The organism is Hyphomicrobiales bacterium, from assembly GCA_030688605.1.
In the GTDB taxonomy this organism is placed as follows: domain Bacteria; phylum Pseudomonadota; class Alphaproteobacteria; order Rhizobiales; family NORP267; genus JAUYJB01.
Genome location: JAUYJB010000079.1, coordinates 1 through 54,894, shown reverse-complemented (window position 1 = coordinate 54,894; position 54,894 = coordinate 1). Strand labels below are relative to the sequence as shown.

General features: G+C 66.1%; 58 protein-coding genes (1 of these 58 only partly in view). 32 read left to right on the top strand and 26 right to left on the bottom strand.

Annotated elements, in window-relative coordinates:
* From Q8P46_09530 to Q8P46_09510, 5 genes are all read left to right on the top strand, one after another.
* A protein-coding gene (locus Q8P46_09530) for a cytochrome c biogenesis protein CcdA (protein ID MDP2620403.1) crosses the window boundary here: on the top strand, positions 1-422 show its end. The gene continues 805 nt to the left of window position 1, outside the view; only the last 422 of its 1,227 coding nucleotides appear in the window; its start codon lies off the left edge, out of view; its stop codon occupies positions 420-422.
* Between the two features lie 55 nt (positions 423-477).
* Positions 478-1,056 carry a DUF1573 domain-containing protein gene (locus tag Q8P46_09525; GenBank protein ID MDP2620402.1) on the top strand — a complete coding sequence of 193 codons (579 nt, stop codon included), beginning with the start codon at positions 478-480 and terminating at the stop codon, positions 1,054-1,056.
* 113 nt (positions 1,057-1,169) lie between these two features.
* Entirely contained in the window at positions 1,170-1,556 is a 387-nt protein-coding gene (locus Q8P46_09520; GenBank protein ID MDP2620401.1) for a DUF1573 domain-containing protein, read from the top strand.
* A gap of 49 nt (positions 1,557-1,605) precedes the next feature.
* A complete protein-coding gene (locus Q8P46_09515; GenBank protein ID MDP2620400.1) occupies positions 1,606-1,788 on the top strand; it encodes a hypothetical protein in 183 nt (60 codons plus the stop codon).
* A 111-nt stretch (positions 1,789-1,899) separates the two neighbouring features.
* Positions 1,900-2,787 carry a hypothetical protein gene (locus Q8P46_09510; protein MDP2620399.1) on the top strand — a complete coding sequence of 296 codons (888 nt, stop codon included), beginning with the start codon at positions 1,900-1,902 and terminating at the stop codon, positions 2,785-2,787.
* A gap of 88 nt (positions 2,788-2,875) precedes the next feature.
* On the opposite strand, the gene pdxH is transcribed toward Q8P46_09510, so the two are convergent.
* Positions 2,876-3,514: a pyridoxamine 5'-phosphate oxidase gene (pdxH, locus tag Q8P46_09505; protein ID MDP2620398.1), complete on the bottom strand. Its 639-nt coding sequence runs from the start codon at positions 3,512-3,514 to the stop codon at positions 2,876-2,878.
* A 143-nt stretch (positions 3,515-3,657) separates the two neighbouring features.
* Between pdxH and Q8P46_09500 the strand changes: the two genes are divergently transcribed.
* The 5 genes from Q8P46_09500 (at position 3,658) to ald (ending at position 8,443) form a co-directional block, all read left to right on the top strand.
* Positions 3,658-4,032 (top strand): cupin domain-containing protein, encoded by a 375-nt coding sequence (locus Q8P46_09500; GenBank protein ID MDP2620397.1) that lies wholly within the window; start codon positions 3,658-3,660, stop codon positions 4,030-4,032.
* A 132-nt stretch (positions 4,033-4,164) separates the two neighbouring features.
* On the top strand, positions 4,165-4,983 hold the full coding sequence (gene fabI, locus Q8P46_09495; protein ID MDP2620396.1) for an enoyl-ACP reductase FabI: 819 nt from the start codon (positions 4,165-4,167) through the stop codon (positions 4,981-4,983).
* A gap of 78 nt (positions 4,984-5,061) precedes the next feature.
* Entirely contained in the window at positions 5,062-6,150 is a 1,089-nt protein-coding gene (aroC, locus tag Q8P46_09490; GenBank protein ID MDP2620395.1) for a chorismate synthase, read from the top strand.
* Positions 6,151-6,175: 25 nt separating this feature from the next.
* Complete coding sequence (gene ribB / locus Q8P46_09485) at positions 6,176-7,291, top strand: 3,4-dihydroxy-2-butanone-4-phosphate synthase (GenBank protein MDP2620394.1); 1,116 nt, start codon at positions 6,176-6,178, stop codon at positions 7,289-7,291.
* Positions 7,292-7,324: 33 nt separating this feature from the next.
* Positions 7,325-8,443: an alanine dehydrogenase gene (gene ald / locus Q8P46_09480; protein ID MDP2620393.1), complete on the top strand. Its 1,119-nt coding sequence runs from the start codon at positions 7,325-7,327 to the stop codon at positions 8,441-8,443.
* Here ald and Q8P46_09475 read toward each other — a convergent pair.
* The 3 genes from Q8P46_09475 to dxs are packed head-to-tail and all read right to left on the bottom strand — an operon-like array spanning position 8,440 to position 12,207.
* Entirely contained in the window at positions 8,440-9,501 is a 1,062-nt protein-coding gene (locus Q8P46_09475) for a class I SAM-dependent methyltransferase (GenBank protein MDP2620392.1), read from the bottom strand. The two genes, ald and Q8P46_09475, sit on opposite strands and share 4 nt — an antisense overlap.
* Positions 9,502-9,540: 39 nt before the next feature.
* Positions 9,541-10,281, bottom strand: a complete 741-nt coding sequence (locus Q8P46_09470) for a TlyA family RNA methyltransferase (GenBank protein MDP2620391.1) — start codon at positions 10,279-10,281, stop codon at positions 9,541-9,543.
* A 3-nt stretch (positions 10,282-10,284) separates the two neighbouring features.
* Positions 10,285-12,207: a 1-deoxy-D-xylulose-5-phosphate synthase gene (gene dxs / locus Q8P46_09465; protein ID MDP2620390.1), complete on the bottom strand. Its 1,923-nt coding sequence runs from the start codon at positions 12,205-12,207 to the stop codon at positions 10,285-10,287.
* A 374-nt stretch (positions 12,208-12,581) separates the two neighbouring features.
* On the opposite strand from dxs, the gene Q8P46_09460 reads away from it, so the two are divergent.
* Positions 12,582-13,628: a hypothetical protein gene (locus tag Q8P46_09460; GenBank protein MDP2620389.1), complete on the top strand. Its 1,047-nt coding sequence runs from the start codon at positions 12,582-12,584 to the stop codon at positions 13,626-13,628.
* A gap of 32 nt (positions 13,629-13,660) precedes the next feature.
* Here the strand turns inward: Q8P46_09460 and Q8P46_09455 are convergent, their stop codons facing one another.
* Genes Q8P46_09455 through Q8P46_09440 form a run of 4 tightly spaced genes read right to left on the bottom strand, consistent with a single transcriptional unit; the run spans position 13,661 to position 16,515 of the window.
* Complete coding sequence (locus Q8P46_09455) at positions 13,661-14,266, bottom strand: class I SAM-dependent methyltransferase (protein ID MDP2620388.1); 606 nt, start codon at positions 14,264-14,266, stop codon at positions 13,661-13,663.
* Between the two features lie 49 nt (positions 14,267-14,315).
* Positions 14,316-15,320, bottom strand: coding sequence for a class I SAM-dependent methyltransferase (locus Q8P46_09450; protein ID MDP2620387.1), 1,005 nt, complete (start codon positions 15,318-15,320; stop codon positions 14,316-14,318).
* Positions 15,321-15,331: 11 nt separating this feature from the next.
* On the bottom strand, positions 15,332-15,592 hold the full coding sequence (locus Q8P46_09445; GenBank protein MDP2620386.1) for an exodeoxyribonuclease VII small subunit: 261 nt from the start codon (positions 15,590-15,592) through the stop codon (positions 15,332-15,334).
* Positions 15,589-16,515, bottom strand: coding sequence for a histone deacetylase family protein (locus Q8P46_09440; GenBank protein ID MDP2620385.1), 927 nt, complete (start codon positions 16,513-16,515; stop codon positions 15,589-15,591). The genes Q8P46_09445 and Q8P46_09440 overlap by 4 nt, the downstream gene beginning before the upstream one ends.
* A gap of 139 nt (positions 16,516-16,654) precedes the next feature.
* Between Q8P46_09440 and Q8P46_09435 the strand changes: the two genes are divergently transcribed.
* The 9 genes from Q8P46_09435 (at position 16,655) to Q8P46_09395 (ending at position 23,170) form a co-directional block, all read left to right on the top strand.
* Complete coding sequence (locus tag Q8P46_09435; GenBank protein ID MDP2620384.1) at positions 16,655-17,644, top strand: L-threonylcarbamoyladenylate synthase; 990 nt, start codon at positions 16,655-16,657, stop codon at positions 17,642-17,644.
* 63 nt (positions 17,645-17,707) lie between these two features.
* Positions 17,708-19,105, top strand: coding sequence for an FAD-binding oxidoreductase (locus Q8P46_09430; protein ID MDP2620383.1), 1,398 nt, complete (start codon positions 17,708-17,710; stop codon positions 19,103-19,105).
* Positions 19,105-19,521 (top strand): GNAT family acetyltransferase, encoded by a 417-nt coding sequence (locus tag Q8P46_09425; GenBank protein MDP2620382.1) that lies wholly within the window; start codon positions 19,105-19,107, stop codon positions 19,519-19,521. The genes Q8P46_09430 and Q8P46_09425 overlap by 1 nt, the downstream gene beginning before the upstream one ends.
* A complete protein-coding gene (locus Q8P46_09420) occupies positions 19,518-20,213 on the top strand; it encodes a hypothetical protein (protein ID MDP2620381.1) in 696 nt (231 codons plus the stop codon). The genes Q8P46_09425 and Q8P46_09420 overlap by 4 nt, the downstream gene beginning before the upstream one ends.
* 31 nt (positions 20,214-20,244) lie before the next feature.
* Positions 20,245-20,694 carry an NUDIX hydrolase gene (locus tag Q8P46_09415; GenBank protein MDP2620380.1) on the top strand — a complete coding sequence of 150 codons (450 nt, stop codon included), beginning with the start codon at positions 20,245-20,247 and terminating at the stop codon, positions 20,692-20,694.
* A 94-nt stretch (positions 20,695-20,788) separates the two neighbouring features.
* Positions 20,789-21,370 carry a TIGR02301 family protein gene (locus Q8P46_09410; GenBank protein ID MDP2620379.1) on the top strand — a complete coding sequence of 194 codons (582 nt, stop codon included), beginning with the start codon at positions 20,789-20,791 and terminating at the stop codon, positions 21,368-21,370.
* 83 nt (positions 21,371-21,453) lie between these two features.
* The gene (locus tag Q8P46_09405) at positions 21,454-21,726 is read left to right on the top strand and encodes a hypothetical protein (protein ID MDP2620378.1); all 273 of its coding nucleotides are present in this window, start codon (positions 21,454-21,456) and stop codon (positions 21,724-21,726) included.
* Positions 21,727-21,847: 121 nt separating this feature from the next.
* Positions 21,848-22,486 carry a hypothetical protein gene (locus Q8P46_09400; GenBank protein MDP2620377.1) on the top strand — a complete coding sequence of 213 codons (639 nt, stop codon included), beginning with the start codon at positions 21,848-21,850 and terminating at the stop codon, positions 22,484-22,486.
* A 435-nt stretch (positions 22,487-22,921) separates the two neighbouring features.
* Positions 22,922-23,170 (top strand): hypothetical protein, encoded by a 249-nt coding sequence (locus tag Q8P46_09395; GenBank protein MDP2620376.1) that lies wholly within the window; start codon positions 22,922-22,924, stop codon positions 23,168-23,170.
* Between the two features lie 38 nt (positions 23,171-23,208).
* Here the strand turns inward: Q8P46_09395 and Q8P46_09390 are convergent, their stop codons facing one another.
* The gene (locus tag Q8P46_09390; protein MDP2620375.1) at positions 23,209-23,871 is read right to left on the bottom strand and encodes a DNA methyltransferase; all 663 of its coding nucleotides are present in this window, start codon (positions 23,869-23,871) and stop codon (positions 23,209-23,211) included.
* Positions 23,872-23,959: 88 nt separating this feature from the next.
* Here Q8P46_09390 and Q8P46_09385 point away from each other — a divergent pair, with 88 nt between their 5' ends.
* Positions 23,960-24,412 (top strand): hypothetical protein, encoded by a 453-nt coding sequence (locus Q8P46_09385; protein ID MDP2620374.1) that lies wholly within the window; start codon positions 23,960-23,962, stop codon positions 24,410-24,412.
* Here Q8P46_09385 and Q8P46_09380 read toward each other — a convergent pair.
* A complete protein-coding gene (locus Q8P46_09380) occupies positions 24,407-24,808 on the bottom strand; it encodes a hypothetical protein (protein MDP2620373.1) in 402 nt (133 codons plus the stop codon). The genes Q8P46_09385 and Q8P46_09380 overlap by 6 nt on opposite strands.
* A gap of 97 nt (positions 24,809-24,905) precedes the next feature.
* Here Q8P46_09380 and Q8P46_09375 point away from each other — a divergent pair, with 97 nt between their 5' ends.
* Positions 24,906-25,061 (top strand): hypothetical protein, encoded by a 156-nt coding sequence (locus Q8P46_09375; protein MDP2620372.1) that lies wholly within the window; start codon positions 24,906-24,908, stop codon positions 25,059-25,061.
* Between the two features lie 319 nt (positions 25,062-25,380).
* On the opposite strand, the gene Q8P46_09370 is transcribed toward Q8P46_09375, so the two are convergent.
* Entirely contained in the window at positions 25,381-26,718 is a 1,338-nt protein-coding gene (locus Q8P46_09370) for a dihydroorotase (GenBank protein ID MDP2620371.1), read from the bottom strand.
* Positions 26,719-26,834: 116 nt separating this feature from the next.
* On the opposite strand from Q8P46_09370, the gene Q8P46_09365 reads away from it, so the two are divergent.
* The 3 genes from Q8P46_09365 (at position 26,835) to Q8P46_09355 (ending at position 28,940) form a co-directional block, all read left to right on the top strand.
* Positions 26,835-27,716 (top strand): folate-binding protein YgfZ, encoded by an 882-nt coding sequence (locus Q8P46_09365; GenBank protein MDP2620370.1) that lies wholly within the window; start codon positions 26,835-26,837, stop codon positions 27,714-27,716.
* Positions 27,713-28,351 (top strand): HD family hydrolase, encoded by a 639-nt coding sequence (locus Q8P46_09360; GenBank protein ID MDP2620369.1) that lies wholly within the window; start codon positions 27,713-27,715, stop codon positions 28,349-28,351. Before Q8P46_09365 ends, Q8P46_09360 begins: the two co-directional genes overlap by 4 nt.
* Before the next feature lie 70 nt (positions 28,352-28,421).
* On the top strand, positions 28,422-28,940 hold the full coding sequence (locus Q8P46_09355) for a tyrosine protein phosphatase (protein ID MDP2620368.1): 519 nt from the start codon (positions 28,422-28,424) through the stop codon (positions 28,938-28,940).
* Between the two features lie 191 nt (positions 28,941-29,131).
* On the opposite strand, the gene Q8P46_09350 is transcribed toward Q8P46_09355, so the two are convergent.
* The 6 genes from Q8P46_09350 to Q8P46_09325 form a co-directional block, all read right to left on the bottom strand.
* Positions 29,132-29,662: a MarR family winged helix-turn-helix transcriptional regulator gene (locus Q8P46_09350; GenBank protein ID MDP2620367.1), complete on the bottom strand. Its 531-nt coding sequence runs from the start codon at positions 29,660-29,662 to the stop codon at positions 29,132-29,134.
* A gap of 328 nt (positions 29,663-29,990) precedes the next feature.
* Entirely contained in the window at positions 29,991-30,980 is a 990-nt protein-coding gene (locus Q8P46_09345; GenBank protein MDP2620366.1) for an MDR family oxidoreductase, read from the bottom strand.
* A gap of 332 nt (positions 30,981-31,312) precedes the next feature.
* Entirely contained in the window at positions 31,313-32,020 is a 708-nt protein-coding gene (locus tag Q8P46_09340) for a hypothetical protein (GenBank protein ID MDP2620365.1), read from the bottom strand.
* Between the two features lie 783 nt (positions 32,021-32,803).
* Entirely contained in the window at positions 32,804-33,097 is a 294-nt protein-coding gene (locus Q8P46_09335) for a hypothetical protein (GenBank protein MDP2620364.1), read from the bottom strand.
* Positions 33,098-33,636: 539 nt separating this feature from the next.
* Positions 33,637-34,857 carry an MFS transporter gene (locus Q8P46_09330; protein MDP2620363.1) on the bottom strand — a complete coding sequence of 407 codons (1,221 nt, stop codon included), beginning with the start codon at positions 34,855-34,857 and terminating at the stop codon, positions 33,637-33,639.
* A 314-nt stretch (positions 34,858-35,171) separates the two neighbouring features.
* A complete protein-coding gene (locus Q8P46_09325) occupies positions 35,172-36,227 on the bottom strand; it encodes a cell wall hydrolase (protein MDP2620362.1) in 1,056 nt (351 codons plus the stop codon).
* Between the two features lie 370 nt (positions 36,228-36,597).
* On the opposite strand from Q8P46_09325, the gene Q8P46_09320 reads away from it, so the two are divergent.
* Complete coding sequence (locus tag Q8P46_09320) at positions 36,598-37,215, top strand: hypothetical protein (protein MDP2620361.1); 618 nt, start codon at positions 36,598-36,600, stop codon at positions 37,213-37,215.
* A 191-nt stretch (positions 37,216-37,406) separates the two neighbouring features.
* Positions 37,407-38,063 (top strand): hypothetical protein, encoded by a 657-nt coding sequence (locus Q8P46_09315; GenBank protein MDP2620360.1) that lies wholly within the window; start codon positions 37,407-37,409, stop codon positions 38,061-38,063.
* Between the two features lie 37 nt (positions 38,064-38,100).
* Here the strand turns inward: Q8P46_09315 and ppdK are convergent, their stop codons facing one another.
* Both ppdK and glyS read right to left on the bottom strand, forming a co-directional pair.
* Positions 38,101-40,791 carry a pyruvate, phosphate dikinase gene (gene ppdK / locus Q8P46_09310; GenBank protein MDP2620359.1) on the bottom strand — a complete coding sequence of 897 codons (2,691 nt, stop codon included), beginning with the start codon at positions 40,789-40,791 and terminating at the stop codon, positions 38,101-38,103.
* Positions 40,792-40,922: 131 nt separating this feature from the next.
* Complete coding sequence (gene glyS / locus Q8P46_09305; protein MDP2620358.1) at positions 40,923-43,235, bottom strand: glycine--tRNA ligase subunit beta; 2,313 nt, start codon at positions 43,233-43,235, stop codon at positions 40,923-40,925.
* A 228-nt stretch (positions 43,236-43,463) separates the two neighbouring features.
* On the opposite strand from glyS, the gene Q8P46_09300 reads away from it, so the two are divergent.
* Positions 43,464-44,141 (top strand): porin family protein, encoded by a 678-nt coding sequence (locus tag Q8P46_09300; GenBank protein MDP2620357.1) that lies wholly within the window; start codon positions 43,464-43,466, stop codon positions 44,139-44,141.
* A 6-nt stretch (positions 44,142-44,147) separates the two neighbouring features.
* On the opposite strand, the gene Q8P46_09295 is transcribed toward Q8P46_09300, so the two are convergent.
* Complete coding sequence (locus tag Q8P46_09295) at positions 44,148-45,080, bottom strand: glycine--tRNA ligase subunit alpha (protein MDP2620356.1); 933 nt, start codon at positions 45,078-45,080, stop codon at positions 44,148-44,150.
* Positions 45,081-45,253: 173 nt separating this feature from the next.
* Here Q8P46_09295 and Q8P46_09290 point away from each other — a divergent pair, with 173 nt between their 5' ends.
* The gene (locus Q8P46_09290) at positions 45,254-45,571 is read left to right on the top strand and encodes a hypothetical protein (GenBank protein ID MDP2620355.1); all 318 of its coding nucleotides are present in this window, start codon (positions 45,254-45,256) and stop codon (positions 45,569-45,571) included.
* Between the two features lie 170 nt (positions 45,572-45,741).
* Positions 45,742-46,254 (top strand): hypothetical protein, encoded by a 513-nt coding sequence (locus tag Q8P46_09285; protein ID MDP2620354.1) that lies wholly within the window; start codon positions 45,742-45,744, stop codon positions 46,252-46,254.
* A 277-nt stretch (positions 46,255-46,531) separates the two neighbouring features.
* On the opposite strand, the gene Q8P46_09280 is transcribed toward Q8P46_09285, so the two are convergent.
* The 3 genes from Q8P46_09280 to Q8P46_09270 are packed head-to-tail and all read right to left on the bottom strand — an operon-like array spanning position 46,532 to position 48,487.
* Entirely contained in the window at positions 46,532-47,440 is a 909-nt protein-coding gene (locus Q8P46_09280) for a S49 family peptidase (GenBank protein MDP2620353.1), read from the bottom strand.
* On the bottom strand, positions 47,437-48,279 hold the full coding sequence (locus tag Q8P46_09275) for a methyltransferase (GenBank protein MDP2620352.1): 843 nt from the start codon (positions 48,277-48,279) through the stop codon (positions 47,437-47,439). The genes Q8P46_09280 and Q8P46_09275 overlap by 4 nt, the downstream gene beginning before the upstream one ends.
* The gene (locus Q8P46_09270) at positions 48,272-48,487 is read right to left on the bottom strand and encodes a DUF2007 domain-containing protein (protein MDP2620351.1); all 216 of its coding nucleotides are present in this window, start codon (positions 48,485-48,487) and stop codon (positions 48,272-48,274) included. The genes Q8P46_09275 and Q8P46_09270 overlap by 8 nt, the downstream gene beginning before the upstream one ends.
* 136 nt (positions 48,488-48,623) lie before the next feature.
* Here Q8P46_09270 and Q8P46_09265 point away from each other — a divergent pair, with 136 nt between their 5' ends.
* Positions 48,624-49,640 carry a polyprenyl synthetase family protein gene (locus Q8P46_09265; protein ID MDP2620350.1) on the top strand — a complete coding sequence of 339 codons (1,017 nt, stop codon included), beginning with the start codon at positions 48,624-48,626 and terminating at the stop codon, positions 49,638-49,640.
* Between the two features lie 127 nt (positions 49,641-49,767).
* On the opposite strand, the gene Q8P46_09260 is transcribed toward Q8P46_09265, so the two are convergent.
* From Q8P46_09260 to Q8P46_09250, 3 genes are all read right to left on the bottom strand, one after another.
* Positions 49,768-50,652, bottom strand: coding sequence for a 4-(cytidine 5'-diphospho)-2-C-methyl-D-erythritol kinase (locus tag Q8P46_09260; protein ID MDP2620349.1), 885 nt, complete (start codon positions 50,650-50,652; stop codon positions 49,768-49,770).
* 10 nt (positions 50,653-50,662) lie between these two features.
* On the bottom strand, positions 50,663-52,750 hold the full coding sequence (locus tag Q8P46_09255; protein ID MDP2620348.1) for a tetratricopeptide repeat protein: 2,088 nt from the start codon (positions 52,748-52,750) through the stop codon (positions 50,663-50,665).
* Positions 52,751-52,855: 105 nt separating this feature from the next.
* The gene (locus Q8P46_09250; protein MDP2620347.1) at positions 52,856-54,523 is read right to left on the bottom strand and encodes an electron transfer flavoprotein-ubiquinone oxidoreductase; all 1,668 of its coding nucleotides are present in this window, start codon (positions 54,521-54,523) and stop codon (positions 52,856-52,858) included.
* A gap of 140 nt (positions 54,524-54,663) precedes the next feature.
* On the opposite strand from Q8P46_09250, the gene Q8P46_09245 reads away from it, so the two are divergent.
* Positions 54,664-54,894, top strand: a complete 231-nt coding sequence (locus Q8P46_09245; GenBank protein ID MDP2620346.1) for a hypothetical protein — start codon at positions 54,664-54,666, stop codon at positions 54,892-54,894.

The window sequence follows — 54,894 nt, the reverse complement described above, 5'->3', positions numbered from 1 at the left end:
TCGGCCTCGGCGCCCTCAACCTGGTCGAACACTATGTGCCGCAGTTTCCGGTCAAGCTGCACATGCCGGCCTTCGCCGGCGATCGCGCCCGCGAGCTGATCGCCAAGGCAAGCCTGCCGGCAACCATCGCCGCCGGCATCCTCGTCGGCCTGTGCACCTTTCCCTGCTCGGGCGGCATCTACGTTTCCGTCATCACCCTGCTCAACGCCAAGACGACCATGGCCTGGGGCGTCAGCTATCTGGCGCTCTACAACGTCATGTTCGTGCTGCCGCTCATCGCCATTCTTCTGGCGGCGGGAAACCGGTTGACGGCAAAGGCGTGGGCCGGCTGGGAGCGCCACCACGCCCTCGACATCAGGCTATGGTACGGCTTGGCGATGGTTTCGCTGGGCTTTGTCATGCTGCTTTGGCTGATTGGATGAAAGACCTCGGCGGTCCCGCCGCCGGCAAGGCAAGAAATTGCAAAGGAGAAACATCATGAGTCGCAAAGCAAAGCACGGTTCGGCGACCCCAAAGTCGCCGAACAAGAGACAGGTTCCGTTCTCTTGGGTTTTGATCGGCGTGATCGTCGCCGCGGTTGGCGGCTACTACCTTCTGATCAATACGGATCAGGCCGCCCAGGCGGTGCCGAGCTACGCCGAAGAAGAGGTCGCTCGTGACGCGCCATTCATGGCCGTCCACGAGATGGCGGCAGGCGCGCGCATCTCGTTCCTGCCGGAAGACGGGCCGCAACCCAAGATCAGCATCCCCAGCGACTACTTCAACTTCGGCGGCATCGGACCGCGCGACGTGGTAAGGCGCAAGTTCGTGATCCGCAACGAGGGCGACGCGCCGCTGACCATCAGCCGGGCCTACACCACATGCGGCTGCACGACCGCCGAGTTCTCCGCTCGCGTGATCCCGCCGGGCAAACTGGCTCTCGTCACGCTCGTCTTAGACGCCGGATTCCACGATGTCCGCGGACAGACCGTGGACCGTGGGATCATCATCGAGAATAATGACCGCCGCAGTCCCGAGGCCGAAATCTGGACCCGGGCCGCGGTCGCGTGGCGTTAGAGCATGTTCCGCAAAAGTGGTAACCGGTTTTGCGAAAAGAACATGCTCAAACAAAAGGATAAGAGCGAAATCCGATTCGGTTCAAACGGAATTCGCTCTACAGCGAGGATGCGATGCGCACGGTCATCTTGATCCTGGCGGCTGGGCTGCTGGCCGCTTGCTCGCGGGGCGCGCCCGACATCGACGTCGTCGCCGCCTACGACGCGGGTTCCGTCGTCAAGGGCAGCGCGGCGGTCGCCGACCTCGCGGTGCGAAACCTCGGCGACCGCCCGCTCGCGATAGCCGGCGTCAGCACCTCCTGCGGCTGCACCAAGGCGACCATGACGGCGATGGTCATCCCGGCGGGCGGCGAGGCGAGCCTCCACGTCGAGTACGATTCCGGCGCCCACCAGGAGGACCTCGGCGTCATCGAGCGGTTCATCTTCATCTCGTCGGACGATCCCGACGAGGACGATGTGAGAATCACGTTCACCGTCAGGGTAGAGCCCAAGCCGGTCTGACGGTGCGGGCGGTGGCGAACATCTGGACCTGAAGAAATGGAGTTCGATCATGGAATGGCTTCTTGAAAACTGGATCATCGTTGCATTGTTCGGCGGAATGGCGGCAATGCATCTGGTCGGGCACCGGCGCGGCGGCGGCGGGCACGGCTGCTGTGGCGGCGGCGGGCATAGCGAGGGCAAGGCTGGCCGCTGCGAGAAGGAAGAGAACGCCGAGGACGCGATGTCCAGGTAAGGCGTTCAGCGCCTCAATCGGCCCTCCGATCGGGGCGCGCTTGCGCGGCCGAAGCCGCTCGGACCCTCGTTTCCGAGCCGAACGAGGGCAAGAGCGAGAAGGAACGATGCCATGACCAAGACGACGCGCAGGCAATTGTTGGGTGGGATCGTCCTTGTCGGCGGGGCCTACGGCTTGGGCCTCGCGACGCCGCGGATCGTTTCATATGTCGAGCAAGCGCCGCTGCGGCGCGCGTTGGCCGCGATTCTGCCGTCGCAGCCGATCCCGACCGGCCTCGATCTGGGTCCGTCCATGGCGAAGCTCGTCGAGGCCGGCGCCATAGACCGCGGGAAATTCGTCGCCGCTCACGAAAATCGCGGCCCCGTCCCGGACTGGGTGCTGCGGGCGCTCGACGGAGAATCGCAGGAACTCGTCCTTTCCATCGAGACGGCGCCCTACAACCTCAATCTGCTGTGGCCGCTCGGACTGGCGACCAAGGCCGCGTTCAACGAGGACAGCCCGATGAATGGCGACGATCTCGCCAATTATGCCAGCACGGGCGGCTGGAGTCTCGGACGCGAGGACAATGGGGCGGCCTATTTCAATGCGGTGGAAACGTTGCGCTTGACGTCCGATCAATCGGACATCGTCCACCGCCTCGCCGACAACGTGTTTCGCCCATGCTGCGGCAATTCCGCCTTTTTCCAGGATTGCAACCACGGCTCCGCCATGCTCGGGCTGATGGAGCTGGCCGCCGCCGGCCGGCGCGGCCCGGCCGAGATCCTGAACCTCGCCAAGGCCGCCAACGGCCTCTGGTATCCGCGGGAATATGTGGAGATCGCGCTTTATTTCGACGCCGTGGAGGGGCAGCGCTGGAGGGATGCAGCCCCCGACCGTGTCCTGTCCGCGGAGTTTTCGTCGGTCCAGGGACTGCAATACAGCGTGCGCGGGCCGCTGGCGCGCAAAGGGCTGCTGCCCGGCGAGCCGCCAGATCGCGGCGGCAGCGGCTGCGCGGCCTGATGTGATCCCTGCGGGCCCGCAGGCCGCCGAGACGCTCGATCACGGCGACGGAAGGGAACCGAATTCTCCGTGTCGGAAGTCCCTGCCTTCACGGATAAAGCCGCGTGCGCTGCCACGGCGCCTTCAAGTTCTTGCGGGAAAAGAGCAGCCTGTCGTGCAGGCGGAACGGGCGCTGGCGCCAAAATTCGATCATGAGCGGCAGAATACGGTAGCCGCCCCAGTGCGGCGGCCGCGGAACCGTTCTGAGCCCGAACTTGGCGGCGAACTTGGCGACCTCCTTCTCCAGCACGAAGCGGCTTTCGAGTTCCCGCGACTGTTTCGACGCCCAGGCGCCGATCTGGCTGGTGCGGTGGCGGGTGGCAAAATAAGCATCGGCGGTCGCGGCGCTGACCTTCTTGACCGGGCCGCGCACGCGCACCTGACGGTTCAGACTCTTCCAATGGAACACCATGGCGGCCTTGGAATTGCCGGCGATCTCTGCCGCCTTGGCACTTTGCAGATTGGTGTAGAACTCGAAGCCGCCATGATCGAGCCCCTTGAGCAGCACCATGCGCGCGTCGGGCAGGCCGTCGGCGTCGACGGTGGCGAGCGCCGCCGCGTTGAATTCGCTCGGCTCGCTCTTCTCCGCTTCCGCCAGCCATGCCCGGAACAAGGCCAAGGGCTCGTCCACGGCCTCAAATCCGCTGATCGAGGCGGCTTCGCCTTTCGGCGTCCTTTTTCCGATCATCGGCTCATTCCAATCCCGTGGCGCCCACGTTGCCGTCGAAGCACGGGCTATATAGAGCATCGCTCCAGCGGCGGCCATATCCGCTTTCCCTCCTGGTTACCCGTACTGTCGTCCGGCGTCTTTTCCGATGACAGGGGGCGAGCGTGGAGCTGCTTGAAATCTACGGCGACGAACGGGGCGAGACCCACTTCCGCAAGAGCGATGTCGAACTGAACTTGCGCGATTTTGTGCCGCCTTCCGCGCCGCTGGAAATATCGGCGGAGATCCCCGCCACGACCAGCCTGTTTCTCGTCGCGCCGCCGGGCTGGGATGATGCCGTTCACCCCTCGCCGCGGCGGCAGTTCGCGATTCTGCTCGATGGCATGTTGCAGGTCACGCTGACCGACGGCGAGAGCACGATGATGAAGCCCGGCGACATCGTTCTCCTCGACGGCCAGGACTCCAAAGGCCATCTTTCGCAGGTTCAAGGCGACCGCCCGGCCCGTTTCCTGCTGGTCGGCTGCGGCGAAGAAAGCTGACGAGCACTCGTCATTGGGCATGGGGCCCGCCGCGCAGTTCCCATAGCCCATCGCGCCGGCGGCCAACGCTCTATGTTGCGCTCGAGCTCTTCGTGCTAGAGCATGATCTGGACCAATTGCAGGGTGGGCAGAATGGCGGATGCGGGGCGGTTGATGGCCGGCAAGCGCGGCCTGATCATGGGGATCGCGAACAGCCGCTCGATCGCCTGGGGTATTGCCAAGAGATGCGCCGAAGCGGGCGCCGAGCTGGCATTCACCTATCAGGGCGAGGTCCTCAAGAAACGGATCGAGCCGCTTGCCGCCGAGGCCGGCACGAAGATCGTGCTGCCCTGCGACGTGACCGACGCCCGATCGATCGACGGCGCCTTCACAGCCATCGGCAAGGCGTGGGGAGGCCTCGATTTCCTCGTCCACGCCATCGCCTTTTCCGACAAGCAGGAGCTGACCGGCCGCTTTGTCGACACCAGTGCCGAGAATTTCGCCAATACCATGCTGGTCTCCTGCTATTCCTTCACTGCGGTGGCGCAGCGGGCTGAAAAGCTCATGCAGGAAGGCGGCGCGCTCTTGACGCTGACCTACTACGGCGCGGAGAAGGTCATGCCGCATTATAATGTCATGGGCGTGGCCAAGGCGGCGCTGGAGGCAAGCGTCCGCTACCTTGCCACCGATCTCGGCGCCAAGGGCATCCGCGTCAACGCCATCTCCGCCGGCCCGATCAAGACTCTCGCCGCCTCGGCGATCGGCGACTTCCGCTATATTCTGCGCTGGAACGAGTACAACTCGCCGCTGCGGCGCACCGTGACCATCGACGAGGTGGGCGACGCCGCGCTCTATCTTCTTTCCGACCTGAGCCGGGCTGTGACCGGCGAGGTGCACCATGTCGATTGCGGCTATCACGTGGTCGGCATGAAGTCGGTCGACGCGCCGGACATCTCCGTCGTCAAGGATTGATCCGCAGCGCTACCACGACACAAGATGTTTGACCCCTCGGTGCAACGCTCCTAGAACCGTGGCCGGAGCGCCAAGCCCATGTCATACAACACGTTCGGCCATCTTTTCCGCGTCACCACCTGGGGCGAGAGCCACGGGACCGCCATCGGCTGCGTCGTCGATGGCTGCCCGCCGCGCATTCCGATCACGGAGGCGGAAATCCAGTTCGATCTCGACAAGCGCCGGCCCGGCACCTCGCGCTTCACCACCCAGCGCAAGGAGCCGGACAAGGTGCGCATCCTCTCCGGCGTCTTCGAGGATCCCGACAGCGGCGAGCAGGTCACCACCGGCACGCCGATCTCGCTGATCATCGACAATGTCGATCAGCGCTCGAAAGACTATTCCGACATCAAGGACAAGTACCGCCCCGGCCACGCCGATTTCACCTACCAGGCCAAATACGGCATTCGCGACTATCGCGGCGGCGGGCGCCCCTCGGCGCGGGAGACCGCAACCAGGGTCGCGGCCGGCGCCATCGCGCGCAAGATCATTCCCGGCGTCACCATCCGCGCGGCGCTGATCCAGGTCGGCACGCTCAAGATCGACCGCGACAGATGGGACTGGGCGGAGATCGATAGGAACCCGTTCTTCTGCCCCGACGCCGCGGCGGCCGAGGCATGGGCGAAACGTGTGGACGAGGTGCGCAAGGCCGGATCTTCCGTCGGCGGCGTCGTCGAGGTCGTCGCTTCCGGCGTTCCGGCGGGGCTCGGCGCGCCGGTCTATGGCAAGCTCGACGAGGATCTGGCCCATGCGATGATGGGTATCAACGCGGTCAAGGGGGTCGAGATCGGCGCCGGCTTCAAGGCGGCGGAGCTCAGCGGCGAGGAAAACGCCGACGAGATCCGCATGTCCGATAACGGCCCGGTGTTTCTGTCCAACAACGCCGGCGGCATCCTCGGCGGCATTTCCAGCGGCCAGGACATCGTCGTCCGCTTCGCCGTCAAGCCGACCTCGAGCATCCTGACCCCGCGGCGGACCATCGACCGGTTCGGCCGCGAGACGGAGATTTCGACCAAGGGCCGGCACGACCCCTGCGTCGGCATCCGCGCCGTTCCGATCGGCGAAGCGATGATGGCGATCGTGCTCGCCGATCACTATCTACGTCATCGCGGCCAGGTCGGCGGATGAGGGGCCGGTTCGGAGTGTTGCGGGCATGACCACGGACATGGAGCGCGTTGCCGAGGCGCTGCGTGCCTTCGAGCGCGGCGAGATCGTCGTCGTGGTCGATGACGACGATCGCGAGAACGAGGGCGACCTCATTCTAGCCGCCGTTCATGCGAGCCCGGAAAAGCTTGCCTTCATCATCCGCCACACCTCCGGCATCGTCTGCACGCCGATGACGCCGGAGGACGCGCGCCGGCTCCACCTCGAGCCCATGGTCGCGGAAAACGACGCACCGCACCGCACCGCCTTTACCGTCTCCGTCGACTTCCGCCACGGGACGACCACCGGCATATCCGCCGAGGACCGCTGCAACACGGTGCGCGCGCTTGCCAACCCGAATAGCGGGCCGGTCGATTTCGTGCGGCCCGGCCACGTTTTCCCGCTGATCGCCAAGGACGGCGGCGTGCTGATGCGCTCCGGCCACACGGAGGCCGCGGTCGATCTGTGCCGTCTCGCTGGCCTCGCCCCGGTCGGCGTCATCTGCGAGCTGGTCAATGACGACGGCACTGTGAAGCGCGGGTCCCAGGTCGAGGCCTTCGCGCGCGAGCACAAGCTGAAGACCGTGTCGGTGGCCGACCTCATCGCCTGGCGCCAGCGCCGGGACCGGCTGGTCGAGCGGGTCGAGGACCATATCATCGACACCCCTTTCGGGCCGGCGCGGGCGATTTCCTACCGCACGCCATTCGATCCCATGCATCACCTCGCTATCGTCTGGGGCGACATTCGCGACGGGCGCGACATTCCGGTGCGGCTGCATCTGGAATCGGTGGTCGACGACGTGATCGGCGCCTCACGGCCCATCGACAGGCTGATGCGCCGGTTGGCGGAAAGCGGGCGCGGCGTGCTGGTCTATCTGCGTGAGGGCTCGGTCGGCGTGGCGCGCTCGGCGCACCGGCCACGCCATGAGATCGCCGCCGACGACAAGGCACATTCCTCCGCCCGGCAACAGCGCGAGGACGAGTGGCGCGAGATCGGCCTTGGCGCCCAGATCCTCAAGGACCTCGGCGTCTCCTCGATCCGGCTCCTGTCCTCGCGCAAGCGCCACTATGTCGGGCTTCAGGGCTTCGGCATCGAGATCGCCAAAACCGAGATCCTGAACGGGTAGTGTATTGTCCTTCCACGTGCGAAGGAGGCGAACATGCTCATCGGCGTCGTCAAGGAGATCAAGGTTCACGAATATCGGGTCGGGCTGATCCCGTCGAGCGCGCGCGAGCTTGTCCAGCACGGCCACGAGGTCGTGGTGGAGACCGGCGCCGGCCTCGGCGCGGGGCTCACCGACGCGCAATATGAAAAGGCCGGCGCAAAGATCGCGGCCAGCGCGGCCGAGGTCTTCGGCTCAGCGGAATTGATCGTCAAGGTCAAGGAGCCAATCGGGCCGGAACGCACCATGCTGCGCGAAGAGCAGATCCTGTTCACCTATCTGCACCTTGCCCCCGACGTGGAGCAGACCGAGGCGCTGATCGAAAGCAAGGCGGCGTGCATCGCCTATGAGACGGTGACGAGCCGGCAGGGCACGTTGCCGCTGTTGATGCCGATGTCGGAGGTCGCGGGGCGCATGGCCGCCCATGTCGCTGCCTATTGCCTGGAGAAGGAGCGCGGCGGGCGCGGCGTGCTGCTCGGCGGCGTGCCCGGCGTGCCGGCAAGCGACGTGGTCATTCTCGGCGGCGGCACGGCCGGCACCAACGCGGCGTTGATAACGCTCGGCATGGGCGCGACGGTCACCGTCGTCGACCGCTCGGCCGATGCGCTGCGGCGGCTCTCGGCGCAGTTCGGAACCACGCTCAGGACCATCTTTTCGACCCATGACGCCATCGACCATCTGGTCGTCAACGCCGATGTGGTGATCGGCACCGTTCTGGTGCCCGGCGCGGCGGCGCCGAAGCTGGTCTCCGCCGACATGGTCAAGCGCATGAAGGCCGGCGCTGTCGTCGTCGACGTTTCGATCGACCAGGGCGGCTGCTTCGGGACCAGCCGGCCGACCACCCACGCCGAGCCGACCTATATCGTCGACGAGGTGGTGCATTACTGTGTCGCCAACATGCCGGGGGCCGTTGCCCGCACCTCCACGTTCGCCCTCAACAATGTGACGTTGCCCTTCGTTCTGGCGCTCGCGGACAAGGGCTATCGGGCGGCGCTGGCGGAGGATGAATATCTGCGCACCGGCCTCAATGTCTGCGCCGGCAAGGTGACCCATCCCGCCGTTGCAGACGCGCACAAGCTCAAGTATCACCCGCCGGAGACGGTGATCGGGCTTTAGGCTGATTTCTCGAACGCCGAGATCTTCGACATGAAGACCGGCTCGTCCTTTATGCGGACGAGGCCTGCCTTGGCGAACAATTTGGCGAGATCGGCGCGCACATAGCCGGCATAATAGGGCTCGTGGAAGCTCTGCGGGAACACGTCGAGCAGCCCGTCATAGTCCGGAATGTCGCCGATCTGGAGCGAGTCGAGCAGCAAGAAGCGCCCGCCGGGCCTGAGCACACGGAAAATCTCACCCGCCACCGCCAAGCGGACCTTGGGCGGCAGCTCGTGGAACAGAAACACCGCCGTGAAGCCATCGACGCTTTCTCCCGCCAACGGCAGCTCTTCGGCCTTGGCCACGGCGAGGCCAACCCGCGGCCGGCGCTTCAGATGCCGGCGCGCCTCATTGATATAGCTGCCGGACAGATCGATGCCGACCAGTCCGAGCCGCGGAAACGCCTCGGCGACGGAGTCGAGAAAACGCCCCGTGCCGCAGCCGAGATCGACGAGCCGCATCTTGCGCTGGTCGCGCCCGCGCACAAATTCGGCCAGGGGCACCAGAAGCTGCCGGCGCATGGCGTTGCCCGAGCCCTTGAATAGCACCTCGACCTGGAGATCGTAGAGCCGCGCCGATTCCTCGCTCAGCCAGCCGCCGGACTGGAAGTGGAAATTCTGCAGATAGTAGCGCGGCCGCTTGCCTCTGTTGGTCTCGTTCAGCACCTCGTGGTGGCGGTTTTCCTCGCGCCTCGCGTGCACCCGCGGCAGGTCGGCAAAGAAGGCCCGCGTCCGCGCCAATTGCTGCATCAGCGGACCGTCGCGGTCGCGCGGCAAGGGGTAGAGGCCGGCCTCCGCATTGGCGAGGTCGCGCTCGAATAGCCGCCGCATGTCGGCCAGTATCCGCCGGTCGGAAGGCACCGGATAGTCGGTCTTCGGCGGCGCCTTGCCGCTGCCCGCCGACTTGCGCAGGCGCCGCATGACCATCCCGTGGCCTATGAACCAGGCGACGCGCGCGCCCTGGCGCGCGGCAAAGGCGGCGCGGCTGGCTATGCGCTCAATCGGAAATGGCTCGGCCATGGCGATCAATATGGGGCGAATGGGCCGGCCGGTCCATATTCAAGGCGCACGCCGGGCGCCCAGCAGGAACTCGCGGTTGCCGTCGATTCCCAGGATCGGCGAGGCGACACGCCCGACGACGCGCCAGCCGCCCTGCCCTTCGAGCCAGGCCGCCACGTCCTTCGCCGCCTGTTGCGCGACCGCCGGATCGCGGACGATGCCGCCCTTGCCGACTGCATCTGGGCCGACTTCGAACTGAGGCTTGACCAGCAGCACTGCCCAGGCAGCCGGCGCTGCCTGTGCCAGCGCCGGCGGCAGCGCCAGGCGCAGGGAGATGAAGCTGACATCGGCGGTAATGGCTTCGACCGGCTCACCGATCAATCCGGGCGTCAGGACGCGGGCGTTGACGCCTTCATGCAGGGCGACGCGCCGATCATCGCGGAGCGAGGCGTGGAGCTGGCCGTGCCCGACCTCGACCGCGTGGATGCGCCGGGCGCCACGCTCCAGCAGCACCTGGGTGAAGCCGCCAGTCGATGCGCCGAGGTCGAGGCAGACCCGACCCTGCGGGCTGAAATCGAAAACGTCCAGTGCGTGGATCAGCTTCAGCGCCGCGCGCGACACATAGGCCACGGCGGGATCGCTGATTTCGATATCGGCGTTTTCCGGGACAAGGGTTCCCGGCTTGGTGACCCGTTTTCCGTGAACGCGCACGGTGCCGCGCTTGATCGCGTCGGTGGCGCGCGACCGGCTCGGCACAAGGCCGCGGGCAACAAGAACGGCGTCGAGCCGGGATGATCCCACCTGCTAGGCCGTGCGCGCTGCCTCCGCCGCATAGTCGCGGCCGAGCGCCCCGAAAACCTTGGCGACGATGCCGCCGGCGTTGAGGCCAGCGGTCTCGTACATGGCCTCCGGCTTGTCCTGGTCGATAAAGAGGTCGGGCAGCACCATCGGCCGCACCTTGAGCCCCTCATCAAGCAGCCCGTCGTCGGCGAGAAACTGCAGCACATGGGCCGCGAAGCCGCCAATGGCGCCCTCCTCCACCGTGATCAGCACCTCGTGCTCGCGCGCAAGCCGGCGCACCAAGTCCTGGTCAAGGGGCTTGGCGAAACGGGCGTCGGCGACGGTGGTGGAAAGGCCGTAGGCGGACAGTTCCTCGGCCGCCTTCAGGCATTCCTGCGCCCGCGCGCCAAAGGAGAGGATGGCAATCCGCGTGCCTTCGCGCAGGATGCGGCCCTTGCCGATCTCAAGCGGAACGCCCTCCTCCGGCAACTCCACGCCGACCCCCTCACCGCGCGGATAGCGAAACGCGCAAGGACGGTCATCGATCCGCGCCGCCGTCGCCACCATGTGCACAAGCTCCGCCTCGTCGGCGGCGGCCATCAGCACGAAGCCCGGCAGCGTGCCAAGATAGGCGATGTCGAAGGCGCCGGCATGGGTCGGCCCGTCCGCGCCCACGAGGCCTGCCCGGTCGATGGCGAAGCGCACCGGCAGCCTTTGGATGGCGATGTCGTGCACGACCTGGTCGTAGGCGCGCTGCAGAAAGGTCGAATAGATCGCCGCGAACGGCCGGTAGCCCTCAACCGCCAGCCCGCCGGCGAAGGTAACGCCATGCTGCTCGGCGATGCCGACATCGAATATCCGCTCCGGGAAGACGTCCGCAAAGCGGTTCAGGCCCGTGCCCGAGGGCATCGCCGCGGTGATGGCGACGATCGACTCGTCCTTCGCCGCCTCCTTGATCAGCGCATCCGCGAAGACGTTGGTATAGCTCGGCGCCTTCGGTTGGCTCTTGGCTTGGGCGCCGGTGACCACATCGAAGCGCGAGACGCCGTGATACTTGTCCTCGGATTCCTCGGCCGGCGCGTAGCCCTTGCCCTTCTTGGTCACCACATGAACGAGAATCGGTCCCTGGTCGGCGTCGCGCACATTGCGCAGCACCGGCAGCAGATGATCGAAATTATGCCCGTCGATGGGGCCGACATAGTAGAAGCCGAGCTCCTCGAACAGCGTGCCTCCGGTCCAGAACCCGCGGGCAAATTCCTCGGCGCGCTCGGCCTTGTCCTTGAAGAATCGCGGCAGCCGCTTGGCGAGCTGCTTGCCGACTTCGCGCACCGACAGATAGGTGTGGCTGGAGACGAGGCGCGCGAGATAGGCGCTCATGCCGCCGACCGGCGGCGCGATCGACATGTCGTTGTCATTGAGGATGACGATGAGGCGGGAATGCATGCCGCCGGCATTGTTCATCGCCTCATAGGCCATCCCGGCCGACATGGCGCCGTCGCCGATGACGCAGACGACATTGTTCTTCCGCCCGTCGAGGTCGCGGGCGACCGCCATGCCGAGGCCGGCTGAGATCGAGGTTGAAGAATGGGCTGCACCAAACGGATCATACTCGCTTTCCGCCCGCTTGGTGAAGCCCGAGAGGCCGCCGGCCTGCCGCAGGGTGCGGATGCGATCGCGCCGGCCGGTGAGGATCTTGTGCGGATAGCTCTGGTGGCCGACGTCCCAGACCAGCCGGTCGTCGGGCGTGTCGAAAACAAAGTGCAGGGCCACCGTCAGTTCGCAGACGCCGAGGCCGGCGCCGAGATGGCCGCCTGTCACCGAGACCGCGTCGATGGTCTCCTGGCGCAACTCGTCGGCGAGCTGGCGCAGCTGCGAATGGTCTAATGTGCGCAGGTCTGCCGGCGTGCGGACCTCATCGAGCAGCGGCGTTTTACTGGTCTTTTGCAATGACCCGACTTCTCTTCTTCGATCATCCGTTGGCCACCCCCGGCGGGCGCCAAGCCTTACACGATTGCGCCGGCCGGCGCAATTCACGCTGCCGTGCCGTTATGAGCCTGTGGGAAAGCCCCGTTGCCCGCCTCATGGCCGCGGAAGAGCCACAATTAATCCCAACATTCAAGCTCCGCACATTGAACGTCGACTGTCAAAAGGCTAGGCTTCGGCATGAGACGCGTCCGATGCCGAAACTCTCTTGCCCGGCGTCAAGCGGTTGGTTTCGAGTATCACGGACCGCACCAGAAGAAAATAAATATAACGGTGGAGTTGTCGGCTGTTTACGAGTTCGGCGCAACGTATTCGAGTGAGGATGGAAAGGTAATTTTATGAAAATTCCCTGTTGCCGGTCAATCCTCCAGATCCTGCCTCTCACGGCGCTGTTGCTCGGCCCGTCTGCTTACGCGGCCAGCGTTCTCAGGGTCGACGGCAAAGGTTGTCCCTCCATCTCGGACCATCAGCGCTTCGTGGACGAACTTGTGAATGGCAACGTCGACTATACCTATCCTTCCATCTGCGTCGATCTGCCCACCGGCACGACCGTGAGCGATCCGATTGAAAGCAAGAAGGATCGCTTCGGCAGCGAGACGACGGAATTCATCCTGGTCGAGGTGGCCGGCAAGGGCCGATACTGGACCATCGCCTCTTGGGTGGAACAAGCATCGGCCCAAACGGAGCCGGCGCCCGAAACCGAATCGGCAATATCCGAGACCGAACCGGCAACGTCGGAAACCGAGGCGGCGGCGCCCGAGGCCGAACCGGCAGCTTCCGAGGCCGCGGCGGCGCCTTCCGACGCAATCGAGCCCGCGCCATCCGAAGAAATGGCAACGGCGCCGTCCGAAACCGGACCGGAGCCGTCTGCGACCACCGGGACTCTCGGACCATCGCTCGCGGCGGTGAATGTCTCTACGGTCTGGTTTGCGCAAGAACTGATCGTTCACTTCGGACAAAGCCTCCCGTTCCACGGCTCCAATTTTGCGTTCGACCGCCTGGCCTCTCTCCCGGCGGATATCACCACGTTCGATGTTTCGGCGAAGATGGACGCCGCCACGCTTTCGGTCGCCGGGTCGCTTGAACTTTCGGCCCTTCCTATTCCGCTCGCTGCGGAGGGTGGCGGTGAGGATTCCAGCTACAAGGTTCGTCTGCAGGCTTACGTCTTCTCACCAATAGGGCGGTTGATCTGGATGCAGGAGGGGTCTCCCCAGGAGGACGCGGCGGTGAGCGCGAAAGGGGGATCGGTCGCCTTCGAATTGAAACGCCGTTTCAGGGGCAGTCTGAGGGGGCACTTGCTGCTGATCGTCGCCGCCGGAGAGCCGGTCCTGACCGACGAGGCTGGGACGCCGGTAATCCTCGGCGTCAAGAAACTCATGCTCTGATAATCCGGCGCGCCCGCGTGCCGGGCGCCGACCTATTTCCGCGCGGTGAAATTGATGACCGCCGCGATGCCGCCATGCGACGTGCCTTCCCGCATTTCGACCTCTTCCTCGACGAACGTCATGTCGTGGAAGCCGCGGAACGCCTCTTCCAGCATCACGCGCGTATAGAGCTTTTCGAGCTGACTCGGGCCGCCGGTGCCATATTCCAGCTGTCTTGGCGTGTAGCCCTGGATGATCATGAGCCCGCCGGGTTTCAGCGCCTTTCGCATCCCGGCCCACTTCCTCGCCCGATCGGCCGGCGAACTGAACTGGGTGAAGATCTCGACGACGACATCGAACTCGGATTCCGGATAGGCCCAATCGTGCACGTCCGCCCGTTCGAAGGCGATTTTGACGCCGCGCTCCTTCGCCAGCGCCCGGGCTTTCTCCTGCGCGGCGGGCGAGAAGTCGATAGAGACCACGTCGAGCCCCTGTTCGGCGAGCCAGACGCCGTTGCGCCCTTCGCCGTCGGCGACCGCGAGCGCCTTGCCGGACCGCGGCAGCAGCGCCTTGCAGGAGACGAGGAAATAGTTGGGCTCCTTTCCGAAGATATAGTCGGGAACCCCGTAGCGGCCCTGCCAGCGTTCATACTCGCTCAATGAGACCCCCGATATCACCGACGCCGCCCTGCAGACCGAATGGCCCGGGTCACGGACCCGCCATGCGGCCCGCAGCCCCCGTCTTGAACCGCGCCACGAAATGGGCGCCGATGGCGGCGGGCTCGGCGAGGCGAAGCCCGGTCCCCATCTCCCCGGCGTGGCGCCTAAGCTTGCGCATCATCTTCGCCGCCGTCCTGGCGACCCGCCGCTCGGCATAGTGCCGGCGGAGCAGTTCGGCGATGCGGGCTGCATTGTCCGGGTTGCGCGCCTCCTCGGCCGTCCATGTTCGCCCCTTGCGGAAGAAGGTGCCGGTCGAACGGGCGTTGGCCGCGCGCACGCTTTCCACCTCCTCGAAGCCGGCAAGCCCGGCGCAGGCGCGTAGCGTCCACGGGTTGAAATTGAAGATGTGGCCGAAGTGAAAGATGTTTCCGCGCGACTTGCCGCGCGCATAGGTCTCGATGTTCGGCACCTCGATGTAGATCACCCCCTCTCCGGCAAGCCACCGGCCGAGCGCCCTGAGACTTTCGACCGGCCGGTTGAGGTGCTCCAGCACATGGTTGAGACGGATGAGGTCGGCACCGCCTTGCGGATAGTCGGTGTCCTGAATGAAGGAGGTTGCCACATCGAGGCCGAGGCTGTTGCGGGCATGGGCCGCGTAGCCCTCGTTCGGTTCGATGCCTATCGCCCGCATGCCGACCGCCTGGGCGAAGAACAGGAACTCGCCGCTGCCGGCGCCGACGTCAAGGCAGGTGCGGGCCTTCGCGAGCAGCTCAGAATTGACCTCAAAAAATGTAAGCACGCCTTTGAAATTACGAACGATCTGTCGCCGGCTTGGAACCGCTGCACCCTTATATTCAAGGCGGTAAGCCTGACGGTAGAACTGCTCGACCGCGGCATCGGCAGGGACCGGCGAATTGAACACGAGGCCGCATTCCGCGCACAGCACGCTGGTGAGCGGCCGCCTGCGCCGGTCGCGGGTCGAAACGATCTCGGCGCGCTCGTCGCGGCACAGGATGCAGGCTTCACCCGGTTCCGACGCCGGCCGCTCGCTCATTGCGCGGACGCTCACCCATCACCCGCATCGAACGGCTCCGTCCCCGCCGCGGTACCCTCCGATGCGGTGATTTTCTCGATCCGCGCCTCGGCCTTTTTCAACATTGCCTCGCAGTGGGCACGCAGCGCCTCGCCGCGCTCATACAGGACGATCGACTCTTCGAGCGGCACCGTGCCGCCCTCGAGCCCGGCGACGATCTTCTCAAGCTCGGCGAGCGCGTCCTCGAAGCTCAGCCCTTCGACCGGCTTTGGTTTCGACTCGGCCAATCTCAGCTCTCCATCAGGGTCTCGACATGGGCCGCGACGGACCCGGCCAGGCCCTGCAGATCGTAACCGCCTTCGAGCGTCGAGACCAGCCGGCCGGAGGCGTGCTTGTCGGCAAGGGCGACGAGTTCGCCCGTGACCCACGCGAAATCGGGCTCGACCAGGTTGAGGTTGGCGAGCGGGTCGCGCGCATGGGCGTCGAAGCCGGCCGAGACGATCACCAGCTCGGGGCGGAAGGCATCGAGCGCCGGCAGGATCACCGTCTCCACCGCGTCGCGGAACTGCTCGCCGCCGGAGCCGGGCGCCAGCGGCGCGTTGAAGATGTTGCCGACCCCCGTCTCCGTCGGCGCGCCGGTGCCGGGATAGAGCGGCATCTGATGGGTGGAGCCGTAGAACAGGTTCTTCTCGCTCCAGAAAATCTCCTGGGTGCCGTTGCCGTGATGGACATCGAAATCGACGACCGCGACCCGCTCGAGGCCGTGCGCCTTGCGGGCGTGGATGGCGCCGATGGCGGCATTGTTGAAGAGACAGAAGCCCATGGCGCGGCGCGTTTCGGCATGGTGGCCGGGCGGGCGAACGGCGCAGAAGGCGTTGTCGGCTTCGCCGGCGATGACCGCGTCGACGGCGCGGATGGCGGCGCCGACGGCGCGCAGCGCCGCATCCCAGCTTTTCGGCGACATGCTGGTGTCCGGATCGAGCCGGGCAAAGCCCCGCTCGGGCCGGCTCGCCTGGATGAATTCGACATAATCCGGCGCATGGGCGAGCCGCGCGTGCTCGGTGGTGCCGAGCGGCGCTTCTTCGCGCTTGAGCCCGGCGAATCGGGCGTCGGCAAGCGCCTCCCCGATGGCGGCGAGACGTTCGGGACGTTCCGGGTGGCCGGGTGGCGTCAGATGTTCGGCGCAGTCGGGATGGGACAGTAGAAGCGTGGTCATGACGGCTTGTTGAACACCAGTTGGCGGGCTTCGGCAAGGAGCGATTGACCGTGGACGCGGCCCTTGCCGCTGGGCAATTTCCAAATTTCCCGGCAAAGCTGCTATCAGGGAAAATTCGACAGAGACCGGATTGCCGCCCATGCGCACCGATTCCGCCCTCGTCATCGCCGCCGACAAGGCCGGCATCGCCGCCGCCGCCCGCGTCATTCGCCAAGGCGGCCTGGTCGCCTTTCCGACCGAGACGGTCTACGGCCTCGGTGCCGATGCCGGCAATGCAAACGCGGTGGCGCGCGTCTTCGAAGCCAAGGGCCGGCCGCGCCTCAACCCGCTGATCGTCCATGTGGCCGATTTTAAGGCGGCCGAGAGACTGTGCATATTCGACGACCGGGCGCGCAAGCTGGCGGCCATCTTCTGGCCCGGTCCGCTGACGCTCGTGCTGCCGATGCGGGACGGCGCGCCGATCGCGTCGCTGGTCACCGCCGGACTGAAGACGCTGGCGGTGCGCGTGCCGGCGCATCGGGTCGCCCGGGCGCTGCTCAAGGCAGCCGGCGTGCCGGTCGCGGCCCCCAGCGCCAACCCTTCCGGCCGCATCAGCCCGACTAGGGCGGAGCATGTGCGACAGATGCTGTCCGAGTCGCTCGACCTGATCCTCGACGGCGGGCCGACCGAAGTGGGCCTCGAATCGACCATCATCGGCTGCACCGAAGGCCCGGCGCGGCTGTTGCGCCTTGGCGGCATCGACCGGGCGGCGGTCGAGGCGGTGCTCGGCGAGACGCTTGTCGTCGAGGAAGCCGGCGAACGGCCGGCAGCGCCCGGCGCGCTTGCTTCGCACTATGCGCCGCGGGCGCCGCTGCGGCTCAATGTGCGCACGGTTGAGCCCGGCGAGACGCTGATGGCCTTCGGCCCCGACCTGCCGCCGGGGGCGGACCGGGCGGCCCTGGTGCTCAATCTCTCCGAAACGGAAGATTTGCGCGAGGCGGCAGCCCACCTGTTCGATTTCCTGCACCGGCTCGACGACGCCAGGCCTGCGGCAATTGCCGTCATGACGATCCCCGAAACGGGTCTTGGCGCGGCCATTAACGATCGTCTCAGACGGGCGGCCGCGCCGCGGCCATCCGAGTCGACTTGATTGGTGGTGCCACGTAATCTCCGGCCCATGAAAGCCGCCAGGACCGCCCTGCCCGATTCGGCAATGCTCGATCGCTTCGCTCGGATCGTCGGCGAGAGATACGCCTTGCGCGAGGCCGCCGACATGCACCCCTATCTCGTCGAGCCGCGCGATAAATATTTCGGCAAGGCGGCGATGGTCTTGCGCCCCGGCTCGGCCGAAGAGGTCTCGCATATTCTGGCGCTCGCCGACGAGACGAAGACCGCCATCGTCCCCCAGGGCGGCAATACCGGGCTCGTCGGCGGGCAGATCCCGTTCGAGGGCGGCAGCGAGATCGTGCTATCGCTTGCCCGGCTCAACCGCATTCTGAAGGTCGATGGCGAGGGCAACGCCATGACGGTGGAAGCCGGCTGCACGCTTGCCGCGATCCGGGAGGTCGCCGAGGCGGCCGGCCGGCTGTTTCCGCTGAGCATGGGCTCGGAGGGTACGTGCCAGATCGGCGGCAACCTCGCGACCAATGCCGGCGGCATCGCCGTTCTCGCCTATGGCAACGCCCGCGAGCAGGTGCTGGGCCTTCAGGTGGTGCTGGCCGACGGCCGCATCTGGGACGGCCTCAGGTCGCTGCGCAAGGACAATACCGGCTACGATCTGAAGCAGCTTTTCATCGGCTCGGAAGGAACGCTCGGCGTCATCACCGCCGCGGTGCTGAAGCTTTACCCGAAACCGCGTGTGCGCGAGACCGCCTTTCTCGGCCTGCCGACGCCGCACGCCGCGGTTCGGCTGTTGCAGCGCGCGCTTGACGCTTTCGGGCGCTCGGTGACGAGCTTCGAAATCATGTCGCGGCTCGGGCTTGACTTGGTGCTGCGGCATCTTGCCGGCAGCCGCGACCCGCTCGCGCAGCCTTATCCATGGTACGTGCTGCTCGAGGTTTCCTCGGGCGAAGCCGCCGAGACGGTGCGGCCGCGCATCGAGGCGGTGCTGACCGCGGCCATGGCGGCTGGCGAGGCCGCGGACGGCGTGCTCGCCGCTTCCGCCGCCCAGGCGGACGCGCTGTGGCGGATGCGCACCGCCCTGTCGGAGGTGCAGAAGCACGAGGGCGGATCGATTAAGCACGACGTTTCGGTGCCGATCGCCGCGATTCCGGCATTCATGGAGGAGGCGGCGCGGGTCGTCGAAGAAATCATGCCCGGCGCCCGTCCGGTCCCCTTCGGCCATCTCGGCGACGGCAATATCCACTTCAATATCAGCCAGCCGGTCGGCGCGGACAAGGATGCCTTTCTTTCCCGCTGGCAGGAGGTGAGCGCCGCGATCCACGGCCTTGTTGCGCGTTTTCATGGCTCGATCAGCGCCGAGCACGGCATCGGGCGGATGAAAAAGGAGCTGCTGCCGGGCGTCAAGAGCGCGGTCGAGATGGACCTGATGCGGGCGCTCAAGCGAACCTTCGATCCGAACGGCATCCTCAATCCGGGCAAGGTCCTCTAGTGCTCGACACCGCGCCCATCACCGATGCCGACATCGACGCGGTGGTGGCGCTGTGGCGGCGCGCCGGGCTGACCCGGGCGTGGAACGATCCATACAAGGACATCGATTTTGCCCGCGCGGCGGAGAACGCGACCGTTCTTGTCGGCCGCGCCGGAGCCGAGATCGTCGCCAGCGTCATGGTCGGTCACGACGGCCATCGCGGCGCCGTCTATTACCTGGCGGTCGATCCCGGGCAGCAGGGCCGCGGCTTCGGGCGCGCGATCATGAACACGGCCGAGGACTGGCTCAAGGCGAGAGGCGTGTGGAAGCTCAACCTTCTCGTTCGCGGCGACAATCTCGCCGCGCGCGGTTTCTACGAGGCGCTCGGATACACTCAGGAGCCCAACATCCAGATGGGACGCCGATTCGCGGATTGAGACCGAGCCGCGCGCCGCGCCCTTCGCGCGAAGTTAAGGAATTCGTAACCCCAATTTCAGAAGCTGAACGAGATTTGCGAACCGGCTTTGCCGTGATTTCGCCCAAGCGGATTTTTTCACCATTTGCCCCTGCGGATTCAATGACAAACACCAATCCAGTCGTCAAAAACCAGACTTGTCGCGAAAGTGCCGAAACGCCTGCGGCGAAGGGCTTTGAACGCGACCGGTTAAAGGGCACGAACGTCAATCCCAAGACTCTTCTCGCTACAGACTACCTGAATCATTTCAATGTCGTAGAGATGATCATTGAGATGATTCCCGAACTCCCCGAATATTTCGAGGAGCTGATCGCCTGGCAGCCGCGAAGCTATCGCGAGCACTTCGCCCGCTCTTCGCTGCGCGACGCGGGCCTGGCGCTCGAGGCCTACAATCATGTGCCGGAGAGTTTGCGGGCGACATTCGAAGCGCTGGCCGCGCGGCTGAACGAGACCGCCACGCGGGCGATCCATTCGGCGGGGATCGCGCTGGAGACGCAAGATCCCGAGATCATCGCCTTCAGCTGCGCGGGTGCCGCCGGCGAGCTGCGCGCCCTGATCGGCGAGGCCGGCAGCCTGATCAACGGCACGGCCTTGCGCGTCGCCAAGCCGGACGGCGGAGACCAGGAGATCATCGACGCTCTTTTCGACAATTGACATTGTCCGACAGGTCGGGCTCAACGGCACGATGGCCCGGCCCGAACAAGACCCGCGCAGCTATCCCGAGCATCCCCTGCTCGCCGTCAGCGTCGCTCTGTGGCGCGAGGCGCGTTGCCTCATCGTTCGCCGCGGCAAGCCGCCGCTTGCCGGCCTTTGGAGCCTGCCGGGAGGGCTGGTCGAGCTCGGCGAAAGGCTCAAGGAGGCGGCCCGGCGGGAGCTGAAAGAGGAAACCGGCATGGCCGGGGACCTCGTCGGCATCGCCGACTGGCGCGACATCATCCTCCGCGACGACGCCGGCGCCGTCGAGCGCCACTACGTGCTGGTCGTCTTCGCCGGCTATTGGCGCGAGGGCGAGCCGCGCGCGCAAGGCGACGCGGACGCGGTGCGCTGGGCGGGCGCGGAAGACTTGCAGGAGCTGCAAATGACCGAGGGGGCCGCCAAGACGATCCTGCGCACGCAGCTCTTCCTCGGAACCTGAGACCGCATCGCAAGGCCGCCCGCGGCTTCGTGCCTTGCAAAGCCGGGGGCCGGCCGGCATATGATGGGCGGCTAGCCGATCAGGAAGCGGCGACATGAAACGGACATCGCGACGGGTTGGTCTTGCGATCCTCCTGGCCGCCGGCCTGGAGGCGGGGACGGCGCTTGCGCCGCAATCCCGGGCCGCCGAGGCCGACACTTATCTGCGCCTGGCCGCGCGGGGCGACGATCCGGCGCTTCCGGTCACCACCACGCCGCGCCAGTCGCGACCCCAGCCCAATCCGTCCGTGTCGCCGTTCGCGCTGCCGACGGCGCCGATCATCGTGAACCCGGAGGAGGCGCAGAAGCCCGGCGCCAGTCCGGGCGGCTCGGAATTCCCGCCCTATGAGAAGGAGCTTCTTCGCCTCGCCGAAATCCTCGGCGCCATCCACTATCTGCGCGGCCTGTGCGGCGCGGAAGAGGGCGATCTGTGGCGCAACAAGATGGAAGAGCTGATGCAAGCGGAGGCGCCCAACCCCGCCTGGCGGGCGCGCCTCGTCGAAAGCTTCAACTCGGGCTATCGCGGCTTCGACCGGACCTATCGCCAGTGCACGCCGTCGGCCACGCAGGCTATCGACCTCTATCTCGCCGAGGGCCGCGACCTCACCGGGGTCATCAAGGCGCGATACGCTGATTAACCACTAAAGCGTTTCCGCGATTCAATCAGTCCTCAGCGTGTTAGAACACCCGACGCACGGCAAGGGATTTAAGAATCAAGCTCATGAGCCCTCGTCACGACATGACCGAATTGACGCCTTACGAGCTCGACGAAGTCGGGGCACAGAAAATCGCCGCGCTGGCCTACATCCATGAGGCCTGGGAAGAGGCGCGCCACGACGGATTGGACGTCGAGCTCATCGCCCACGCGGCGCTGTTCGCGGCCTTGAGCGAACTCGTCAAGACCTATGGCGAGGACGCCGTAGCCCAGCTCGTCAAGAGCCTGCCCCGCCGTATCCAGCACGGCGATTTCACCGTCAACCGCACGAAACAGTAAACCTCCGATCCGCCGCAGCCGCCGCGGCGGGCGTTTCGCCGCCGAGACAGCGGCCCATTTCCGGCCTATACTGGCGGGCCTGGTCGAGGGGCGGGGGCGGCTCGCCGACGGGGGTGCGGCAATGGTGCGCCTATTCGCGGCAATCGCGGTGATGCTGCTTGCCGTCATGCTCACCGGTGCGGCCGAGGGGCTTCATCCGTCGCTGCCGCGCCTGGCGGCGCAGACGAACCCGACGCCGGCGCAATCCGCCCCCACTGCCGGGCAAGGGCAAATGCTCGGCAAACTCACCGCCACGCCGCCCGAAGTGATTTACGACCTGTCGCTGCTGCCGGCGCCCGTGGCGCGCCTGCGCGAGCAGATCATCGAGGCCGCTCGCAGCGGCGACATCGAGCGGCTGCGTCCGATCCTGGACGGGAACGGCATCACGCCGGTGTTCTCCTTCGGCGGCGACACCGATGCGATTCAGTTCTGGAAGGATGTTTCCGGCGATGGCGAGGGGCGCGAGCTTCTGGCCATCATGATCGAGGTCTTCGAGGCCGGCTTCGTGCGCGTCAAGCACGACGGCCCAAGCGAGATCTATGTCTGGCCCTATTTCGCCGAGGTGCCGCTCAGCGGGCTGAGCCCGGAGCAGCAGGTCGAGCTCTACAAGCTCGTCACCGCCCAGGACGTCAAGGACATGGAGGAGTTCGGCGCCTACATCTTCTACCGCGCCGGCATCACGCCGGACGGCCAATGGCAATTCTTCGTCGCCGGGGACTGAGCCCCGCCCGGCCGCGGCCTCGCATTGCGATCCCATCGTCAATGAACAAAAGGGGATATGCCCGGGTTTCCGCTTGCTTTTTTTCTTCGCCACCACGGCCCATCTTTGTTGTTCCCATCGTCATCGCCGGGCTTGACAAGCCTGCCCTCGGGATCGGCAAAGCTTGTCCTCGGGCTCGCGAAGCGAGGGCCGGGGGGCGATAGGCGGGGGCGATCCATTCCATTGCCGCCGGGCAAGTCGAGGGGCCGGCGATTCGGATCCCTGGACTTCATGGCCGGGCGGCGAAACCGGTCAATCTTGCACAGACGCCACGCGCGACCCTATCTAATGTGAGTCAGAACAAGGGCGCGGCTTGGAAGAGACGCGGCAAGGATCGGTTCCCGCCCCGGTCGGAGGCGGATGGCCGTGCGATGCGGCGACAAAGGAGCGAATGCCATGAAGACCATCCTGGTGGCGCTGGCCGCCACGTTTACCCTGGCGGCGTGCACGACCGTGGAAAAAACCGCGGCTGGTGCGGGCGTCGGGGCTGCCGCGGGAGCGGCCATAACCCGCTCCGCGGGCGGCGCGGTTGCAGGCGCGCTGATCGGCGGGTTCGGGACATTCCTTCTCGAAGTCAGCGACGGCATGTGCCAGTACCGGAACTCCAAGGGCCAGATCTACACGACCCGCTGCCATTGGCTCTGAGCGGCGGCACGGCTTTCGGGTGAGGCGGCTGCCCTCACTTAGAGGTCCAGCTCCTCCTGCGTCTTCCGCTCCTCGCGCCGCGCCTTCCGAAAGGCGGTCGAGTCGATGATCGGCAGGTGCGGGCGGGCGCCGTTCAGAAGCTCCTCGACGGTGACGATTTGCAGGCGCGGAAAGCGCGCCGCGCCGGTGCCCATGTCGATCTCGACGAAGCCGGCGGACGCCGCCTCGGCCACCATCGGCCGGGTCGGCTCCCTCAGAGTCAGGAACAGGCCGACGATCGCGTTTTCCCGTTCGATCACGCTTTTCAGCTTGTGCACCTGATCGACCGAAACGCCGCCGCCCTTGACCTCGATGATCGCCTTGTCGGTCTTCGACTTGCCGGTCCTCAGATAGACGATGCCGTCGATGCCGGTGTCGGCGCCCTTTTGCCCGCCACGGAAGGGCTGGGCGTCGGGAATGAGCGTGATCGCCCAATTCTCGAACTCGTGCTTGTCCTTCTCCGCCAGCGCCCGCGCGCCGCCGATATCCTTCGGCACGCCGTGGGTCTCGAACACGATGCCGGAAAAGGCTTCGCGCAACCGCCGTTCGATCAGGCTGATCGCCAAGTGCGTGATGTCGATGCCGATCCAGCGGCGGCCGAGCTTTTGCGCCGCGTGCACCGTCGTGCCGCAGCCGCAGAACGGAGAAGCAGGTGCAAAAATCTCAACTTACTCTAAAAACTCCTTCTACTCTTGACGAGAGGGATTCGAGGTGATAGTTTCTCGAAAACCCAATGGCAGGAGGCGCGCCATGCCGCAGCTCAGTTCAATCGAAATTGATTTCGACATCCACAAGTTGATCGAAACGGAACGCCGAAGCTTTGATGAGCCACCGTACGTGGCACTTCGCCGGCTTCTGAAATTGCCTCCGCTTGACCCCAGGATGACCATTGAGACTCCACGCGGAGAAGGTCGTCCATTCGTACAGGATGGCGTGGAAGTTCCGCATGGCTCACTCGCTCGAATGGAGTATCAGCGTGGCAGTCAAGTCTACGAGGGACAGTTCCTAGATGGAGTCCTCGTAGTCAATGGTACTTCATATCTGTCGCTATCTGCCGCGGCGGATGCGCTTGCCGTTACAAAGGATGGAGGGAAAACCAGCCTGAATGGTTGGCTCTATTGGAAGGCAAAATTTCCGGGCGAATCCAGATGGCGCTCCCTGAAGGATCTGCGGAACCAGCATCGGAAAAATCGCAAATTATGATTGGCTCGCGGTCGGGTCGCAATGGAGATAGAGCGAGCCGGTCGGCTTGAGCGCGCGGTGAAGCTCGATCAGGCGGACGGCCATCATGGCGAGATAGGCCATCATGTCGTTGTCGCCGAGGAAGCCGCGCATCGCCTCCAGCATGCGCGCGGCATCGGTGTTGGGGCCGTGCAGCACCTGCCAATAGGCGTCCTCGGCGACCTCGTTCCAGTGCCAGGTGTCCTCGAACGCCTCGATCTGCGCCTGGCTCCGCTCGCCGGAGGGCGCGCGGAACAGCACGTTGTAGGTGGCGTTGGAGTTGAACGGCGGGTCGAGATAGACGAGGTCGACGGACCCGTCTGCGATGTGCTCGCGCAGAACGCCGAGATTTTCGCCGTAGTAAAGCCGGTTCGTCATCGCCGCATTCCTACAACAAACGCGAACAAAATAGCAACAAATGGTATAATGGCGTCAAGTCCGCCGATTCGGCGGTCCTGGCATAGGAGATGAGACAATGGCGCGTAACGAGCGAACTGGCAAACGGGTTGGCAAGATCGCGGCGAAGGGGCTCAAGGACCCGAAGAGCCTTTCGCCCAGGCAGATCAAGAGCCTGTCGGCGTCCGCCCTGACGCAACGGCCCAACAAACCGAAGGGCAGGCGCGGAAGGTAGCGGTCCCCCGCATTCCGCGCGCTCGCTGCCCCCCTCGCCCGCCCGCTTTCGCTTCCGCCTCCGCTCGTGGAGCTACGGCGGACATGTCGCTATGTCGGGCCACGCTTGCTGTGCGCCACCTCCTTCCCTCGTCGTAGCCGGGCTTTGACAAGTCTGCCCTCGGGAGCGCGCCCGGCTTGCCTACGGCACTTGGGGGGCGATACCGGGGGGCAACCCATGCCATTGCGGCTCGACAAGACGAGGGGCCGTCGGAATGGACCCCGGATCAAGTTCGGGGGTGACGAGGTTCAGGTATGGGTGGCGGCGAAATCCGCGCCCCCTACCCCGTCGGCAAAGCCTCGTGGAAGCGGATGGGTTGGCCGGTGGAAGGCGCCGTCAGCTCGCCGTTCCACATGACGCGGGCGCCGCGCACGACGGTGCCGACCGGCCAGCCGGTGACCTCCATGCCGGAAAACGGCGTCCAGCCGCATTTCGACGCGCACCAATCCTCGGTGATGGTCTCCCGGCGCTTGAGGTCGACGACGGTGAGGTCGGCGTCGTAGCCCGCCGCGATGCGGCCCTTGCCGGCGATGCCGAACAGCCGCGCCGGACCGGCCGACGTCAGGTCGACGAAGCGCTCGAGGCTGAGCCGCCCCGCATTCACATGGTCGAGCATCACGGGAACCAGCGTCTGCACGCCGGGCATGCCCGACGGCGAGGCGGGATAGGGCTTGGCCTTCTCCGCCAGCGTGTGCGGCGCGTGGTCGGAGCCCAGAATGTCGGCGACGCCGGCGGCAAGCCCCGCCCACAGCCCCTTGCGGTGGCGGCCGGTGCGGATCGGCGGGTTCATCTGGGCGAGCGTGCCGAGGCGCTCATAGGCCTCGGGTGCCGTTAACGTCAGGTGCTGCGGGGTGACCTCGACGCTGGCGATGTCCTTGTGCGCGGCCAGGAGCGCCATCTCCTCGGCGGTGGAGACATGCAGGACGTGGATGCGCTTTCCCGCCGCGCGGGCAAGGGCGACGAGCCGGGCGGTGCAGGAAAGGGCGGCCTCCGCGTCGCGCCAGACCGGGTGCGAGGCGGGATCGCCCGCGATGCGCTCGCCGAGGCGCTCGTTGAGGCGCAATTCGTCCTCGGAATGGAAGGCGGCGCGGCGGGAGACGGCCGCAAGGATACGGGCGAGGCCGGCGTCGTCCGCAACCAGCAGGTCGCCGGTCGAGGAGCCGGCAAAGACCTTGACCCCCGCGCAGCCGGGAAGCCGCTCCAGGGCGGCGAGCTCTTCGGCGTTCTGGTGGCTGCCGCCGACATAGAAGGCAAAATCGCAATGCATGCGGCCCGAGGCGCGGCGGACCTTGTCGGCAAGGGCGGCCTCGCTCACCGTCGGGGGACTGGTGTTCGGCATCTCGAAGACGCCCGTAACCCCGCCCATGACGGCGGCCAGAGAGCCCGTCTCCAGATCCTCCTTGTGCTCGCCGCCGGGCTCGCGGAAATGCACCTGGGTGTCGATGACGCCGGGAAGGATGTGCAGGCCCGTGCAGTCGACGACCTCGCCCGCCGCGCCGCCGGCGATTTCACCGAGCGCCGCGATGCGGCCGCCGCTGACCGCGACATCGCGGACGCCGGCGCCGTCCTGGTTGACGACGGTGGCGCCCTTGAGCAGGAGGTCGTAGATGCGGGCCATGCGCCCCTTCCTTAATCCGTCACGAATTCGCGCCGCCCCTTGCGCGCGGTCCCGCGCCTTCGTAAATCTCCCAGGACATCGACGCAAAGGGTCTTTTTCGGCGGCAGGCGGATCGCATGGAAAAATTGAAGGGCGCAATCCTTTCCGACCGCGGCGTCATCCGCGTCGGCGGCGCGGAGGCGGAGCGGTTTCTGCACGGGCTCGTCACCGCCGATGTGGCGGGCATGGCGAACGGCGAAGCCCGCTTTGCCGCCCTGCTGACGCCGCAGGGAAAGATCCTGTTCGACTTTCTGATCCGTCGCGCGGGCGACGGGGATTTCCTCATCGACGGCCGCAGCGAGGCGCTTGGCGAACTCATCAAACGGTTGATGTTCTATAGGTTGCGGGCGAAAGTTGAGATCGAAGATGAAAGTGGGGCGCGCGCCGTCCTCGCCCTCTGGGGGGCGGAAGGCGGGGGCGAGAGGGGCAAGGATTTCTTCGCCGATCCGCGGCACGAGGCGCTCGGCCTGCGGGCGATCGTGGCCACGGGCGAGGCGGAGCGGCGGCTGCTTAAGGCGGGCGCCGAGGCCGTCCCGCTTGCCGATTATCACGCCCACCGGATCGGGCTCGGGATTCCCGAAGGCGGGCTCGATTTTATCCTCGGCGAGACCTTTCCGCACGAGGCGGACATGGACCGGCTCGGCGGCGTCTCCTTCACCAAGGGCTGCTTTATCGGCCAGGAGGTGGTCTCGCGCATGGAGCACCGCGGCACGGCGAGGAGCCGCATCGTGCCGGTCGCCATCGACGGCGAGCCCGAGCCCGGCGCCGAGCTGCGCGCCGGGGGCAAGCCGGCAGGCCGGCTCGGCTCGGTTGCGGGCGGCAGGGGCCTGGCGCTGATGCGGCTCGACCGGGTGGAGGCGGCCCAAAGCGCCGGCGAGGCGATCATGGCCGGCAAGGCGGTGGTGACGGTGCTCGCGCCGATCTGGGAACGCGCCGCGGCGGCGGACAAACCCTCATGAGAGAGAGAGCGCGCAAGGCAGCGCCAAGATCGGCCGCGGCGCCTCCATCCGCGCGGGCTTGGCAGCGCATGCTCTCGGGGCGCAGGCTCGACCTCCTCGACCCCTCGCCGCTCGATGTCGAGCTTGAGGACATCGCCCACGGGCTTGCCCGGGTCGCGCGCTGGAACGGCCAGACGATCGGCGATTATTCCTTCTCCGTCGCCGAGCATTCGCTACTGGTCGAGAAGCTGGCATGCGCCCTTTCGCCGGAGCTTGAGCCGCGCTGGCGGCTGGCGGCGCTGCTGCACGATGCGCCGGAATATGTCATCGGCGACCTGATCAGCCCGTTCAAGGCGGCCGTCGGGCTCGACTACAGGGCGTTCGAGGGGCGGCTGTTGCAGATCATTCATGTCCGTTTCGGCCTGCCAGGGCTGTTGCCTGGGCCCATCGCCGCGCTGATCAAGCGCGCCGACAAGGCGGCGGCCTATGCGGAGGCAACGCAGCTTGCGGGCTTTTCGGAAGCGGAGGCGGCGAAATATTTCGGCCGCCCGCGCGGCCTGAACGCGCCCGGCGGGCTGCCGCGCCTGAAGCCGATCCCGGCGGCGGAGGCCGAGCGGCGCTACCGAAGGCGCATCGAGGCCCTGCAACGGGCCTGAAGCCGCACTACATAAAAGGCTCTCAATCGAGAGATAGGTTCCGAATCGAAACGACCCGCGCCGCAAACGAATGACCGCCCAAATCCATGTCTGCCCGCTCAGCGCCGTAGCGAGCGTGATCGCCGCCCATGGGCCGAGCCATGTGGTGACGCTGATCAATCGCGAATTGATGATCGACACGCCGGCGGGGATCGTGCCGGAAAACCATCTGAAGCTCGGCATGAACGACATCGCCGCGCCCGCCGACGGCTTCGTCGCGCCGGGCGATGAGCATATCGCAGACCTGGTGCGCTTTACTCTGGCCTGGGACCGGCGCGCGCCGATGTTGATCCATTGCTGGGCCGGCATCAGCCGCTCCACGGCGGCGGCCTTCGTGGCGCTTTGCGCGCTCAACCCGCATGCCGACGAGCTTGCCGTCGCACGGCGCCTGCGCGGGGCCTCGCCGGAGGCGACGCCCAATGCGCGCATCGTCGCGCTCGGCGATGGGGCGCTTGATCGCAAGGGGCGGATGGTGGCGGCGGCCGAGGCGATAGGCCGCGGCGTGCTGGCGCTCTCCGGCCGGCCCTTCGTGCTGCCGGCGGCACTCTGAGGACGGCGGCCGCCGAGCCGGGGGGCCGATGAGCCGCGCCCTGCGGCCCCGCTCGCAAGTGGCGGATTTTCTTCCAAGCCCGGCAAGGCAGGTATGCCTAGACTTACGTATGCGTAATCAAAGATCGGCGATATTACGTTAACGAAAAATTCCCTGGACACCGAACATTCCCTTAAGGGAATGCGCGCGGATTACGCCGCCGCGGGCGGTCGCTTGGCGGGGCCATCGGGCGCCCGCGCGCTCCGTCCGCGGCCGGTGGAAGGCCCGCTCGTGCGCGGGCGCTCGGTCCGCGACGGCCGGTCGGCGGCGGGCGCTTCGCTTGCCACCCGGGCCAGGAGGTCGTTGAGGAGGGCCGCGTCGCGCTGGCCGAGCGCGCGCATGACCGCGCCTTCCGCCGCCCGCCAGGGCTTAAGCGCCGCGGCAAGACGCTCCGCCCCGGTCTTAGTCAGGCGCACCTCGCGCGCGCGCCTGTCGCGCGCCGTTGCGACCTCGATCAGCCCGCGCCGGGCAAGCGGACGCAGATTGCGGGTCAGCGTCGAGGCATCCATGCCGATGAGGGCGGACAGGCGCCCCATGGACAGGGCCCCGGAGCGGGCAAGCTCGGTCAACATGCCGTGCTGGTTCGCGGTCAGGCCGGTTTCGGCCAAGTGCTGATCGTAAATCTGCGTGATCCGCCGCGCTGCCTTGCGCAGGCGGTAGCAGGTGCAGTGAAGATCGCTCATCTTACCTTTCTCCGCTTTCGCCGGACGCCGCGGCGGCTTCCGGCAGCGTCACGGCCGCCCGCACACCGGAATAGCTGCATATGCACGCGCATCCGTTAACGGACCGTTAACGCCGTCCCGCGGGGTGAATCGAGCGCGGGCGGCATTTCATTCGTATATACATGTTATGCTTCCAGCAAGTTCGCTTTTGCGCCTCCTCCGGCTTATCAGGGTGAGCGACGCGGCGGGGCTATCTTTACGACTTGGAGCCGCGGGTCGGGAATTGGATATGGGGCACCGAAGCGGCGGGAGATATTATGGTTGCATATGCAGCTGCTTGGCGCTTCGCTCAGCCAACCTCGACCACGAGGCGGCCGCGCACCTTGCCGGCGATGATGTCGGCGCCGGCCCGCGGTACCTCGTCAAGCGGGATAGTCGCGGTCATGGCTTCTAGCTTCGCCGGATCGAGGTCTTTGGCCAGCCGCCGCCAGGCGGTCAGGCGCAGCGGCTTCGGCGCGGTCACCGAGTTGACGCCGATCAGCGACACCGCGCGCAGAATGAACGGGGCGACGTTGCCGGGAAGGTCCATGCCGCCGACATTGCCGCAGGCGGTGACGACGCCGTAGGCCTTGGTCATCGACAGCACGTTGGCAAGCGTATGGCTGCCGACCGAATCGACCCCGCCCGCCCAGCGCTCCTTGCCGAGCGCCCGGGCGGGGCCGGAAAGCTCCTGCCTGTCGATGATCTCGGCGGCGCCCAGAGACATCAGATAGTCGGCCTCCCGGACCCGCCCGGTCGAGGCGATGACGGCGTAGCCGAGCCTGCTCAGCAGCGCGATCGCCACCGAGCCGACGCCGCCGGCGGCGCCGGTGACGACGATCGGTCCCTTGTCCGGCGTCAATTGCTGGCGCTCCAGGGCCAGCACGCACAGCATCGCCGTGTAGCCGGCGGTGCCGATGGCCATGGCCTGGGCGGTCGAAAACACCTCCGGCAGCGGCACCAGCCAGTCGCCGGGCACGCGGGCGAGCCCCGCATAGCCGCCATAATGGGTTTCGCCGATGCCCCAGCCGTTGAGCACCACCTTGTCGCCCTTCTTGTAGTCGGGATGGCTCGACGTCTCGACGGTGCCGGCGAAGTCGATGCCGGGGATCATCGGCCAACGGCGCACCACCGGCAGCTTGCCGGTCAGCGCCAGCCCGTCCTTGTAGTTGACGGTCGAATGGGCGACGCGCAACGTGACATCGCCCTCCATCAGCTCGTCCGCGCCCATCTCGACCATGTCGACCGACTGGCCGTCGTCGCGCTTGGAAATCAGGATTGCCTTGAACCGGTCGGTCATCTTGCCCCTGCCGACTGCGTGTGGATCACGGCAAAGCTCGTGCCATGCCGGGCAGCCAAGGGCAAGGCCACACGGAGACGCATGATCGCAGGTTGGGACATCGAGAAGCGGTGCTCTTGTCGGTCCAAGTTATCTCGCGCGGGCGGGGCCCGAACCGAGTCAAATCCGCCAGAACCCCGAATCCCGCATCACAATCGCCACGGAACAGGCGACCAGCAGCACTCAGAGCGGTACGCGGAGGCGGCGGCCCCAAGGCAAGTTTTCCTCCGCCGCAATGGCCGCGCCGACGAGATCAAGATGAAGCGGATCTCGCCGGCGGGGTAAGAGGGCTGCTACTCGGCCGCGGAGGCTGCCGTCGTCGTTTCGCTTGCGGCGGTTGCCGCGTCGAAGTCCGCAACCAGCGTATCGAGCTCCTTCATTTCGACGATGGCATCGACATAGGAGCGGACCTCATCCAATTTCGCCTGGTCGTAGGAGGCGCCGTAGCTGACGCTTGCCGCCGCGAAGGCGTCCTGCGCCGCGGTTTCCGCCGTCTGATAGTCGCTCCAGGCGTCGTATTGGTCGACGACCGTTTGGGGGTCGTCGCCGCTATAAGCATCGATCACCGCTTGCGGATCGCCCGAATAGGCTGAAACCAGTGCCTCCGCCGCGGCAACCTCGTCCGGAGTATAGGTGCCGGGAGCCGCTGCCTCCGCATCCAAAAGCGCCTGCGCATCGAGCGCGGCCTGCGCATCCAGCACCGCTTGGGCCGCAGCATAATCTGCCTCCGCGGGCGGACTGCTCGGATCGCCTCCTAGCGCGATGAAGGAATCGAGCGCCGCCTGGGATTTCAAATTCTCGCGGATATAAGCGATCTGAAGGCCCGGAAGCGACTTGGGGTTGTTCATATTGTTCAAATAGGCCTGCGTGTTCCGGTTCAGCGAATTCCACGATTTGAGGGCGCTGGCAAGCTCACCCTGTTTCAAGCCGGTAGCCAGCGCATACTGGCGCACGACGGCCTTTGGCGTGCCTTGGGGCCGCATCGCCGGAACCGCGGTCACCCGAGTGGATTTCTTTTGCGGCGATGTCTTTGTCGCCGCCGCCTTCTGCGACTTGCCGAACACGCTGTCGAGCAACTCGCCAAAAAGATCGCGGCCCTTACTCTTGGAGGAACTCGACGAGGATGATGAAGACGCCGCACGGCTCTTTCCAATCCCCTTGGCACTCGCCGCACTTTTCCCGGGGCCGGCACTCACCGCACTTTCTGCGGGGTCGGCACCCCCCTTACCCTTGCCGCCCCCCTTACCCTTTCCGGCCCAGGCTTTATCGGCGCCGAAAAAGGGGAAATGGAGGGCATTAAGGGCATCGAAAGCCGGCGCGGCACCGGTGAGGATGAGACAACATGCGATGGTCGTCGCAATCGTTCGGCTGCCGGTTCGTTGCATGGCTCGGGCCTTCCCTTATGGTGCTTCACACCAAGAGATTGGGCCCGAGTCGTATCGGCGCCCCTAAACCCAAAGGTGGCCTTCGAGCCGTGCCGTCAATGGGGCGTTAACGACGTTGCGGCTCGAACTTGCTCGCCATCATCATGAACCGCCTCGATGTCCGGTTGCCGGGACGCGGCGGCATTCACTGTTCGAAAGCAGACCAGTTGCCGCTCCGGGAATTCCGATCACATTCGCGGGGCCCGGCCGGCCGCCTGCCACCGTTCGCGGATCGGCGACAGGACCATCGCCGCGAACACGCGGAGGCTGCCGGCGCCGACGGGCCGGGGCGGGCACGCGCTCGGCGGGCGGTGTCCCGGCTAGAGCACCGCCAACGCTTTCGGCCGACCGGCTACCCCGTCAGAAGTCGACCTTTTTCTCGTCCCACGGCCCGTTCGTCAGATCCGGCAGGACGGTCCGCACGTAAGCAGTCGCCTCGGGCGAGGCGCCATAAACCCGGGGGTGTTCGCCCGGCTCTCCATCCATGACCACGATATCGTACGTGAGCTGATCGGCCGGCAGCCTCGTCCTCAGGGCCGAGGTCGCCCGCGCCGCATCCCAGGGCGCGTGGAACGTGCCCCTTCGGCCTTTGACGACGAGGATTGGGTTTCCGTCGGTCCGCTCGACGAGCATGGTGGACAATGTGAGGGTCATGATCGTTACCTCGTGCGCTCATGAAGAATGCCGCCGAGCGCCGGCACGGGCGGTGCCGCACGCTTGCTTGGCGGGTCGCGCTTGGGCGTTTTCGGCAAAAACGGGCGCGCGGGACTTAAGAGAACTTCCGCTTCCCTCCCGAGCAGGGTGCCGGGCGGCGCGGCAGCATCGCCGCTTTCCGTCGTCGGGGAAGAAAATCAGCATGAATTCGTTAGACGGTTCGCTGCCTCATCAAGCTTCAGGCGCGCCCGTGCCGATCTGCAGTGCTGCGTGAACCCCGTCTGCGTTTCGGACCGGGAGAGTCCTGAAACGATCCCATCTTTTCAGGGATGGATTAACGATCCATTAACCGTTGGCCGCATGCGGTCCGTCGCCTGGAACCGTTCGAGGCGATTCGAACGGCCGCGGACTATTTCTTCGGCCTTCGTCTTCCGGCGGCCCTGAGTTCCGCTTCCAGCCGCTCGTTCCAATCGTGGCGCCCGAACTCGGCCCGGGCGACCCCTTGGCAAACCGGGCCCGCCGACGACGGAAAAGTCGCGCTAAGCCACCTCGCCGGCCAGCCGTTCGACCGGCTGCTCGCGGATCGGCCAGTGGACGATGGCCGCGAAGATGCCCAGCGCCACGCCGAGCCACCAGACCACCTCATAGGACTGGTACTGGTCGTAGAGCCGGCCGCCGAGCCAGACGCCCAGGAAGGCGCCGACCTGGTGGGAGAAAAAGACGAAGCCGAACAGCGTCGCCATGTACCGCGGGCCGAACATGATCGCCACCAGGCCCGAGGTCGGCGGCACCGTCGACAGCCACAACAGCCCCATGGCGGCGGCGAAAAGGAGCACGCTCGCCGGGCTTGGCGGCAGCAGGATGAACAGCGCGATGGCGACCGCGCGCGAGAAATAGATGAGGCTCAGGAATATGGGCTTCGAATAGCGCCCGCCGATGACGCCGGAGGCGAGCGAGCCGACGATGTTGAACAGGCCGATGATGGCGATGGCCCAGGCGCCGAGCGCCGGGTCGAGCCCGACATCGGTGATGTAGGGCGGCAGGTGGGTGGTGATGAAGGCGATCTGGAAGCCGCAGACGAAAAAGCCTGCGACCAGCAGCACGAAGCTCCTGTAGCCGAACGCCTCGCTCAGCGCCTCGGTGATGGTCTGGTCGCGGCCCATGCCGGCGGCCGGGACCTCCGGCTTGCCCTGCAGCGCAAAGGCCAGGACCGGCACCGCCAGCATCATCGCGCCCATGACCAACAACGCCTGCTGCCAGCCGATCTGTTCGATCAGCCCCTGGCCGAGCGGCGCGAACAGGAACTGGCCGAAGGAGCCGGCAGCCGTGCCGATGCCGAAGGCGATCGAGCGGCGCTCGGGCGACACCGCGCGGCCGAAGGCGGCGAGAACGATGGAAAAGGAGGCGCCCGCCAGGCCGAGCCCGATCAACACCCCGGCGCCGAGATTGAGCCACAGCGGGCTCGGCGCCCAGGCGGTCACGGCAAGGCCCAAGGCATAGACGACGCCGCCCGCCGCCAGCACCCGGGCGGTGCCGTAGCGGTCGGCGATGGCGCCGGCGAGCGGCTGGCCGGCGCCCCACATGATGTTCTGGATGGCGATGGCGAGCGCAAAGATCTCGCGGCTCCAGCCGCGCGCCTCCGTCATCGGGGTCAGAAACAGGCCGAGCGCCGAGCGCGGCCCGAAGGCGATCAGCGAGATGATGCAGCCGGCGATGATGACGACGGCGGCGGTCTGCCAGGGGCGGGCCCTCACGGTCATGCCGGCGCTCCGAATAGCTGTTGCCCCGCCCAAGGCGCCTGGGCCGGGGGGCAGCTACCCATAAAGGCAAAGGCCGGCGGCGAAAATCAAAACTTTATGATGGTTCCCATCGACGCCGGCGATGGCGGCGGGGGCAAGCTCCTCCTCTCCCCTTGCGGGAGAGGGTGCGCGGGCTTGGGGCCGGAGGCCCCTTAGCCGGAGCTGGGTGAGGGGTAGGCGGCGCAACCCGTCCCCCCTCATACGGCTCGGCTCCTCGCGGAGCCTCACCACCTTCTCCCGCCAGGGGAGAAGGGTTTTCGCGCCGGCCGTCGGGATTACGACCAGGAGCGGACGCGGTAGAAGATGTGCTTGCCGATGCGCCTCTGCTCGACCATATCGCCGACCCAGCCCGGGCTGACATAGGTGGCGTGGTAGTGGGTCGCCTCGCCGACGCCCTCGATGCGTTTGCCGTACATCGCCTTCTTGGCGAGCTGGATGGCTTGCGCCCAGGCCGCCTGATGGCGCGGCTGGTCGGAGCGACCGTCGCAGGCGAAGGAGAACTGGCACTTGTTGCGCCGGTCTTCGTTCTGGAACACCACGCCGCAGATAGTGTCGGGATAGAAGGGATGCGCCACCCGGTTCAGCACCACCTGGGCGACGGCGAGCTGTCCCGTCTCCGGCTCGCCGCGGGCCTCGAAATAGACCGCCTTGGCAAGGCACATCAGCTCGCGGCTGCGCTGCTTGGCGAGCGCCACGCTATTCCCCGCCTCCGCTCTTGCCGCCCCCTCGCCGGTGTCGGCAAGCGCGGCGAAGTTCGGCGCCAGCGGGACGCCGTCCGGCCCGGCCGCGTGCTGCCCCGGACCGTGGCGCAGCGCCAGTTCGGCGGCGCCTCGCGCCGGCAGAGACAGCCTGACGAGCCGCCCGGTTCTCGGGTCCATGCGCTTGACGGTCCGCGTGCCGTCGCGCAGCACCCGCCGGTCGCCCTTGTTGGCGCGGTTTACGGCCGGATAGCGGCGCGGCTCGGCCGGCTGCGCCGCAGGCAGCTCGAACGTGCCGGTAAGCGAACCGCCGATGTCCCCGAACCCGCCGTTCGCCGGCGCGCCCTCCACCTCCAGGCTCGCGAACTGGAAGGCGCCGCGCTGCTGCTCGTTCCTGGCCTCGAAGACGTCGCTGCCCGGAAACAGCGAGGCCCGGTAGGTCCGCGGCACGGAGCGAATCAGGCCGTCATGGTCGCCAAGGCGCAGGCCGGCGCGCAGCTCCGCATATTCGGCAAGCCCGGAGACCGTCGCCTGCGTCGACAGGAAAAACGCCAAGATCGCCAGAAGATTGGGTCTTGCCTGGGTCCGCAGACATTTGCGGACGGCATCGATCCCCCGATTTAGACCGCGCACTTTTTTCCGCCCTCGTCGTTACCTGTCCAACTGACCCGGCGAAGGCGGCGAGAATTGGACCGGCTCAAGGTCCTTTCTTGGCGCGCGTGGAAAATCGAAGGCGCGAATTTCCTTCTTCCCCTTCGCGCCCCCAATTAAAGCGGCAAAATCTTTAAATGCGCTTAAACGTCGCGGCGAATTGTCGCCACGCCCGGACACGGCCGATGCGGCGAGCGCCCATCCTCATGCGCCGCAAGCCGCGGCGGCGGCGCGAGATATCGGGACAGAAGATACAAATGCTCTAAGATGGCGGACGCTTCAGGCCATCAAATCCAGCGAGCCATCCCCTGCAATGTTGAGCCAGCCCGGTTTCGGAAACCTGAGACGGAGCTTGCCGAAATGGCTTTGGTCGGCCGTGGTCGTTCTGGTCGGGATGCACATCGCCGCCTCGATCGTTCACTTTCGCATCACGGGACTGCCGTGCCATACGCGCGAATTGTTCGACCTCGAGGAAAACGAAAGCTTCGGACAATATTTCATGACCATGATCCTGCTGTTCGCCGGATTGCTGGTTCTCTACCACGCGCGTCGGCTGCGGGAGCAAGACCGGGCCACCGGAATTCTGTGGCTGATGCTCGGAGTTGGCTTTTGCGTCCTATCCGTCGAGAAGGTCGCCGGCGTTCACCAGATCATCAGCTCCTGGGCGCCCGTTTCCTGGACCGCCCTGGGAGCAACCGTCGCGGTTCTGGTCGGGATCGCCTATGCGCCGTTCCTGCTTCGACTGCCGGCTTCGACTCGCAACCTGTTCATCGCCGCCGGAGCGCTTTATCTGGCAGGATCGATCGGCATCGACTTTGCGGCCAAATGGCTTCCCGGCACGGCGGTTTACGATCCGTGTTTCGACCGCATGGCCTCGCTCGGCATCGGCCTTACAACGGCGATCGAGAACGCAATGGAAATGAGCGGCATGGTCCTGTTCATCAACGCGATGATCAATATAGAGGCCTGAATTCCCATTCTCATTGGGTCAAAGTTCGCGCGGCTTGAGTCGAGCGCGTCGAGACCCATCGGCGGAATCCGGCCGGCGAGGATCTCCATGGATTGAATACCGCCATGGCGGCGCGAGGTAACGGGTTGGAAGGCGTAAATGCTCTATAACAAAAAACCTCGAGCCATCAACCCGGTAAACAGTCCCCGACCATGTTGAGCCGCCTCGGACTTGAACACATCGAACGCCGCCTGCCGATCTGGCTGTGGGCGACGGTGGCCGTTCTGGTCGCCGCCCACATCGTTGCCATGATCATTCACTTTCGCGTCGCGGAACTGTCCTGTCACGTGCGCGAGCTGTTCGACCTGGAGGAGAACGAAAGCTTCGCCGGCCTGTTCACGACGCTGATCCTGATCTTCGCCGGACTGTCGGTCCTCTATCATGCGCGTCAATTGCGCGAGGAGCGCCTCTTCATCCGGTTCCTGTGGCGGCTGCTCGGCATCGGATTTTGCCTGTTGGCGATCGAGAAATTTATCGCCCTTCACCGAAAATTCGGCGCCCTGGTCGATGTTTCCTGGCCGGCCGTGGCGGTAGGCGCCGCGCTCATCGTCGCGATTGCCTATATCCCGTTCCTCGCCCGGTTGCCGGCCAAGACCCGCATCCTGTTTTTGGTCGCCGGCGCGATCTATGTGATCGGCTCGATCGGCATCGACTTTTCGACCGAATGGTTCCCCGAAAGCGGCGCCCACGATGCCTGCGGCGACCCGATCGTCACGCTCGGCTATCGGCTGACGGCGGCGATCGAGGCCGGCCTGGAGATGAGCGGCGTCGTGCTCTTCATCCAGGCGATGCTGAAGCTCAAGACCTGACGTCGGGACGCGGTCGGGCCGGCCGCCCGTCGCATCGTCAATCCGTCGAGGGCTGCTCCTTGCCTTCCCTGGCGCGGATCGCCGCCTGGGCGGCGGCAAGGCGGGCGATCGGCACCCGGTAGGGCGAGCAGGACACGTAGGTGAGCCCCGCGCGGTGGCAGAAGTCGACCGAGGCCGGGTCACCGCCATGCTCGCCGCAGATGCCGAGCTTGATGTCCGGGCGCGCCTTCCTGCCGCGGGCCACGCCGATATTGACCAGCTCGCCGACGCCGCCCTCGTCGATGGAGACGAACGGGTCGGCGGGCAGCAGCCCCTTGGCGACATATTCGGTGAGGAAGCTGCCGGCGTCGTCGCGCGAGATGCCCAGGCAGGTCTGGGTCAGATCGTTGGTGCCGAAGGAGAAGAACTCGGCCGATTCGGCGATCTCCTCGGCGCGCAGGCACGCGCGAGGTAGTTCTATCATCGTGCCGATCGTGTAGTTCGGCTTCACTCCTTTCTCGTCCGCCACCAGGGCGGCGACGGCGCGGATGCGCTCGGCAAGAAAATCGAACTCGGCGCGGGTCGCGATCAGCGGAATCATGATCTCCGGCTCGACCGCGGTCCCGGTCTCCGCGGCGGCGTCGGCGGCGGCCTCGAGGATGGCGCGGGCCTGCATCTCGGTGATCTCCGGATAGGTGATCGCCAGCCGGCAGCCGCGGTGGCCGAGCATGGGATTGAACTCGCTGAGCTCCCTGACCCGGTCCGCGATCAGCTCCGGCTTGACCCCCATGATGGCGCCGACCTCGGCGATCTCCTCCTCGCCGTGGGGCAGGAATTCGTGCAGCGGCGGGTCGAGCAGGCGGATGGTCACCGGCAGGCCGCGCATGATCTTGAACAGCTCGGTGAAGTCGGCGCGCTGCATCGGCAACAGCTTGGCAAGCGCCCGCTCGCGCCCTTCAAGGTTGCTCGCCAGGATCATCTCGCGCACGGCGAGGATGCGCTCCTCGTCGAAGAACATGTGCTCGGTGCGGCAAAGCCCGATGCCTTCGGCGCCGAACTCGCGGGCAGCCTGGGCGTCGGCCGGCGTATCGGCGTTGGCGCGCACGCCGAGGGTGCGGATGTCGTCCGCCCATCCCATCAGCGTGCCGAAATCGCCGGACAGCTCCGGCTGGCGCATCGGCACCTCGCCCTTGAGAATCTGGCCGGTCGAGCCGTCGATGGTAATGACATCGCCCTTCTTGAAGGTCGCGCCGCCGGCCGTCATGGTGCCTGCCTTATAGTCGATGCGAATCGTGCCGGCGCCCGACACGCAGGGCCGGCCCATGCCGCGGGCGACGACGGCGGCATGGCTGGTCATGCCGCCGCGGGTGGTCAGGATGCCGGCGGCCGCATGCATGCCGTGGATATCCTCCGGGCTCGTCTCGACGCGCACCAGGATGACGCTGCGCCCCTGCGCCTTGAGGGTTTCGGCCTCGTCGGGGTCGAAGACGATCTCGCCGACGGCGGCACCGGGAGAGGCGGGAAGGCCGCTGGCGATCACCTCGCGTTCCGCTTCGGGGTCAATCGTCGGGTGCAGGAGCTGGTCGAGCCCCTCCGGCGAGACGCGCGCCACCGCCTCCTCATGCGTGATCAGCCCCTCCTCCGCCATGTCGACGGCGACCCTCAGAGCCGCCTTTGTGGTGCGCTTGCCCGAGCGCGTCTGCAACATCCACAGCTTGCCCTCCTGGACCGTGAACTCCAGGTCCTGCATGTCGCGATAATGGGCCTCGAGCCGCGTGTAGAAGTCGGTGAGCTCGGCGAAGACGCCTGGCATGAGGCTCTCCAGCGACGGCTTGTCGGAGGCCGACGCGATGCGCGATTTCTCGGTGATCTCCTGTGGGGTGCGGATGCCGGCGACCACGTCCTCGCCTTGCGCATTGACCAGGAATTCGCCGAACAGCTCCTTGTCGCCGGTCGACGGGTTGCGGGTGAAGGCGACCCCGGTCGCGGACGTCTCGCCCAGATTGCCGAACACCATGGACTGGACATTGACGGCGGTGCCCCAGCTTTCCGGGATTTTGTGCAGGCGGCGATAGGTGACGGCGCGCTGGTTCATCCACGAAGAAAAGACGGCGCCGATGGCGCCCCAGAGCTGCTCGTTCACATCCTGAGGGAACGGGCGGTCGAGGTCTTCGGCGACGCGCTCCTTGAAGCGGGAAAGGATGTCCTCCCAGTCCTCGGCGGCAAGCTCGGTGTCGAGGGTAAGCCCGCGCTCGTCCTTGTAGCCGCCGAGGATTTCCTCGAAATGGTCGTGCGGCACGCCGAGCACGACATTGGCGTACATCTGGATGAACCGCCGATAGGAATCGTAGGCGAAGCGCTTGTTGCCGGCGCGGGCGGCGAGCGCCTCCACGGTTTCGTCGTTGAGGCCGAGATTGAGGACCGTGTCCATCATCCCCGGCATCGAGGCGCGGCCGCCGGAGCGCACCGAGACCAGAAGCGGGTTGTTCTTGTCGCCGAAGCCGGCGCCGACGGTCGCGGCGACCTTCCGCAGGGCGCTTTCGACCTGGCCCGCAAGGTCGTCCGGATAGCTGCTGCCATTGGCGAAGTAATGGGTGCAGACCTCGGTCGTAATGGTGAAGCCCGGCGGCACCGGCAGTCCGAGATTGGCCATCTCGGCGAGGTTTGCCCCCTTGCCGCCGAGCAGCGCCTTCATGCCGGCCTCACCCTCGGCCGAGCCGTCGCCGAACCAATAGACCCACTTGGTCATGTTTGCCTCTTTTTGCCTGGGCGGCACCAGCGCCGTGCCGTCAACACCTAATGTTTTCGTATCTAGTCGGATTCGGAAACCGATTCCAAGCAGCCATGTGACGCGGCAGAAAGTCCTCCGGCGGGATTTTCTCACCCTTCGATTCTGGAGAAGTCGGCGACCTTGAGCGTCGCCTCGCGCAGGCGGTTGAGCAGGTTGAGCCGGTTCTCGCGCAGCTTGCGGTCCTCGACATTGACGGTGACATGGTCGAAAAAGGCATCGACGGCGGGCCTCAGCTCGGCCAGCGCCTTCATGGCCGTCTCGAAATCCTCGCGCGCCACGTGATCGTCGACATGGCCCTCGGCCGCCTCGATGACGTGGAACAGCACCCGCTCCTCGGGCAGCCCCTGTTTCTCGATCAGCTTGAAGTCCGGCGCGCGGTCATAGGCGCGGCCGTCCTTCTTCTCCTCGATGCGCAAGATGTTGGTGGCGCGCTTGACGCCGGTCATGAGATGGGCGCCGTCGTCGCTGTCGAGGAACCGGCCCAGCGCCTCGACGCGCTTGACGATCATCAACAGATCGTCCTGGCCGCCAAGCGAGAAGACGGCGTCGATCAAATCGTGTCGCGCGCCCTGCTCGCGCAGATGCACCTTCAGCCGGTCGGCGAAGAAGGAGATGAGGTCGATCGCCTTGGCGCGATAGATGGAGATGAAGGCGTCCGCGTTCTTGGGCAAGGAACGGGCATCCTTGATGACCGTCTGCTCGATCTCGCTGACATCCTTATCGGAATATCCGTGCGCGGTGAGGCTTTCCGCGGCGGCGAGCTTTTCGATCACCGAATAGCGCTCCATCGAGCGCACCGCCCGGCCGAAGGGCTTGGCCATCGCGGAAAACAGCCTGATGCGCAAATCGTTGGCGAGGATGATCCGGATCGCCCCCAGCGCCGCGCGGCGCAGCGCGTAAGGGTCCTTGGAGCCGGTCGGCGTCTCGCCGATGGCCCAGAAGCAGGCGAGCATGTCGAGCTTGTCGGCGAGCGCCACGGCGACCGATACCGGATTGCTGGGCACCGCGTCGGTCGGTCCCTGCGGGCGGTAATGCTCTTCGATGGCGCGGGCGACGGCGGCGTTTTCGCCCTGGGCCAGCGCGTAATATTTGCCGATCAGCCCCTGCAGCTCGGGGAACTCGCCGACCATCTCGGTCACCAGATCCGCCTTGCACAGCCTTGCCGCCCTCACCGCCTGTTTGGCGTCGGCGCCGACCTTGGGGGCAAGTTCGCCGGCCAGGCACTCGATGCGCTCGACGCGCTCGTATTGGGTGCCGAGCTTTTCGTGAAAGACGATCTCCTTCAGCTTCTCGACCCGGGCGGCGAGCGGCACCTTCAGATCCTGGTCCCAGAAAAAACGGGCGTCGGCGAGCCTTGCGGCGATGACCCGCTCGTTGCCGGCGACAATCGCCTTGCCGCGGTCCTTGGCCTTGAGATTGGAGACCAGGATGAAGCGGTTGGCGAGCTTGCCGGTGGACGCATGCTTGAGCGAGAAGCACTTCTGGTGGTGCTTCATGGCGGTGGCGAGGACCTCCGGCGGCAGGTCGAGAAACGCCTTGTCGAACGTGCCCATCAGCACCGCCGGCCACTCGACGAGGCCGGCATTCTCGGAAAGCAGCGCTTCGTCCTCGACCAGCGCCAGCCCCTGGGCGAGCGCCAGGTCCTTGGCGTCGTGCAGGATCATGTCCTTGCGCCGCTCCGCATCGAGCACGACGAAGGCCTTTTCGAGCTTGGCCGCATAATCGTCGTAGCGGCGCACGGAAATGGCGCCGGGGGCCATGAAGCGGTGGCCATGGGTGACGTTGCCGCTCTTAAGGCCGTCGACGGAAAAACGGACCACCGCAGTCTCCTCCGTCTCCGGGCCGAAGGTGCAGAGGATCGAATGCAGCGGCCTCACCCAGCGCAGCCACGGCGGACGAATCACCACTGTTTCTGCACCGACTACAACCTTCTTACCCCCTACGACTACGGATTCCGGGCTGGGCGGGCTGCCCCAGCGCATCGATTTCGGCCACGGGAAATTGCCGATCACCTCGGGCATGAACGCGGCGATGACCTTCTCCGCCGCTCGGCCGGGCTTCTTGATCACCGCCAGATAGAAGTCGCCGCGCCTGTCGTCGGTGACGATTTTCGCCTGGTCGATGGATTGGAGGCCCGCCGCCTTGACGAAGCCCTCGGTCGCCTTGTCCGGCGCGCCGACGCGGGGCCCCTTGCGCTCCTCGCGCGTGTCCGGCTGGCGGGCGGGAAGGCCGGTGACGGAAAGCGCCAGCCGGCGCGGCGTGGCGAAGGCGCGGGCGCCCTCGTAGGTCAGTCCCGCATCGACGAGCGCGCCGGTGACCAGCCGCTTCAGATCCTCGCCCGCGCGTTCTTGCATGCGGGCCGGAATCTCTTCCGAAAAAAGTTCAAGCAGGAGGTCGGGCATCGGCAGCCATGGGGATGAACGCGGATGGCCTATCGCGGCGGGGGACCAATGTCCAGTGCGCGGTTGACGGGGACCAGGCGCGGCGCCGTCCGGTTGTCACAATTTGGCAACGCTGCCGCCGAATAACGTCCCGTAAACCATTCGTAAAGCCGGCAACGGCTAGATCGATCTTGACGGCGCGCGATCGGATTGGTCTGTTGTGCAAGCCGGGGGTGCGGGGGCTGAACCATGAAACAATTACTTCTTGCCGCCGTGGTGGCGAGCGCCACAAGCAGCACCGCGCTGGCGGCCGACGCTTCCATGTACGAAGACATCGCCCAGGCCGCCCATGACTGGAGCGGCAGCTATTTCGGGCTCCAGATCGGCGGCGGCTTCGGCGACAGCCGCCACACCGACACGGCCGGCGCGACCACCGGCGACTTCGACATCGACGGCGCCATCGGCGGCTATACCACCGGCTATAACTGGCAGTCGGGCAATCTCGTGTTCGGGCTCGAAGGCGATACCTCGCTCAGCGATCTCGAAGGATCGACCACGGTCGCGTGCCCCGGCGTCTGCTACAGCGAGGTGAACTGGCTGTCCACCTATCGGGTGCGGCTCGGCTGGGCGATGGACCGGTTCCTGCCCTACGTGACCGGCGGCGTCGCCCTCGGCGGCGTAAAGGCGGGACAGGTCACCGGCGGGTTCCGGACCTCGAAGACGCGCGCTGGATGGGCGGCGGGAGGCGGCCTCGAGGTCGCGCTTTCCGACCTGTGGTCGGCCAAGGTCGAGTATCTTCACGCCGATCTCGGCGATGCGACCTATACGGTCGCGATCCCGGTCGAAGCGGACTTTTCCGACATCGACATCGTCCGCGTCGGCGTCAACCGCAAGTTCGACATTTTCGGCTATCTCGGGCTGCGCTGAGCCCGGTCACGCCGCCGCGCCGCCCGCCTCGGTGCGGACCCACGCCTCGCCGCAGGCTTTGGCAAGCTCGCGCACGCGCAAGATATAGCTTTGGCGCTCGGTCACCGAGATGACCCCGCGCGCGTCGAGCAGATTGAAGACGTGGCTCGCCTTGATGCACTGGTCGTAGGCCGGCAGCGCCATTTCATGCTGCGCGTCGGTGTCGCCCGCCTTCAGCAGCGCCCTGCACTCCTTCTCCGCGTCCTGGAAGTGGGCAACCAGGATCTCGGTGTCGGCATGCTCGAAATTGTAGCGGGAATATTCCTGTTCGGCCTGCAGGAAGATGTCGCCGTAAGTGACCTTTTCGGCGCCCTTACCGCCGTTGAAATTGAGGTCGAAGACGCGGTCGACGCCCTGGACATACATGGCAAGCCGCTCCAGGCCGTAGGTCAGCTCGCCGGAAACGGGCGCGCAGTCGCGCCCGCAGACCTGCTGGAAATAGGTGAACTGGGTAACCTCCATGCCGTCGCACCACACCTCCCAGCCGAGCCCCCAGGCGCCCAGAGTCGGGCTTTCCCAATCGTCTTCGACGAAGCGGATGTCATGGTTCTTGGGATCGATGCCGATGGCTTTAAGGCTGTCCAGATAGAGCTCCTGGAAGTCCGGCGGCGACGGCTTGAGGATGACCTGGAATTGGTAATAGTGCTGCAGCCGGTTGGGGTTCTCGCCGTAGCGGCCGTCCTTGGGCCGGCGCGAGGGCTGCACATGGGCCGCGTTCCAGGGCCGCGGGCCCAGCGCGCGCAGGGTCGTCGCCGGGTGGAAGGTGCCGGCCCCGACTTCCATGTCATAGGGCTGTAGCAGTACGCAGCCATAGTCGGCCCAGTATCGCTGCAAGTCCAGGATCAGCCCCTGGAACGAGCGCTGAGGCGCAAGATGGGACGATGTCGGCTGTCGGGGCATATGACCTTTGCTCGCCGCAACCGTCTTGCGGCGCGGCGAAAACTAGGCGAGCGCGAGGAACCGGTCAAGCCGGGTGCACCGGTCGCGCGCTTTTGAACTGCAAAGCCGTATCGCCGCGTTGAAAAAACCGCTAACATGGCCTACGTCATTGGGTGGACCTGGGGATTTGAACCATGAAGAGACTTTTCATTGCCGTCATTGCCGCCGGCGGCGCAATTTTCGGCCCCGGGCAGGCTTCGGCTGCCGGCATCATGGATTCCTTCCGGTTCGAGTTCTACGCCGCCGCGCCGGATCTCCATATCGGTACGGATAACTACGGGCACCCGTCGGATTTCCGCCACCATGGCGACTATTACCTCACGCCGGGCTACGGCGATCCGCAGCTCCACACGTCCTGCCGCGAGACCCGCCTGCAGGGTGAGGACGGCCGCACCATCCGGCGCATCGACTGCTTGGAGCGCGGTGGCACGGCCGGTGTTCCGCTGCGCTAGCGGCCCTTGCGCCGGCCGGCGACCCGCAGCCTCAGGTCCGACAATGGCGAGAGCCGCGCGATAAGCGGCCAAGAACGACATCTCCGGGGGCACAAGCGGAGGTTATCTCCGTTGAGGTGGCATGACGTGTCGCAACGTGTCATGCTGAATCAAAGCTTAAGGAGACAGAGATGAAAACGAACCCCCTACGCCTCCTTCTTGCCGCGCTGTTATCGGTCATGCTCGTGGTGAGCAGCATGGCCGTCCCCGCCAGCGCGCGCAGCGACAGGTGGCAGCCTCGCGGCTGGTCCGGTGGCTCCTCGCATTACGGCATCCCCGATTTCAGGAGCGTCAATCGGTTCAGGAATGTCAATAAACCGTCGCGGTCGTACAGCTATCGTGGGTCGCGCCACTATCAGGCTCCGCGCCGCTATTACGCGCCGCGCCGCCAATACGCGCCGCGTTACTATACGTACCGCAAGCGGCAGCACCACGACGACAGCTTCATCATCGGCCTCGGTCTCGGCTTTCTCGGTGCCGCCATCCTGTCGGCGCCCTATTACGGGGATTCACGTGCCTACCGGGCGACTTCGGGCTTTTGCCACGTGCACCGCTACAAGGTCCGCGGAATGACCTTTCATCGCGACGTGCGCTGCTTCAAGCACCGCAATTGGAACGATCCGAGCATCGATTACGTGCAATAGACCGGACGTATCAGGAACAGGGGCCGGGGCGGTAGCGCCCCGGCCCTTTCAATTTGCGAACAGGGAATTGCCTGGCAGGCTGTTGAAAAGGTGCGAAGGAAGCCGATGTGAGCGTTCCCTCGCCCCTGTGGGGAGAGATGTTTGCGGTGGCTTAATCGCCGTTTTTCAACAGCCTGCTCGAGCATGTTCCGCAAAAGTGGGAACCGGTCTTGCGAAAAGAACATGCTCAATCGAAGGGATAAGAGCGAAATCCGATTCAGTTCGAACGGAATTCGCTCTAGAGACCGTAGCGGCCCCACAGGGCGCGCGCCTCAAGGGTGCTGAGAAGCTCGTCGGCCCAGCCAGCGGATACCGCCAGCGGCGTAGCGTCGGGCGCGGCAAGCTCGGTTGCCCCAAGCCGGCGGCGCAGCCAGCCGCGCTCCGTGGAGATAAGCTTCAACTTCACCTCTTCCCCGAATTTCTCCCGCATCACCGCGCGCATGTCGCCGAGCGCATCGACGAGGCCGAGGTCGACCGCGGTCTGCCCCGACCAGAATTCGCCGTTGAAGAGCATCTCTTCATTGCCCTTCAGCTTCGCCCCGCGGCGCGCGCGGACCATCTCCTTGAAGACCTCGTGAACGTCGGTCTGGATGGCCTTCAGCCGCTTGATGTCGTCCGGCTTTTCCGGTTGAAACGGGTCGAGGGCGAGCTTGTTCTTTCCCGCCGTGTAGACGCGCCGGTCGACGCCGAGCCTCTCGATCGCCTTGTCGAAGCCGAAGCCGGCGGAAAGAACCCCGATCGAGCCGACGATGGAGCTGGGGTCGGCATAGATCTCGTCGCCGGCAAGCGCCAGCATGTAACCGCCCGACGCCGCTACGTCCTCGCAGAAGACATAGACCGGCAGCTCCTTTTCCTCGGCCAGCGCACGAATGCGCTGGTAGATCAGCCGGGACTGCACCGGCGTGCCGCCCGGCGAGTTGACGGCGATGGCCACCGCCTTGGCATGCTTGAGCGAAAAGGCCCTCTGCAACGGCCCGGCCGCACGCGCCAGCGTCAGCCCGGGGCGCAGCGGCGTCGACATGCCGATGACCCCGGTCATTCGCATCACGGCGACCACGGGGGCACGCCTGAACCAGCGCCGCGGCGCGAGCCGGGGCGATTGCTTCTTGGCGGACGCAGCCTCTGGTCGGTTTTCCGCTACCGTCATGGCCGATACTTAGGCGCGGCGGCCGGGGCTGACAACTCCCCATCCCCACCCGATTCTTCGCCGAGCGGCAGGCCGGCGCCGCGGCGCAGCACCGCCTCGGCCTTGTCGGTGAAGCCGCCATTGTCTTCATGCAGCACCAGGCCGGGAAGCAGCCGAGGCGCCGCCCGAGAGCCCCTGATGCCCTGGACGATGATGCGGCTCGCGGCCACGCCGGCGCGCGGATGCAGCGGAAAGACGGTGATCGCTCCGAGGCGGCGCGCGAACAGGGCAAAGACCTCGCCGATGCTTGCCGCCGGCAGGATCAGGCTGACCGTGCCGCCCGGCTTCACCGCCGAGACCAGGATGCGGGCCCAGGCGTCCATCTCGTCCGGACCGTGGAGCTGGGCGCGGGCGCGGGCCCGATTGCCGGGCGCGCGCACGCGCGCCGCGTCATGGAACGGCGGGTTGGCATAGGCGTGATCGAAGCTTGCCGGCGAGAGGCCCGCCTGCCGCAGGGCCTTGCCGGGCGCAGCCACGTCGGCGCGGATCACGCGGATGCGGTCGGCGAAGCCGTTGCGGCGGGCGTTTTCGACCGCGAGCGCCGCGGCCGTCTCGTCGATCTCGATGCCGGTGACCGTGACGCCCGGCACCCGGGCCGCCAGGCAGAGCGCGGCGGCGGCAAAGCCGATGCCGGCCTCGAAGACCCGGTCGGCCGGCTTGGCCGGCACCGCGGCGGCGAGCATCACCGCGTCGATGCCGGCGCGATAGCCGGCCTTCGGCTGCAGCAGCTTGAGCCGCCCGCCGAGGAACCTGTCGTCGGTCACATCCGCGGCACCGCCCGAAAGGCCGGCTTCACTCATCGAGTTCGACCCCGGAAGTCTGCAACAGGCGGCGCGCCCGCGACCACGCCTCGTCGGCCACCAGGACGCGGCGCGGCAAGATGCCGATCGAGCCTTCCATGACGCTCATGTTGCGGTCGAGAACCATCGGCTCGATGCCCGCCTCGCGCAGCAGGTCTTCCACGAAGGACAGGAGAACCGGGTCGTTTGTCCTGATCAGCTCGCGCATTCCGATGGGCTCCCGTGCGGCAGAATGAACCTCCATGCTAGTCAAACTCTCGCCCCTGCGCCAACGTCGCCCCTTGACCGGCCTTCGCCCGGGCACCTAAATGTTGCCGCGACAGTGCCGGTTCCGGGAGGATTTTGTGGGAGTCGTCATATCCCTTGGCAAGAAGGGCCAGCCCAGCGCCAGCCTCGAGCCGCTCGTACAGCTTGTGAGCGCGGACATGTCGCGGGTCAACGCGCTCATCCTCAAGCGCACCGGTTCCGACGTAAAACTCATTCCCGAGCTTGCCGGCCATCTAATCTCCTCCGGCGGCAAGCGCATCCGGCCGATGCTGACCATCGCCACCGCGCAGATGTTCGGTTATCGGGGCGAGGCCCATGTGACGCTCGCCGCCAGCGTCGAATTCATGCACACGGCAACGCTGTTGCACGACGACGTGGTCGATGAAAGCAGCATGCGCCGCGGCAAGGCCGCCGCCCGCCTCGTCTGGGGCAACGAGGCAAGCGTGCTGGTCGGCGACTTCCTGCTCGGCCAGGCCTTCAAGATGATGGTCGAGGTCGGCTCGCTTGCCGCGCTCGCCGTTCTGTCGAACGCGGCCGCGGTCATCGCCGAGGGCGAGGTGTGGCAGCTCGCGGCGGCCAAGAACGTGTCCACGACCGAGGACGAGTATCTGTCGGTGATCCGCGCCAAGACGGCGGCGCTGTTTGCGGCGGCGACCGAGATCGGCGCCATCGTCGCCGGTCGCGGGCCGGACGAGGAGGCCGCGCTGCGCTCCTTCGGCAGCAATCTCGGCATCGCCTTCCAGCTCATCGATGACGCGCTCGACTATTCGGGCGAGGAAGGCAAACTCGGCAAGGCGCTCGGCGACGATTTTCGCGAGGGCAAGATCACCCTGCCGGTGGTGCTCAGCTACCGGCGCGGCAACGAAACCGAGCGCGCCTTCTGGCGCCGCACCCTGCAGGAGGGCGCGCTCAAGAACGGCGATCTGGAACAGGCCATCGCCATCATGCGCCGCCACGGAGCGATCAAGGATACCGTCGAGCGGGCGGGTCACTACGGCGCCATGGCGCGCGACGCGCTGGCGATCTTCCCGGAAAGCGCGCACAAGGCGGCGCTGCTCGAATCGGTCGATTTCTGCATCAGCCGCGTGAGCTAGAGCGGTTCCGCAAGAGTGGGAACCGGTTTTGCGAAAAGAACACGCTCAATCAAAGGGATAAGAGCGCAAAGGGATAAGAGCGAAATCCGATTCGGTTCGAACGGTATTCGTTCTAGGGGCGGGACCGTCACGCGGCGCGGGTCGCCGCGACCCACCAATCGGAATGGCGCGCTTTCATCTCGCCGGCCGCGCGCGAGGCGTCGGCGGCGGTGGCGAAGATGCCGAAGACGGTCGGCCCCGAGCCCGACATGCGCGCCATCAGGCAACCGGGCCGGGCGGCGAGCTCCCGCACAATCGCCGCGATTTCCGGCACGCGGGCGCAGGCCGTGGCCTGCAGATCGTTGCGCAGCGACCCCAGAAAGGCGGCAAGATCGGCAACGTCCTTGAACCTGCGCGGAACCTCCCCGATGCCGCCGCCCTCGCGGTCCGGCAGGGCGGCGAATATGTCCGCCGTTGAAAGTCTCCCGCCGGGGTTGACGAGGACGAGGTCGAATCGCGGCAGGCCGGCAAGCGGAGCGATATCCTCGCCGACGCCGCCGGCCCGCAAGGAGCGAGAATAAAGGCACATCGGAACGTCCGCGCCGAGACGGGCGCCAATTCGGGCAAGCCCGGCAATGCCCAGATCGCAGCCCCACATTCGGTCCAACAAGCGCAGGGCGGCGGCGGCGTCCGCCGAGCCGCCGCCGATGCCGGCCTCGACGGCAAGGTTTTTCGTCAGCGCCAGGTGAGCGCCGCCGCTGGTCCGTTTCTCGGCCTGAAGCATGCGCGCCGCACGCAGAACGAGATTGGCCTCGCCCGCCGGCGCCGCCGAAGCGAACGGCCCGTCCAATTCCAGCATCAGGGCCGGCGCCGGGCGCGCCGCCAGCCCGTCCGCGATCTCGGCAAAGACCACGACCGTGTCGATGCGGTGATAGCCGTCGCTGCGGCGGGCGAGGACGTGCAATGCGAGGTTCAGCTTCGCCCGCGCGCGTTCTGTCAGAGGCTCGTCCACGTCGTCGGCAGATTTGCCCAACGGCAATCGCTCATTCCGCTTCCGGGATGGTAAGGACCTGGCCGGGAAAGATGGCGTTCCGGTGGCGGATCACGCCGCGGTTGGCGTCGAAAATGCGCCCATATTTCGCGCCGCCCCCATAATAGTTCTTGGCGATCGACCACAGCGTCTCGCCCCGCACGACGGTGTGTTGCCGCACCATCGGTTCGGATTCGGCGGCAGCGGGCGGCGGAGCGACCTGCGCTTCGGGCTGTGGCTCGAGCGGCGGCGTTGCCTGCTGATCCGGACTCATCTGCGCCATGTCTTCCGCCGGCTCGGGCTCGGGCTCTGCCGCCTGCGGCTTCGTCGCCGGCGTCGCGGCGGCATCGTTCAAGCGATCGCCGCCCGCCTCCGCCACCACGAGGTCATTTTCCTGCGGCGGCAGGCCCTTCTTCAATTTCTCCTCGATCTTGATCAGATCGTCCGGCTCCGGCTTCATGTCGCGCGCATGGCTCCATTGAAACCGCGCCTCGAGCAGGCGGCCGGTGCGCCAATAGGCGTCGCCGAGATGGTCGTTGATCACCGGGTCTTCCGGCTTCAGCTCGATGGCCCGCTCCAGCTCCCGCACCGCCTCCTGGAACTCGCCGAGGCGATAATGGGCCCAGCCGAGGCTGTCGACGATATAGCCGTCCTCCGACCTGAGCTCGACCGCCTTGCGGATCATTTGCATGGCCTGCCGCAGGTTGCGGCCCTGGTCCACCCACGAATAGCCGAGATAGTTCAAGACGAAGGGCTGCTCCGGCGTCAGCTCGAGCGCGTGCTTGAAATCGATCTCGGCCTTGGGCCACCTCTTGGTGCGCTCGTAGGAGATGCCGCGATAGTAGAGCAGCGACCAGTCCTTTTCGCCGATCGGGTGCAGCAGATCGATCGCTTTGGTGTACATCTCGGCGGCCTCGGCGAACTGCTCGTGGCCGCGCAGAATGTCGCCCAGCGCGCGGATCGCGCTGACGTCGTCGGGCTCGGTCTTGATCAGATCGTCAAGAACCGCCTTCGCCTCCTCCACCTGCCCCAGCGCGTCGAGATTGTGCGCGCGCTGGATCTGGGCGGAGCGGTGAAGCGGCGAGGATGTCGGCACACGGGCATAGGTTTCCGCCGCCATTTCATAGCTTTTCTGCCGCTCGTAGACGTCGGCGAGCGTCAGCAGGGCCATCACCGCGTCCGGGTTCAGATGCAGCGCCAATTGCAGATAGGCGGCGGCATGATCCTCGCCGCCCTCGCGGGCGAGCAGCGCGCCGATTTCATAAAGCGACTCGGCACCGCCCGCCGCGGTATCGCCGGCGATGGGACTTGGCATGCGGCCCGACTCGATCTCCGAGCGAAGGGCGGTGACGTTCGGGTGGTCCTTGGATAGCTTATCGTAGGCGGCAAGCACCTTGAGCGCCTCGTCCAACTTGCCGGTGCGGGCGAGGAAGCGGGCGTAGGACTCAGTAATGCGCAGTACCGAGCCATCGAGACGGTAGACCTCGGCATAGAAGGCGCCGGCCGCTATCTCGTCGCCGGATATTTCGGACATCAGCGCCGCGTTGAAGGCGCGATAGATGTTCAGCCACTCGCCGCCTTCGAGCCCCTTCAAGGTCCTCAGCGCCGCCTTGAGATCGCCGCCTCCCTGATGGGCCCAGCTGGTCATCAAGGTGGTCGTCAGCTCGGCGATCGGGCCTTTGCCTCCATCATCTTCAAAATGCCGGCGCGCGGTCGCATATTGGCGCGCGCGAAGGGCGGCGACGCCGAGCGTCAGGTGGGCAAGGTGATGCTCCGTGTCGACCTTGATCAGCCGCGCGGCGAGTTCCGCCGCGGTCTTCATATTGGCGGTAGTCAGCTCCAGCACGAAGGCGCGCTCAAGGATCGATACATTCTCGGGGTCCCGGCGCATGGCCTCGCGGAAAAACTCGGCCGCGGCCTCATTATCGTGCCTCTTGTGCGCGAAGTTTCCGGCGAGATAGTCGCCATACAGATTAAAATGGTCGTCCCGTTCCGCCGCAACCGGCGAGAACGGCGTCGCCAGCGCCAGGCAGGCGGCAACGACAAAGCCCGCCGCTCCGCCGGCGCGGATGCGAGGCGCGCGAAAGGAACCTTCGTACAAGAACCGATCCTTCCTTGAGCAGTGTTGAGACTCAGAATGGCGGTTTTGTGCTTCGCCTGCAAGGATCGAGTGCGCCGGCAATGACCGATCTGTGAATTCAGGCGATTACATGTTCGGGTAATTGGGTCCGCCGCCGCCCTCGGGAGCCGTCCAGACGATGTTCTGGTTCGGATCCTTGATGTCGCAGGTCTTGCAGTGAACGCAGTTCTGGGCATTGATCTGGAACCGCGGTTCGCCGACTTCCTCGATCCATTCATAGACGCCGGCGGGGCAATAGCGCTCCGAGGGGCCGGCGAAGACATCGTGCTCGCTTTGTCGCTGCAGCGTCAGGTCGGCAACCTTGAGATGGACCGGCTGGTCCTCCTCGTGGTTGGTGTTCGACAGATAGACCGAGGACAGGCGGTCGAAGGTCAGCTTCCCGTCGGGGCGCGGATAGTCGATCGGCTTGAACTCCTTGGCCGGTTTCAGACAGGCATGGTCCGGCTTGCCGTGCTTCAGCGTGCCGAACGGGCTGATGCCCAGAACGTTGCACCACATGTCGAAACCGCCAAGGGCGATGCCGGCGAGCGTGCCGTATCTGGACCACAGCGGCTTGGCGTTGCGCACCTTTTTCAGGTCCCGGCCGATGGCGCTCGTCCGCCAGACGGAATCGTAGCCTGAAAGCTCGTCATGGGCGCGGCCGGCCTGCAGCGCCGCGAAGGTGTCCTCGGCGGCGAATATTCCCGACAGCATGGCGTTGTGACTGCCCTTGATGCGCGGCACGTTCATGAAGCCGGCCGAACAGCCGATCAGCGCGCCGCCGGGAAAGCACAGCTTGGGCACCGACTGCCAGCCGCCCTCGGAGATGGCCCGCGCCCCGTAGGCGATGCGCTTGCCGCCTTCGAAGGTGTCGCGGACCGCCGGATGGGTCTTGAAGCGCTGAAACTCATCGAATGGGGAGATGTAGGGGTTCGCGTAGCTCAAGTGCAGCACGAAGCCGACCGAGACCAGATTGTCGTCGAAATGATAGACAAACGAGCCGCCGCCGGTGCGGTTGTCGAGCGGCCAGCCGAAACTGTGCTGCACGAGGCCCGGCTTGTGTCTGGCCGGGTCGATTTCCCACAGCTCCTTCAGCCCGATGCCGTATTTCTGCGGCTCGCGGCCCCGGTCGAGGCCGAATTGGGCGATCAGCTCGCTGGCGAGCGAGCCGCGCGCGCCCTCGCCGATGAGCAGATACTTGCTGTGCAACTCCATGCCGCGCATGAAACCGTCCTTGGGCTTGCCGTCGCGGTCTAGCCCCATGTCGCCGGTGGCGACCCCCACCGCCGCGCCCGCGGTGTTGCGGAGGATCTCGGTGGCGGCGAAACCGGGATAGATCTCGACCCCCATCTCTTCCGCCTTGGCGGCGAGCCAGCGCGTCAGGTTGCCGAGGCTGATCACATAGCAGCCGTGATTGTTGAGGAACGGCGGCATGGTGAAATTGGGCAGCCGCAGGCTGCCGGATTGGGTGAGATAGTAGAAGCGGTCCTGGCTGACCGGGGTGGTGAGCGGCGCACCTTGCTCCTTCCAGTCGGGCATCAGCCGGTTGAGCCCGATCGGATCGATGACCGCGCCCGACAGGATATGGGCGCCGACCTCCGAGCCTTTCTCCAGCACGGTGACGGAAACGTCGCTACCGGCTTCCGCGGCAAGCTGCTTGAGCCGGATGGCGGCCGACAGGCCCGCCGGGCCGGCGCCGACGATGACGACGTCGAACTCCATCGATTCGCGCTCGGGCAGGTGTTCGGCATGCATGCTCTCGTCGGCCATGATCGATCCTCGCCTCGGTCGACTGCCGCGAAATGGGGCACCAGACCCACGTGTTTTAGAAGACTTCCGGCCAGCGCGCCAAGTGTCTAGAGCGGTTCATGGTTAGAGGGAACCATTTGACCGGGATGATTTTGCGCCGTGGCCAGGCGCGGCTCGCCGGGCGATGCGGTGCATCGGCCAACAGCCGCAACACCGCCACGGCGCAAAAGAACCCGGCCTTCGGTGGGCCAAATCGGCCCACCGGGTTCCTTGCCGCGCTCGCCCGATATCCCGTATCGCGCGTCGCGGCCCACGCCTGCCCGGATGAACCGATTTGGCCCATCGAATCGATCCCCTATAACCATGAACCGCTCTAG

Excerpts from the sequence above, each read along its gene's own strand:
- Q8P46_09525 (MDP2620402.1), top strand. The coding sequence starts at position 478 with ATGAGTCGCAAAGCAAAGCACGGTTCGGCGACCCCAAAGTCGCCGAAC.
- Q8P46_09520 (MDP2620401.1), top strand. The coding sequence starts at position 1,170 with ATGCGCACGGTCATCTTGATCCTGGCGGCTGGGCTGCTGGCCGCTTGC.
- Q8P46_09515 (MDP2620400.1), top strand. The coding sequence starts at position 1,606 with ATGGAATGGCTTCTTGAAAACTGGATCATCGTTGCATTGTTCGGCGGA.
- Q8P46_09510 (MDP2620399.1), top strand. The coding sequence starts at position 1,900 with ATGACCAAGACGACGCGCAGGCAATTGTTGGGTGGGATCGTCCTTGTC.
- pdxH (MDP2620398.1), bottom strand. The coding sequence starts at position 3,514 with ATGATCGGAAAAAGGACGCCGAAAGGCGAAGCCGCCTCGATCAGCGGA.
- fabI (MDP2620396.1), top strand. The coding sequence starts at position 4,165 with ATGGCGGATGCGGGGCGGTTGATGGCCGGCAAGCGCGGCCTGATCATG.
- aroC (MDP2620395.1), top strand. The coding sequence starts at position 5,062 with ATGTCATACAACACGTTCGGCCATCTTTTCCGCGTCACCACCTGGGGC.
- ribB (MDP2620394.1), top strand. The coding sequence starts at position 6,176 with ATGACCACGGACATGGAGCGCGTTGCCGAGGCGCTGCGTGCCTTCGAG.
- ald (MDP2620393.1), top strand. The coding sequence starts at position 7,325 with ATGCTCATCGGCGTCGTCAAGGAGATCAAGGTTCACGAATATCGGGTC.
- Q8P46_09475 (MDP2620392.1), bottom strand. The coding sequence starts at position 9,501 with ATGGCCGAGCCATTTCCGATTGAGCGCATAGCCAGCCGCGCCGCCTTT.
- Q8P46_09460 (MDP2620389.1), top strand. The coding sequence starts at position 12,582 with ATGAAAATTCCCTGTTGCCGGTCAATCCTCCAGATCCTGCCTCTCACG.
- Q8P46_09450 (MDP2620387.1), bottom strand. The coding sequence starts at position 15,320 with ATGAGCGAGCGGCCGGCGTCGGAACCGGGTGAAGCCTGCATCCTGTGC.
- Q8P46_09440 (MDP2620385.1), bottom strand. The coding sequence starts at position 16,515 with ATGACCACGCTTCTACTGTCCCATCCCGACTGCGCCGAACATCTGACG.
- Q8P46_09435 (MDP2620384.1), top strand. The coding sequence starts at position 16,655 with ATGCGCACCGATTCCGCCCTCGTCATCGCCGCCGACAAGGCCGGCATC.
- Q8P46_09430 (MDP2620383.1), top strand. The coding sequence starts at position 17,708 with ATGCTCGATCGCTTCGCTCGGATCGTCGGCGAGAGATACGCCTTGCGC.
- Q8P46_09415 (MDP2620380.1), top strand. The coding sequence starts at position 20,245 with ATGGCCCGGCCCGAACAAGACCCGCGCAGCTATCCCGAGCATCCCCTG.
- Q8P46_09410 (MDP2620379.1), top strand. The coding sequence starts at position 20,789 with ATGAAACGGACATCGCGACGGGTTGGTCTTGCGATCCTCCTGGCCGCC.
- Q8P46_09405 (MDP2620378.1), top strand. The coding sequence starts at position 21,454 with ATGAGCCCTCGTCACGACATGACCGAATTGACGCCTTACGAGCTCGAC.
- Q8P46_09400 (MDP2620377.1), top strand. The coding sequence starts at position 21,848 with ATGGTGCGCCTATTCGCGGCAATCGCGGTGATGCTGCTTGCCGTCATG.
- Q8P46_09395 (MDP2620376.1), top strand. The coding sequence starts at position 22,922 with ATGAAGACCATCCTGGTGGCGCTGGCCGCCACGTTTACCCTGGCGGCG.
- Q8P46_09385 (MDP2620374.1), top strand. The coding sequence starts at position 23,960 with ATGCCGCAGCTCAGTTCAATCGAAATTGATTTCGACATCCACAAGTTG.
- Q8P46_09380 (MDP2620373.1), bottom strand. The coding sequence starts at position 24,808 with ATGACGAACCGGCTTTACTACGGCGAAAATCTCGGCGTTCTGCGCGAG.
- Q8P46_09375 (MDP2620372.1), top strand. The coding sequence starts at position 24,906 with ATGGCGCGTAACGAGCGAACTGGCAAACGGGTTGGCAAGATCGCGGCG.
- Q8P46_09370 (MDP2620371.1), bottom strand. The coding sequence starts at position 26,718 with ATGGCCCGCATCTACGACCTCCTGCTCAAGGGCGCCACCGTCGTCAAC.
- Q8P46_09365 (MDP2620370.1), top strand. The coding sequence starts at position 26,835 with ATGGAAAAATTGAAGGGCGCAATCCTTTCCGACCGCGGCGTCATCCGC.
- Q8P46_09360 (MDP2620369.1), top strand. The coding sequence starts at position 27,713 with ATGAGAGAGAGAGCGCGCAAGGCAGCGCCAAGATCGGCCGCGGCGCCT.
- Q8P46_09355 (MDP2620368.1), top strand. The coding sequence starts at position 28,422 with ATGACCGCCCAAATCCATGTCTGCCCGCTCAGCGCCGTAGCGAGCGTG.
- Q8P46_09350 (MDP2620367.1), bottom strand. The coding sequence starts at position 29,662 with ATGAGCGATCTTCACTGCACCTGCTACCGCCTGCGCAAGGCAGCGCGG.
- Q8P46_09345 (MDP2620366.1), bottom strand. The coding sequence starts at position 30,980 with ATGACCGACCGGTTCAAGGCAATCCTGATTTCCAAGCGCGACGACGGC.
- Q8P46_09335 (MDP2620364.1), bottom strand. The coding sequence starts at position 33,097 with ATGACCCTCACATTGTCCACCATGCTCGTCGAGCGGACCGACGGAAAC.
- Q8P46_09330 (MDP2620363.1), bottom strand. The coding sequence starts at position 34,857 with ATGACCGTGAGGGCCCGCCCCTGGCAGACCGCCGCCGTCGTCATCATC.
- Q8P46_09315 (MDP2620360.1), top strand. The coding sequence starts at position 37,407 with ATGTTGAGCCGCCTCGGACTTGAACACATCGAACGCCGCCTGCCGATC.
- ppdK (MDP2620359.1), bottom strand. The coding sequence starts at position 40,791 with ATGACCAAGTGGGTCTATTGGTTCGGCGACGGCTCGGCCGAGGGTGAG.
- glyS (MDP2620358.1), bottom strand. The coding sequence starts at position 43,235 with ATGCCCGACCTCCTGCTTGAACTTTTTTCGGAAGAGATTCCGGCCCGC.
- Q8P46_09300 (MDP2620357.1), top strand. The coding sequence starts at position 43,464 with ATGAAACAATTACTTCTTGCCGCCGTGGTGGCGAGCGCCACAAGCAGC.
- Q8P46_09295 (MDP2620356.1), bottom strand. The coding sequence starts at position 45,080 with ATGCCCCGACAGCCGACATCGTCCCATCTTGCGCCTCAGCGCTCGTTC.
- Q8P46_09290 (MDP2620355.1), top strand. The coding sequence starts at position 45,254 with ATGAAGAGACTTTTCATTGCCGTCATTGCCGCCGGCGGCGCAATTTTC.
- Q8P46_09285 (MDP2620354.1), top strand. The coding sequence starts at position 45,742 with ATGAAAACGAACCCCCTACGCCTCCTTCTTGCCGCGCTGTTATCGGTC.
- Q8P46_09280 (MDP2620353.1), bottom strand. The coding sequence starts at position 47,440 with ATGACGGTAGCGGAAAACCGACCAGAGGCTGCGTCCGCCAAGAAGCAA.
- Q8P46_09275 (MDP2620352.1), bottom strand. The coding sequence starts at position 48,279 with ATGAGTGAAGCCGGCCTTTCGGGCGGTGCCGCGGATGTGACCGACGAC.
- Q8P46_09270 (MDP2620351.1), bottom strand. The coding sequence starts at position 48,487 with ATGCGCGAGCTGATCAGGACAAACGACCCGGTTCTCCTGTCCTTCGTG.
- Q8P46_09250 (MDP2620347.1), bottom strand. The coding sequence starts at position 54,523 with ATGCATGCCGAACACCTGCCCGAGCGCGAATCGATGGAGTTCGACGTC.
- Q8P46_09245 (MDP2620346.1), top strand. The coding sequence starts at position 54,664 with ATGATTTTGCGCCGTGGCCAGGCGCGGCTCGCCGGGCGATGCGGTGCA.